Here is a 52,674-nt window from a genome sequence, read left to right on the forward strand (position 1 = left end):
CTGTTGCTGTTGGGTGGCGGCCCAGCTGGCAAGCAGTTGGAGGCGTTCCTCGCTCGGGGAGGCGGGCTCGGCGGTGTAGATCAGGAACGACAGGCCGGGTTCTGCCGTCAGCTCCAAACCCTCGTAGGTCAAAGTCAGGTCACCGACCTCGTGGTGGTGGAAGTTCTTTGTGCCCGTACCGTGGCGGCGCACGTTATGGGCTCCCCACCGGGTGCGGAACGCGTCACTGCGGGTGGAGAGCTCGCCGATCAGGTCATGCAGCTGCGTGTCGCGCGGGTCGCGGCCGGCCTCGGTGCGCAGGATTGACACGGTGACGTCAGAGGCGGCTTCCCACTCTGGGTAGAAATTCTTAGCGCGTTCGTCGAGGAAGCAGAACCGGGCGAGATTGCCCTGCCCTTGCCCGTCGAAGACGTGATCGTAGAACGCGCGGCCCAGGGTGTTGGCGGCGAGGATATCCATCCGTCCGTTACGGACGAACGCGGGCCCGTTAGTGATCACATCCAGGGCGCGGGTCAGGCTCTCCCGTCGCACCCACGTTTTCGGTTTGCGCTTCCGAACCCGGGCGGAAGCGCCGTTGGCGACCCGGGCGAGATCGAACAGATGCTCCCGCTCGGCGTCGTCGAGCTGCAGGGCGCGGACCACCGATTCGAGGACAGCGTCGGAGACGCCTGTAAGGTTGCCGCGCTCGATCTTCGCGTAATACTCGACGCTCACGTCGGCGAGCATCGCAACCTCACTGCGCCTCAGTCCAGCCACTCGGCGGTGCGTCCCGACAGGCAACCCGGCCTGCCCGGGCGCGAGTTTCGCTCGGCGGGACATGAGGAACTCGCGCACTTCGTTCCGGTTGTTCACACCACCGACGCTACGACCCGGGGCTGCTTCAGGGAGTCTCTGTCAGTACACCCCTCATCAGAGACTCCCGCCGGCGGCGCATACGAGATGTCATGGAGATACCGACGAAGAAGGGAAATGATCATGACCGAAAATACTGAAACGGGTTGGACCGGCGGACAGAAGGCCTTCGGTGACTTCGCGCCCGGAATGGTCCACTACACGGACAAAGTCCTGTTCGACGAGGTATGGGAACGTGAGGGCCTGTCCAAGCGGGACCGAAGCCTGATCACCGTCGCCGCACTGACAGCCATGGGCAAGGCCGAACAGCTCACCTTCCATCTCGACTACGCGCGCCGGAACGGCGTCACCGAGGACGAGCTGAAGGAAACGATCCTCCACCTCGCGTTCTATTCCGGCTGGCCCAACGGCATGAGTGCGATGGCCGTCGCCAAGAACATCTTCAGCCAGGAGAGCTAACCATTACGCACGGAGCCATTATTTACGCCCCCGGCGACGTCCGGTACGAACCGCGCGAAGACCCGCAGATCCTGGCCCCCACCGATGCGGTCATCCGCCTGGCCGCGGCCTGCGCGTGCGGGTCGGACCTGTGGAGCTAGCGAGACATCAACGACGTCACCGTGCGCCGCTGGCTATCTGGCTGGTCTAGTAGACGGAGCCTTCGAGCAGCTCGGAGAGTCTGCCCGCGGCCCGCCGCAGTTCAGGGACACCGGCCGTCAGGGTGGCGTGGCTGGCTGCCTCCACGGGGCTGGTCAGGGAAATGGACTCCGTGTGGCGTCCCAGCCGGTTGGGCACGGCCACAGCCACCGAGTGGACCCCAGTGGCCCGCTCATCGGAGGAGTACGCATAGTCGGTTCCAGGCTCGGGCAGTCGGGAGCGCAGCTCCACGGCCGTGAATGCCGCGTCCTCCTGGCCCATCGCGATTGCCGCCGTCACCACCTGCTGAAGCTCTTCTTCGGATGCTGACGCGAGCAGAATCTTGCCGGCCGCCCCCAGAGTGAGGGGGAGCCGCTTGCCCAGGGGGAGGTCGTAGCGCAGGGGAGCATCACCGTCGACGCGTGCGACCAGGATCCTTTCAAAGCCAAGCCTGGTGTAGAGGGATGCCGTGAGTCCCGTCTGGGAGGCCACCTGCTGGAGTACCGGCCGGGCGGCCACCACGAGGGGGTCGTTTTCCAGGTAGCTTCGGGCCGCAGGCAGGACTGCGGGACCAATCCGGTACGACTTGTCGGTCTGGCTGACCATGCCGAAATCCTGGAGGACCCGCAGGATCCGCAGCGTGGTCGGCAGGCTCATGCCGCAGGTCCGTGCCAGGTCACTCAGGCGCTGGGGCCGCTCCGCGCGCTGGAGTTCTGCGAACACCTCCATCGCCCTGGACAGTGAGCGCATATTTGAGGCCTTCGGGCCGTCTTCCGCTGAACTGCCCGGGCGTGTGGAGGCTGTCGTCGTCATTCTTCCATTCTATGTAACTTCCCGCCGCTTGACAGAGCGTGTGTCCCCTGTCACTATTTCTTCAGACGAAATGTTCTTTCATTCTATGAAATGAACGATCACGCAATGTAAGAAGGAAACGATGACAACGGAGTCACTACTGACCAAACCGGAGCGCGCCATCCGCGTCGCTCCGTCGGTGCTCACGGGCATCGGCGCGTTCACCGCCGTCGGCGTCTATGTCGTGGCCAGTTCGGTCAGCCTCGGCCTGTGGACGTCGCTGGGACCGGGCCCCGGCCTGTTCCCGTTCGCCATGGGCGCTGTGCTGGTCGCGATGTCGGCGCTCTGGCTGGTCCAGGAACTGCGCCGGCCGAGCGAGAGGGCCGAGGGGATCGACCGGGGTGTGGTCATCTCCGTTGTGGTCAGCCTCGTTGTCCTGGCATCCGTCATGGACCTGCTGGGCTTTCAGCTGAGCATGTTCCTGTTCCTGCTCTACCACCTGAAACTGCGCGGCCGCCGGACCTGGGTGTCCTCGCTGATCATCGCCCTCGCCGGAAGTGTCGGCGCGTTCTACGCCTTCAACTACGGTCTGAACGTCGCCCTCCCCGTGTCGGCCTTCGCTCCGCTGAACCTGATCGGACTCTAGACGTGGACACACTTAACGAACTGCTCGGCGGCTTCGCCACCGCCATGACCTGGCAAAACCTGCTCTTTGCCTTCCTCGGCTGCCTGCTGGGCACCATCATCGGAGTCCTTCCCGGTGTCGGCCCGGTAGCCGGCGTGGCCCTGCTCATCCCGCTCACCCTGAACCTGGATCCCGCCGGCTCCATCATCATGCTGTGTGCGATTTTCTACGGCACCCAGTACGGCGGAACCATCACCAGCGTCCTCTTGAACACCCCGGGTGAGGCATCGTCGGCGATCACCACTATCGACGGCTACGCGATGACCAAACTTGGCAGGGCCGGCGCGGCACTGACCCTCGCCGCCGTGGGATCCTTCATCGGCGGAACCATCGCCACCATCGGCCTGGTCTTTGCCGCCAAACCCCTGGGCGAACTGGGGCTGCTCATCGGGCCCCCGGAATTCTTCGCACTCATGGTCGTCGGCATCTCCCTGCTCGTGGCACTGGCCGGCAAGTCCATGATCAAGGCCATCATCTCCGGCGCCCTGGGCCTGCTGATATCCATGGTCGGCATCGACCCCGTCGCCGGCGCCCCGCGCTTCACCTTCGGGATGGACCGGCTCCTGGACGGCGTCAGCTTCGTCGCCGTCATCGTCGGCGTCTTCGGGCTCTCCGAAATCCTCTCCTACCGCAAGAACTCCGAAACTCCCTTGGTGCACGCCCCCGGCATGCGCTCCCTGCTCCCGACCCGGACGGAATGGCGCCGCAGCGCCCCCGCCATAGCCCGGGGCACCGGCGTCGGCTTCGGACTGGGCCTTATCCCCGGCATGACCGGATCAGTGTCCTCCCTGTTGTCCTACGCCGCGGAAAAGAAGTTCTCCCGCTTCCGCCACCAACTCGGCAAGGGCGCAGTCGAAGGCGTCGCCGGTCCCGAAACGGCCAACAACGCCCACGCCAATGCCGCACTCATCCCGCTCTTCACCCTCGGCATCCCCGCATCCCCGACCATCGCCGTGCTGATGGGCGCGTTCCTCCAGCAGGGCCTGACACCCGGGCCCGCCCTGTTCACCGACCACTCCGAGATCGCCTGGGCCATCATCGCCAGCCTCTTCATCGGCAACGTGCTGCTGCTGCTGCTCAACGTCCCCCTGGTCGGCCTCTGGACCTCCATCCTGCGCGTTCCCACCCCCGTCCTGACCGCCATCATCCTGCTCTTCATGGTCATCGGCGCCTACACCATCAACTTCGACGTCTTCGACGTCTTCGTCATGATCGGCTTCGGCCTCCTCGGCCTGGCCCTGAGGAACCTGGACATCCCGCTGGCGCCCATGGTCCTCACCCTGGTGCTGGGCCCGCTGATGGAACGCTCACTGCGCGAATCCCTGGAAATCTCCCAGGGCGACTTCAGCGTCTTCACCAGCCGCCCCATCTCCGCCGTGCTGATCGGCGTCGGAGTGCTGATCATCTGCAGCCCGCTGCTCAAGTTCCGCAAACCCAAGGCCCTCACCGAGGACCCCGAAGCCTAAACCTGCTCATCCCACCCGAGTTCCTGTCAACCCGTCTCACTTACACATTTCTTCAAAGGAGAAGACCCTTGTCACCCAAGAAAATCACCGCAGCCCTCGCAGCAGCAGCCCTCATCGCCCTCACCGGCTGCGGCGCCAACGCCAGCGCCAACAACGCCGCCTCCGCGGACGACTTCCCGAAAAAAGGCAAGTCCATCGACCTGATCGTGGCCTTCGGCTCCGGCGGAGCCGTGGACACCGCAGCCCGCCTCGTCCAGCCGATCCTTGAGAAGGAACTCGGAACCAACGTCGAGGTCATCAACAAGCCCGGCGCCGGCGGACAGATCGGCTACACAGCACTGACCAGCGCCAAGCCCGACGGCTACACCATCGGCGCCACCGGTTCCCCCTCCGTCGTCGTCTCACCCCTGGACCCCGCCCGCGGCGCCAAATACACCCGGGCCAGCTTCCAACCCCTCGGCCGCCAGGTCATCGACCCCGCCGTCATCGCCGTCCAGCCCGACAGCCTCTACAAAACGCTGAAGGACCTCCTCGACGCGGTCAAGGCCAACCCGAAGTCGATGACCGCGAGCACCACCGGGCTGCAGACCGGCGAACACTTCGCCCTGGCCCAGATCCAGGAGGCCACCGGCTCCGAGTTCGCTCCCGTGCACTTCTCCGAAGGCGCCTCGCAGGCCACCACCGCGTTCCTCGGCAAACACGTGGACGTGCTGGTCGCCAACGTCAGCGACGTGACCGACCTGACCAAGCAGGGCAAGGCCCGCGTCCTGGGTGTCATGACCGCCGAGCGTGCCCCCTCGCTGCCGGATGTTCCCACCTTCAAGGAAGCCGGCTATGACCTGACCGCCGGCACCGTCCGCGGTTACTCGGCCCCGGCCGGGCTGCCTGACGCCGTCGCCAAGAAGCTCGAAGCCGCCCTGCAGAAAGCCATCGAGGACCCCACCGTCAAGGAAAAGATGAGCGCCCTGGGCCTTCAGACCAGCTACCTCTCCGGCGGCGACTACGAGAAGTTCTGGGCCGGACAGGAAGAGGACTTCAAGAAGGTCCTCCCGCTGGTCCAGAAAAAAGACTAGCCCTCCCACCAACCCCTAGCCCCGGAAGAAACCACCATGACAACGCCCGTCCTTGAGGACATCGACGCAGACTTCGCCCGCCCCGACAAGGACGTGCTCGAGCGCCTCGCCAAACTGCCCGCCGCCAACATCGGCGACGCCATGGACCGCCTCGGAATCGCAGACTCAGCCATCCAGGCCATCTGGCCCGGCGCCCGCCTCGCCGGGCCGGCCTTCACCGTCTGGACCCGACCCGGCGACAACCAGGGCATCCACCGCGCACTGCAGCTCGCCCGCCCCGGAGACGTGATCGTCGTCTCCGGCGGCGGGGACGAATCCCGGGCACTGCTGGGCGAACTGATCGGCGAACGCGCCATCAACCTCGGCATCGCGGGCTTCGCCGTGGACGGTGCAGCCCGCGACGCCGAGGCTCTCGGCGAGATCGGCATGCCGGTCTTCGCCCGTGCCGTCACCCCGGCGGGCCCATACAAAAACGGACCGTCGCGCCTGGGCACCCCCATTTCCTTCGGCGGGATCCCCGTCCTCCCGGGGGACATCATCATCGGCGATTCCGACGGCGTCGTCGTCATCCCCAGGGACCAGGCAACAGCCGTGGCGGAAGCCGCCGAGGCCGTCTTCGCCGACGAAACCAGCCGCCGGGCCGCCATCATCGCCGACCGCCACGAGACAGAAAAGACACATACCAAATGACAGCGTGCACCGTCATCGGCCTCGGTGAGGCCGGAGCCACCTACGCGGCCGCCCTGGTCGACGCAGGCCACAGCGTGACAGGATTCGATCCCGTCGCCCCCTCCACGCCGGCCGGCGTCACCCGGGCAGCAACCGCCGCAGAAGCCTGCGCCGGCGCGGATATCGTCCTTGTCCTCACCGGGGCTGGCGCCGCACGAAGCGTGGCCCAGGAATGCCTGCCGATCCTGCCGGCCGGCAGCTGCTACGCGGACTTCACCTCATCCTCACCGCACGTCATGCAGGAACTCGGGCAGCTGCCCGGCGCGGCGCTCTTCGCCGACGTCGCCATTCTGGGACCCGTCCCCACCCAAGGAGTAAAGACACCCCTGATGGTCAGCGGCCCGGGATCCCGGGCAGTCGCCGGGCTCCTGTCCCCGCTGGGCGCCGACGTCGAAATCGCCGACGGGGAGCCCGGGGCCGCGATGGCCCACAAGCTGCTGCGCAGCGTCCTGATGAAAGGCATGGCCTCAGTCGTCGTAGAAGCAGTCACCGCCGGACGGGCCGCCGGCCTGGAGGACTGGATCCGGGGGCAGATCGCCGGGCAACTCGCCGGTGACGGCTACGCCGTCATCGACAGGTTCCTGACCGGCACGGCCAAGCACGCCCTGCGCCGCTCCAAGGAAATGCAGGACACCGCCAGCTATCTCTCCGACCTGGGGGTGCCCGCCGAGATGACGGCAGCCTCAGCTGCCGCCCTGACGCGCATTTCCCAGGACACGGCGCCGATGGCACCGGCGTTGCGCTGACCCCGGCATCAGGGAGAATCATTTACAGGAATTAACGATGAACCTTCCAGCAAGAAATCACCTGTCAGGAGCGGCAACATGATCGGCATCTGGGCCCTGGGGGCCTACCTGGCCGTCATCCTGCTCTGGACGACACTGATCAAACGCAGTGTCGGCGAAGCCATGATCCTCGGGTTCCTGGCCGTGCTCCCGTTCACGGGAGCCGCCGCAGCACAGATCGGCTGGGCCTCCTTATACTCGGCTGCCACCGACGAGATCGTCTACGCCACCATGGCCTTCGTCTTCATGGGATACCTGCTGGACAAAACCGGGGTGCTGGACCGGCTCATCGACCTGCTGAACTCCCTGATCGGCGGCGTCAAGGGGGGCCCCGCCTGGGTGTCCACCGTGGCGTCCGCCGGCCTGGGCGGGGTGGTCCACAACCAGGCGGCCATCGCCGCGACCGTCGGCTCGGTAACCATCCCCTGGATGGAAAAATCCAAGCTGGACAAGCCCTCGGCCGCGACGCTCGTGGCCGGAAACGCCGGAATGGGCATCACCTTCCCGTTCAGCGCCTCCATGTTTGTCCTCATCGGATCCGCCACCGTCGGGCCCCTGCTGAACGTCAACGACCTGGTCCTTCCCCTGCTCATCGGCGGCCTCTGGTGCTTCCTGCACCGGCTCATCGTCACCTGGCTGCTGATCCGCAAAAGCGGGATGTCCCCGCTGGACCCCGCACACCGCCTGACCGCCCGGATAGCCTTCGGGCGCGGCTGGGCCTCCCTGCTGCTCTTCATTGTGGTGGCCATCCCGCTGATCATCACCTCCGGCGCCATCGCCACGGCACTGTCGGACTGGACCGGAGGAGACATCACCAAAACCGTCAGCGTCATCGTCTGGATCCCGGTCGTCCTCCTCATCACCGGCGCCCTGCTGGGCAGGAAACAACTTCCGGGCAGCCGCCGCGCCTGGTGGACCCTGCTGCGGGACTCCGCCCCGAGGTTCGGCATCGTGGGGGTAACAGTCGTTTTCGCCTTTGCCGGGGCCAACGCCCTCGCCGCCACCGGCCTGCCCAAACAGATGACTGCCCTGCTGAACCAGCTGAACCTGCCCCTGTGGCTCCTCGCCATCCTCATCGGGCTGATCGTCATCGCCGTCGCCGCGCCCCTCTCGGCCACGGCCACCATGGCCGCCGTCGGAACCGTCGGCGTCGCCACACTCGTGGCCGCCGGCGTGCCTGCCACCACCGCCGCCGTCGCCGTGCTGATCTTCTCCTCCTGCGAAGCAGCGGTTCCCCCCGGAGGCGCACCGCTTTACGTGGCCTGCGGCATCGCTGACGTGAACCCGGTCAAGACCTTCTCCCGCCTGCTCACCCACTACGCCCTGCCACTGCTGGGAATCGGCGTGCTGATCATCGTCGGCATCCTGCCGATCTAAAGGAACAAGACATGCACCAGACCAGACGAGCCATCGAAGTCATCTTCGTACTGACACTCGCCTTACTCCTGCTGGGCGGAGTCGTATTCGTCGCAGGCCAGGCCATCGCCCTCATCGCCGGGCAGGGTGACTGGCTGCAATTCTTCAATGACGCGTTCGAGCCCCCTCTGTGCATCGTTGCCTCGGCGTGCGCCATTGCCGGGTTCCTCCTCAGCTACAAGCACCAGCAGAAAAAAGTAGAGGCGCCCCAGGAGGTAGCGGCGCGATGACATTGCCTGCCGGGGACGGAACCTACCCGACATTTGCCCAACTGCTTGAAAGGGAGGGCGGGCTAGCCGGGACATCCTGGGGATTGTTTCCCGAACCGGAGCGGGGAACGCCATCCTTTATCACCCAGGACACCATCCTGGAAGCCACGAACTGCGTCAGGACCGGCACGGTCTTCGGTCTGGACTACCCGGCCGATGCCTTCGATCCCGGAATGTCGCTGAAACGCAGCGCACCGCGCCACACGATCTACTCCTCCCACCCAGCCCACCGGGACGACTACCTGGACGGCTACTACCTTCAGGGCTCCACACAGATCGACGGTCTGCGGCACCGCAGGGCGGACGACGTCGGTTTTTACAACGGCACTCCGGATGACCGAATTACAGAAGGCACGCCGGACCTCGGCATCCAGGAATGGGCCGAAAATCCCATCGTCGGCAGGGGAGTGCTGGTCGACCTCGACGGGCACCGGAACGCCCTCGGCGAGCCCATCGACCATGCGGCCGGTGAACCGCTCAGCCTCGATTTGATCCGGGAAGCCATTGAGGCGCAGTCCCTCACCATCTGCCCGGGAGACGTCCTCATGCTCCATACCGGATGGTGCGAGTGGTTCCTGGCCCTGACCCCCGAGGAGAAACAGCGGACCCGCGACGGCCGGCGTGCCACGGGCATTGCCCAGTCAGAGGATTTCGTCGCCTGGGCCTGGGGCCACCGCCTCGCGATCCTCGCCGCCGACAACTTCGCGTTCGAATGCCTCCCGGCCGTGCCCGGAAGCCCCTTTCTACGGTCAGCCCCCAACGACCACGGCATGATGCACCAGCAACTCCTCGCCAAACTCGGCATGCCCCTCGGGGAACTATGGAAACTCGCCCCCCTCGCCCGACACATGAGAACCACCGAAAAATGGGATGCGTTCGTCACCATCAAACCGCTGAACATCACCGGAGGAACGGGCTCGCCGGCCAACGCCACCGCCATCACCTGACCGCAAAAGAGACTCCTTCCGGCCGGGAGCACACGCCGAACGGTCGAAATGTTCAGGGCCGCGAACGCGGTGTCCAGCTGAATCCATGCTTGCGGACCGGCGCCGTTGGTCAGCTGCACCAAAGCTAGGCGATGCAGCTCGGGCAAGTTTTTGCTGTCTGGCGGTCGAGGGCGCCTTTGCCGCAGCCCAACATCTGGAGGCTGTGTCGTTCGGCTAGGCGACCAGGTTGTCGGCCGCGGTGTCCATGTGTTCGCGGATGGTCTTGCGGGCCAGGGAGGCGTCGCCGGTTTCGATGGCGGCCACGATGTCCCGGTGGCGTTTGACGCTCATGTTTTTGACGCCCTTTTCCAGCCCTCCGAACATGATGGACATGCGGATGGAGCCTTCGAGGGCGGTCCAGGAGTGGAGAAGTGTTTCGTTGCCGGTGAGCCGACACAGAGTGCGGTGAAATTCCATGTCGGATTCGATCCTCTCCTCCAGTGACGCGTCCTGGCCGGCTTCCATGGCGTCTATTGCCAGATGCAGGGATTCGATCACCCGTACGCGGTCGGGGAGTTCGCAGAGTGTGCGGGCGGCCAGAGATTCGAGGGCCGCGCGCACGGCGAAGATATCTTTGATCTCTTTTTCATCGAGGTGGCGGACGGACAACCGCCCGCGCGGGCCGGCGGAGAGGAGCCCTTCCTGTTCCAGCTGGCGCAGTGCTTCGCGCAGGGTTCCGCGGCTGATTTGGAGCATGTCGGACAGTTCCGTTTCCACCAGATGGCGGCCGGGTGCCAGTTCGCCGCTGGTGATGGCGGTGCGCAGCGCGGCAAGGGCCTGCTCGCGGAGGCTTTTCTTTTGCAGTCCCAGCAGGGGTGCTGTTGCTCCAGCCATCGTGGTGCTTCCTTACTGTCAGTGGTCGACTGTTTACCGTCGGTGTGTTAACCGTCGATCTTACGGCAGAAGCGCGGGGCGGGGATGGTGCCGCCCCGGGCCGCTGCAGCTCATTCGTTCTAGCCGAGTTCGGCGAGGACTTTCGCGACGATCCGTTGCACGGACAGTCCGTAGCGTTCGTGCAGGGTAGGAAGAGCGCCCGCGTCGAGGAACTGGTCGGGGAGTGCCACGGGCACCACGCGCTTTCCCAGGCCGGCGGTGACGACGGCGGAGGCGACGGTTTCGAACAGGCCGCCGATGACGCTGTGGTTTTCCAGCGTCACTGCAAGGCGGTCGGTGTTGATTTCCGCCAGGGCGGTTTCGGCGTCGAAGGGTTTGATGGTGGGGGTGTGGACGACGGCGACATCCACGTTGTGCTCTGCGAGGGCTTTGGCTGCCTGCAGGGCGCGCATGGTCATCAGGCCGGACGAGATGAAGACGACGTCGTTCCCGCCGCGGAGGACTTTGGCTTTGCCGAGTTCGAACGTGTAGTCGTATTCATCGAGGACGGTGGGGACGTTCCCGCGCAGCAGGCGCAGGTAGGTGGGGCCTTCGCTGGCTGCGAGTTGGGGGACGGCCTGTTCGATGTCGATGGAGTCGCAGGGGTCCACGATGGTCAGGTTGGGCATGCCGCGGAAGATGGCCATGTCTTCGGTGGCCTGGTGGCTGGGGCCGTAGCCGGTGGTCAGGCCGGGGAGGCCGCCGACGATGTTGACGTTGAGGTTCGGTTCGGCGGCGTCCAGGCAGAGGAAGTCGTAGGCGCGCCGGGCAGCGAACACGGAGTAGGTTGATGCGAACGGCACCAGGCCCGTCTCAGCCAGGCCGGCAGCGGCGCCGAAGAGCAGCTGTTCGGCCATGCCCATCTGGAAGAAGCGTTCCGGGAACGCCTGGGCGAAGATGTGCATGTCCGTGTATTTGCCGAGGTCTGCGGTCAGGCCGACGATCTTGTCGTTTTCCTGTGCGGCTTTGACCAGGGCATGCCCGAACGGGGCGGAGGCGGTCTTCTGGCCGGGATCGGCGAAGGACGCGATCATGGCCGAGGTCTTCAGCTTCGGGGCGGTGGCCTTTACTGCGGTGCTCATCGGGTTGCCTTTCCTTTGTATCCTGCGGTCAGTTGCTCGCGGCATTGCTGCCATTCGTGTTCTTCGATGCGCATGAAGTGCGCCTTTTCGCGGTCTTCCAGCAGCGGCACGCCGCGGCCAACTTTCGTGTCGCAGAGGATCACGGAGGGACGCCCGACGGCGGCGGCCTGGGCGGCCGCGTTGTCGAAGGCGTGCAGGAGTTCGGCCATGTTGTTGCCGTCCACGCGCTGGGTGTACCAGCCGAAGGCCTCCCACTTCTCGGTGACGGGCTCGGTGCGCAGCACCGTGTCCGTCTTGCCGTCTGCCTGGAGGGCGTTGATATCCACCATCGCGGTGAGGTTGCCCAGCTGGTGGTGGTGTGCGCCCATGGCGGCCTCCCACGTGGAGCCTTCGTCGAGTTCGCCGTCGGAGAGGAAGTTGTAGATCCTCGCCGCGGAGCCCTGGTGGCGCAGCCCGAGGGCCATGCCGACGGCGATGGAGAGGCCGTGGCCGAGGGAGCCGCCGGAGATTTCCATGCCGGGGGTGTAGGTGGACATTCCGGACATGGGCAGCCGGGAATCGTCCGAGCCGTAGGTTTCCAGTTCCTGGATAGGGATGATTCCGGCTTCGGCGAGGGCGGCGTAGTGGCCGATCGCGTAGTGGCCGGTGGAGAGCAGGAACCGGTCCCGGGCTTCCCAGTGCGGGTCATCGGCGCGGAACCGGAGCTGGTCGGCGTAGACCGCAGCGAGCATGTCGGCAGCGCCGAGCGCCTGGCCCACGTAGCCCTGGCCCTGCACCTCGCCCATGTTCAGGGCATGGTGCCGGATCCGGTAGGCCGCGGCCGAAACGCGGTCAGTACGTTCTGTGCTTCCATCGCGGGTGTTGCTGGGGGAAGTTTTTTCCTGTGTGAGAGCCACAAGTCTGCCTTTCGAAAGTGGTGGATGCGTTCTTCAGGGATGCCGTCGATGGCGTCCGGATGGTGGCTTCTATGCGCTCACGTGGGCGGGGGTGCTTTTCGTGGCCTCATCGGCGAGCTCACGCTCCCGCTTGCCCCAGGTTTCCCGGGTAACAATGGCGGCCCAGAGGCCGATGGCTGCGTACAGGCCGAAGAGCAGCGCGGGGCCCATCCAGCCGAAGCTGACGAACAGGAGCGTGGTGATGAAGGGGGTGAAACCGGAAACCATGGCGGAGATCTGGTAGGCGAGCGATGCACCCGAGGCGCGGGTCTTGGCCTGGAAGAGCTCGGGGAACCAGGCGCCCTGGGCGCCGGCCAGGGAGTTCTGGCAGACGGCGTAGGAGATCACGAGGGTGGCGATGATGAAGATGAACAGGCCGGTGTTGACCAGCAGGAACATCGGTACAGCGAACGCCACGGCGAAGGCGCAGGACCAGATGTAGACGGGCCTCCGGCCGATCCTGTCCGTCAGGCGTGCCCAGGCCTGCGTGGCGAAGATGCCGATCGCGGAGGCGATGCACAGGGCGACAAGCGTCTGGGTCTTGTCAGCCAGGTGCTGGCTGTTGAGGTAGGAAATCATGTAGGTGATGGACACGGCATAGCCTGCGGTTTCGGCGATGCGCAGGCCGATGCCCTTGACGATGTTGCGCCAGTCGGTCTTGATGACCTCGACGATGGGGGACTTCACAATGTCGCCGCTGTCCTTGACCTCGTCAAAGACGGGGGATTCCGGGACCTTGGAGCGGATGATGAGCCCGACGATCACGAGGACGATGCTGGCGAGGAAGGGGATGCGCCAGGCGAGTTCGCCGCCGAGCTGGATGCTGAAGAGGAAGACGAGGTTGGCCAGCAGCAGTCCCACAGGGAAGCCGGCCTGGACCATTCCGGTGTATTTGCCCTTGGACTTCCAAGGTGCGTGCTCATAGCTCATCAGGATGGCGCCGCCCCATTCTGCGCCGAAGGCCAGGCCCTGGACAATGCGGACGAAGACCAGCAGGCCAGGGGCGAGCAGCCCGACCTGGCTGTAGGTGGGAAGCAGGCCGATGACGAACGTGGCGACACCCATCAGGATCAGGGAGGCCACGAGGACGGGCTTGCGGCCGAGCTTGTCGCCGAGGTGGCCGCCGATGATGCCGCCGATCGGGCGGGCCGCAAACCCGACGCCAAGGGTGGCGAACGCGGCAAGAGTGCCGGTGACCGGGTCGCCGGTGGGGAAGAACGCCGTTCCGAAGTACAGCGCAGCGGCGGTGCCGAAACCGATGAAGTCATAGGTCTCGATCACCGCGCCGACGCTGGAGCCGATGGCCACCCGTCTGGCGGCCTTGGTTCCGTGGACGTGACCACGCATTTTCAGAGCTTCGTTGCTCATTTGGTGAATCCTTTCGAAGAGCGGACGCCGCTGCGGCGGGGCCACGGTCGACTGTTAACAACGGATACATCAGTGTGATCTGGATCATGTGGTTCTGTCAACTGGCAACGTCAGAGGTTGACTGTCAACAGTCCGGCCCGTAACGTGGTCCTCGTCACTTCCACGTAAGGCAAAGAGGCTCAACGACGATGTTCAATTCCCGACTCGGCTGCTCGTCCATCAGCTTCCGCCACCAGGACCTGCCCACGGCGCTGCGGACCATCACGGACCTCGGCTTTAAGGAAATAGATCTGGGCGCCCTCCCCGGAGTGTGCGGCCACGCTCCCTACGACCTCGACGCCGAGGCCGTCGCCGCCGTGACGGCCGAGGTGGTCGCATCCGGGCTGCGGGTCCGGTCGGTCAACGGGGACATCGGGGACCTGAACGCCGTGCTCGACGCCGACGCACAGGAAGCGCGGAACCGGCACGTTGAGGCCCTCCTCACTTTGGCGGCCGGCATCGGCGCCAAGGCCCTGGTCCTTCCGTGCGGGGCCCTGGGCCACGAGCCGGTCCGGAGCATCGACGCGGACCTGGACGCCATTGCCGCGCAACTTCTCGCTGCCAAGCAGCGGGCGGACGGGTTCGGCGTCGAGCTCTGGACCGAATCGCTGCACTTCCTGCGGTTCTGCTGGAACCTGGAGCGCGCGGAACTGCTGGCACGGCGGCTGGCGGGCTCCGGCGTCGGGATCGTTATGGACTTCAGCCATATTGTGGCCGCCGGCGAGGACCCGCTGGAGTACCTCACACGCCATCAGGGCCGGATCGCCCACGTCCACCTGCGCGATGCCGTGCCGGGGAACATCAACCTCAGCATCGGCAACGGCCAGGCCGATTTCGCCGCAGGTCTGGGCGCTCTCGCGGCCGAGGGCTACACCGGCCATTTCTCCCTGGAGCTGGAAACACGGGACGTCACCCACGAGGAACGTCCGGCGGCCGCCGCCAAAGCAGCCAGCTACATCACTGACCTCATCTGACCGTCGACTGCTCCGTAGCTGCCTTTATGAGCCCTCAAAACGGCAGCTACGGAGCAGTCGATCCAACTCACAGACACACCAAGCAAACCCAAGGAGCATCATGACCACCACCACCCAGCGCACCGCCGTCCTCACCGGGGCAACCTCGGACCGGGGCATCGGCATCACCACCGCACGCCGCTACGCCAGTCAGGGCTGGGCCGTGGTGATCCTGGACCTCGACGGCGAGAAGTCCGCCAAGGTCGCGGCCGAAATCGGCAACGAATTCAGCGTTCCGGCCTTCGGCCACGAGATCGACGTCGCCAACGAGGATTCCGTCAACGCCGCTTACAAGGCAGTGGCGGCCGAGGTCGCCTCTGGCGCGCTCCCGGCAGTCGGCGCCCTGGCCAACATCGCCGGCATCACCTCGCCCTTGCCGTTCCTGGAGACCACCCTGGAACTTTGGAACAAGGTCATGGCCGTGAACGCCACCGGCACCTACCTGGTCACCAAGGCGTTCCTGCCGGACATGATCGCCAGCGGTTGGGGACGGATTGTCAACATGTCCTCTGTGTCCGCCCAGCGCGGCGGCGGCGTGTTCGGCAAGGTGCCCTACTCGGCCGCGAAGGCCGCCATCCTCGGCTTCACCAAGGCCCTCGCCCGCGAGATCGGCGCCACCGGCGTCACCGTCAACGCCATCACTCCGGGTGCCGTGGACACCAACATCCGCGTAGGCAGCACCGCGGAACAGGAAACCGCCATCAACGCCGGCATCCCGCTGGGCCGCAATGCCAGCACCGAGGAAATCGCAGCCGTCATCACGTTCCTGTCGTCCGAGGAATCCGCCTACCTCACCGGAACCACCATCGACATCAACGGCGGCAGCCACATCCACTAACAACCACGACACGCTGTACTGGAACACGGCTCAGTGACCGACCCTCAGGACCCGTGCAGCCAGCGGCAGGCTCCCAGGGGTAGTTGATGGAATTCCTGGCAAGGTCCGATCCACTCCTCCCAAAATGCGCAAATGGAAATGCGTAGCGCCCGGACCTGTAGAACGACGATGCGTGCCTGCTCCATGTTCACAGCTTGCGACGCCTGCTTGGCCGCTCCGGCCGCCAGCTTGTCATAATCGCTGCTATCGGGGGTGTAGTAGCGCGGCCAGGCCTCAGATTCGGCAGGGTTCGCGCTGTTTCAGGAGGTCACGTCCCTCCGGGTGTCTCGCTGACGTCACATCCACGCTGGGCCAAGATCCCCATCCTGTGTTGACTCCGATTGGGCCATCAGGCGAGGTGGGGCACGCTGGCGAGGATGTAGTCGGTAGCGGCCGGGCCGGTCATCGTCAGGCGGTTGTCCGCCGGGTTGATCCGGCGTTCCTTCAGTGCGGCCCAAAGGGACTGGGCTGTCTGTGGCCGGTCTTGGTTGATCAGGCACCAGCTGGTGTAGAGGCCGTAGAGTTCGTCTTTGCCCAGTCCGGCGTCGGATTCGCGCCCGGTGGCGAGGGCTTCGCTGAGGAACCGGTCAAAATGCGGGGAGGTCATGTCAGTTCCTTTCATACCGTTGTTCTCGGTTCAGCCGCCGGTGATAGCGCGTTTTACCCCGGCCCCCGGGCCTTGAAGTGTGGCGTGCAGGGGATCTTGTGCCCGGTGCGGACTAGGGCTGGGTGCCGTAGATGAATTCCTTCGCGTGGCTCACGGCTTTTCTGAAGGCGTCGTTGCGGAGGGAGAGCTGTTCCTGGGTGCTTTCCTTGCCGCCCTCTGTGTAGGCGGTGATGCCGGGCCGCAGCACCCAGATATCCCCGGCGGGTGGGAGATAGAAAACTCCGAAGGAGCGGTGCTGCGGATCGTCGGTCCAGATGGGGACCACGGCCAGGGCAGCTCCGGTGTCCGGGTTGATCCACTGGGCCCGTGGCAAGGGCTGCTCGTGCACTTCGGGATCCAGAAAGGGTGCGGTTCCCTTTCCCCAGCGTTGTTCGAACCGCTCGTAGAATGCCGGCAGCAGCTGGCTGTCGTACGGGCGCCAGGCGCTCATGTCGGGCTCCTTTCCCGGGCTGGCTGGCGGGATGGTCCCCGGTCCACGAGGAACCGGGGACCACCAGTGGGCGGTCAGGCGTTGATTTCCTGGCGCTGGTTTCTGTCGGTCTCGATCTGGATCCGGCGCGGCTTGGCCTTTTCGGCCATCGGGATCCGCAGCGTGAGTACCCCCGCGTCATAGCCTGCCTTCACCGCTTCGGCGTCAAGGGCATCGCCGAGGATGAGCTGGCGGCTGAAGACCCCCCGAGGCCGCTCGGAGGCAATCAGCTCCGTGGTCTCGCCCGTCGGGCTCTTGCGTTCGGCCTTGACCGTCAGGACATTGCGTTCGACGTCGATGTCCACCGAGTCGACATCCACCCCTGGCAGGTCGAATGCGACGATGAATTCCTCCCCGTCCTGCCAGGCGTCCATGGGCATCGCGGCGGGCCTGGCCGTCGTCCCGAGGACCTGCTGGGTGAGCCGGTCGAGCTCACGGAAAGGGTCGGTTCGCATCAGCATGGTCTTCTCACTCCTTACATATGTTCGTTGGTCCAGCCAGATTATCTGTGGTGGCTGGCATAGATTTTTTATAGCATCGGTGCGACACTGAGGCAAGAGGGCATTTCGAGTTTTTAGGAGGATGCGATGGCGTCGGGCACCGGCAGGGCCGCGGGGCTCTACGCCATCTCCGTGGCGGCCGAGCTTGTGGGAATGGGGCAGCAGAACCTGCGCCTGTATGAGAGCGCAGGGGCCTGCTGGAACCGGGCCGCACCCTGGGGGACCACCCGCCTGTACAGCGAACAGGACCTGACGACCCTGCGCCGGATCAGCACCCTGCTTCAGGACGGTCTTAACCTGGCCGGTATCCGCACGGTCCTTGAACTCGAGTCTGCCAACCGGCGCCTGGAACGCGAACTCGCCGCAGCCAAGGCACGGCGCAAACCCTGATCCGAGTCAGCGCCGGATGGGCGCTCAGTTATGGGCTTCGAAGCGGCACCTACCGGCCAATTCCGATGAAGCCGATTACGGATCTTTCGTCAGTCCGGGGCATCGGCGGCTGGAGGGCGTCATTGTGCGGACCACTTGAGGAGTTGAGAGACTGCCTGCGTGGAACCACGCGAAGCCGAGGCGGCCGCCGGCGCGGATTCGATTTTGGAGGTCCGCGTGGGGCGGGTCGATTGCGAACCCGAGATATGGCGGCAGCTGGAGCTGGCTGGTTTGTTGTCACTAGCGCAAGTCGACGAAGTCCTGCAGGTGGCCTTCGGGTGGGAGGATGCGCACCTGCACCGGTTTACCGCGGCCGTTCCCTTCGGGCGGCTGCGCCCCGTTGACGGGGAAATCATCGAACCCCCGCAGTGGCTCCCCGCCCAGTTGTGCGAGGAACCTACCGACCTGGCCGAGGAGGACGGCTCGCTGGGCCAGCTCCTCGCGGCGGGATCAGGGAGCGCGTTTTGCCTCCCAGCGCGCACCGGCCGGCAGCCCTGCCTAGTTCAGGCTCTCGTCCCGCTGTTCCGGGGCGACAACTCCATGCGTTTCAGGTCTCCGGGTCATCCCGTTCAGAGCGCTGGGGTCGTCAGGACGCAGCTTGTACCCCAGACTGCTCAAGGCCGGTCAGCTAGTTTCCCCGGTGCCGGCAGCACTAGCCGAGCGTTTCTGTCTCCCGCGGCGAGGCTACAGCAGGCTCGTGCCGATGTCCTTTCCGATCCGGCGAAGCAGCGCGGCGGAAAGTTCGGGGTCCTTGGACGAGTCCTGATCGGTGTACTCGGCCAGGGTGTAGACCCGGCTGAGGTCCATTTCGGCCCACCGTTCCGGGGGCAGGAGGGAGCGGCCGGCGACGGCGATAATCGGACGGGAACCGGAGCGCCGGGCGACGGCGGCCGGCAGCTTCCCCGCAAGGGTTTGCTCGTCGAGGCTGCCTTCACCGGTAATGACGACGTCGCAGGTGTCCTTGCGGGCGTTGAAGTCCAGCAGGTCCAGGAAGTAGTCGGCGCCCGAGACCTGCTTTGCCTCGAGCAGCAGGCACGCGTAGCCGATGCCCCCGGCGCTGCCGGCGCCCGGACACCCAGCCAGCCGGTCCGCGCCGGCGAATCCCGCCGCCGCCAGCTGGGCGACGAAATGTTCGAGGCCTTTGTCGAGGGCCACGATCTCTTCCGGTCCTGCGCCCTTTTGGGGACCGAAGACCGCCGGTGCGCCCTGGGCGCCGAGCAGCGGGTTGTGGACGTCGCTGGCGACGACCAGCTCGGTGTCGGCCAGCTCAGCGAGGGCGGTCCGGTGGATGCTGTGGATCTGTGCCAGCGCCCCGCCGCTGCCGTAGAGCTGGCGGCCGTCGGCGTCGCGGAAGCTGTACCCGAGGGCCGTGAGCATTCCCATGCCGCCGTCGGTGCTGGCGCTGCCGCCCAGGGCCAGCACGATCCTGGCCGGTTTCAGGCTGAGCGCGAACAGCACAGCTTCGCCGAAGCCGCGGCTGGAGGCGCCCAGCGGATCCAGGGTTCCGCCCGGCAGGACTCCGAGGCCGCAGGTGTTGGCCACCTCGACGACGGCGGTGGTGCCGTCAAACGCGATGTTGGCCTGGACGGGCTGGCCGGTGGGTCCCGAGAGGGTGTAGTTGCGCCGGGCGAAGCCGGAGGCGACGGCGGCGTCCACGCTGCCGTCACCTCCGTCCGCCAGTGGAAGCAGTTCGCAGTGGATCGTCCCGGCCGTGCCCGTGACGCCGGTTGCGGAGCGGAGTCCTGCCGCCAGGGCATCGGCCACTTCGCCGGCCGTGAGGCTGCCTTTGAACTTGTCGGGTGCGATCAGGGCTCGCACGCTTTTCGGGGCACGGGCGGTGGCCATGTCAGATGGTTTTCGAGTAGGCAGGGTGGCGGTCCTCGCCGGATGCCAGGCCGACGGCGGCCGGTTCTGTGCGGGGGGAGTCGGTGGCCCGGGGTGTGTGATGGTGCTCGGTCAGGTCGGCAGCGATGTCGGTGAACTCGTCGAGCGGTGTCGGATCCTCGCTGGGCAGCGGCTCAACGGCTTCGCCGTTGAAGACGCGGCGGACACGGTCCGCGTCCAGCGTCCGGTCCCACCAGGCGATGAACAGGGTGGCGACGGCGTTGCCGGTGAAGTTCACCAGCGCCCGGCATTCGGACATGAACTTGTCGATGCCGAAGATGAGCATGATGCCGGCAGCAGGGATGGTTCCGAGGGTGGCCAGGGTGGCGGTCAGGGCGATGAAGCCGCCGCCGGCGACGCCGGCCGCACCCTTGGAAGTGAGCAGCATGACCGCGATCAGGCCCAACTGCTGGCCGATGGACAGCTCGGTGTTGGTGGCCTGGGCGATGTACACGGCGGCCAGCGAGAGGTAGATGGCGGCGCCGTCGAGGTTGAAGCTGTACCCGGTGGGGACAACGAGCCCGACCGTTTCCTTCTTGACCCCGGCGTGTTCCAGCTTGCGCATCAGGCCCGGCAGCGCCGGTTCGGCGGTGGAGGTGCCCAGGATGAGCAGGTACTCCTCTTTGAGGTGGCGGATCATCTTGAAGATGTTCAACTTCAGGAAGGCCATGACGGACCCGAGGACCACGACGACGAACAGGATGGAGGTGGCGTAGAAGAGGGCGATCAGCCCGCCCATGCTGGAGAGGGACGAGACGCCATACTTGCCGACGGCGAAGGCCATCGCGCCGAACGCGCCCAGCGGGGCGGCCTTCATGATGAAGCCCAGGATCTTGAACATGACCCCGGTGAGGCGCTGGACCCCGTCCAGGACCGGCGCCCCGACTTTGCCCATGGCGTTCAGGGCGATGCCGAAGATCACGGCGATGAAGATGATCTGGAGGATGTCGCCTTCCACGAAGGGCGCGGCGATGCTGGTGGGGATGATGTGGGTCAGGAACTGCCACCACTCCTGGTGGGCGCCGGTCTCGATGAGCTTGGTCGCGGAGTCCGTGGTCTTGATGGTGCTGGCGTCGGCGTTGACGCCCTCGCCGAGGCGGAAGACGTTGATGGCGACCAGGCCGAAGAGCAGGGCGAAGATCGTGCCGATCTGGAAGTACGTCAGGGCCTTCAGGCCGGTCATGCCGACCTTTTTCAGGTCCGCGACGCTGGCGATGCCGCCCACGATGGTCAGGAACACGATCGGACCGATCAGCATTCTCATGGCGTTGACGAAGGTGGTGCCGATCGGTTCCAGGGCGATGCCGGTGGAGGGCGCAAGCCAGCCGACGAGAATGCCGAGGACGATGCCGGTCAATACCCAGAAGTACAGCTGCCGGTACCAGCGTGTCTTGGGGGCCGCGCTTTTAGCTGCCGCGGCTCTGCCCGTGGTGGTGATTGGTCCCATGATTCCTACCTCATTGTGGAATGTGAATGGCGTGGTGCTTGAAGAGTGGTACTTGGAGAATGAAGAGCTGGGCCGGGCGGGCGGCGGCGACGGTGCGCGGCGCCGGCCGCCCCGAACAAGATCTGGCTAGACGGCGGCCAAGCTGTGGGCGAGGGCCTTGATGATGGCGTCAGTGACGTCATCGGTGTTGGCCTTGCCGCCGACGTCGCGCGTCAGGTAGCCGGCGGCCGTGGTCTGCTCGATGGCGGCCTCGATGCGGCGGGCTTCCTCGTGCAGGCCGAAGTGGTCCAGCATCAGCGCGGCGCTGGCGATCGCGCCGATCGGGTTGCTGATGCCCTTGCCGGCAATGTCCGGCGCGGAGCCGTGGACCGGTTCGAACATGGACGGGAAGCGGCGTTCCGGGTTCAGGTTCGCGCTGGCCGCCAGGCCGAGGCTTCCGGCCAGAGCCGAGCCGAGGTCCGAGAGGATGTCCGCGTTCAGGTTCGAGGCGACGACGACGGAGAGGTCTTCGGGGTGCAGGATGAACTTGGCGCTCATGGCGTCCACCAGGACGCTTTCGGTGGCCACGTCGGGGTAGTCCAGGGCCACGCGCTGGAAAGTTTCGTCCCAGAGGACCATGCCGTATTGCTGGGCGTTGGACTTGGTGACGGAGGAGACCTTCTTCACCGTGCGGGTCCGGGCGAGGTCGAAGGCGAAGCGCATAATCCGCTCGCAGCCCTTTTCGGTGAACAGGGCCGTTTGGAGGGCCACTTCATTGCCGGGGCCGCGGCCGCTGAGGTTCCGTCCACCCAGGCCGGCGTACTCGCCTTCGCTGTTTTCGCGGACCACTATCCAGTCGAGCTCGGTGTGATCGGCTTTGCGCAGCGGGGACTGGATGCCGGGCAGGAACTTCACCGGGCGGACGTTGGCCCACTGGTCGAAGTTCTGCGTGATGTTCAGGCGCAGGCCCCAGAGGCTGACGTGGTCCGGGACGTTCTCCCAGCCGACGGCGCCGAAGTAGATGGCGTCAAAGTCCTTAAGGACTTCCAGGCCGTTCGGGTCCATCATCTGGCCGGTCTTTTCGAAGTAGCCGCAGCCCCACGGGAACTCAGTCCATTCGAAGGCGAACTTGCCGCCGGAATTCTCTGCAAGGGCATCCAGGACGCGGCGTCCGGCGGAGACAACTTCCTTGCCGACGCCGTCGGCGGGGATGGAAGCGATGCTGAATTTCTGGGTGGCGCTCATGTGCCTACCTCCTCGTTGAGTGTTAGCAGCGTCACACTGCTTGTCCTCTTCAAGTAGACGGCCCGGCACCAGCCGCCGTCCAAGACCAAGACTCGATACGCTAAATAGGCTCAACCTATTGGTCGACGGCGTGCGGCCCGTTGGCAGCCGCCACATGCAGCTCCGCGACGGCCAGGAAGGCTTTGGCCGCGGGCGTCAGGTCGTCCTTCCGGCTCAGGATGGCGACGTCGAGATGGGACACCGGTTCGATCAGCAGGGTCCGCAGCCCTGACTTGTGCGCCAGCGGCGCCCAGGATGAGGGCATCACGGCGTGGCCCACCCCAGCCAGGACCAGCGGCAGGATGGAGGTCCGGTGCGCGACCTCCACCACGATGTCCGTGTTGACGCCGCGGGCCAGGGCGTCGTCGACCAGCCAGCGCATCAGGGACCCGCGCTGGCTTGCGATCAGCCGGTGCCCGCCAAGATCCTCACGCTGAATGGCCGTCCCCGGACCGAACGCGTCCGCCTGCGGGTTGACGATGAGGATCAACGGCTGGCGCTCGAGCTCCAGGACCTGGACGCCCGGGACCCGCATGGGGTTTGGGGATCCGGCCAGGCCGATTTCGGTGCTGCCGCTGCGGACAGATTCAACGACCTCCTCGGGCGTGAACGCGGCACTGACGTTCAGCCGCACCGACGGATGTGCCCGGGTGTACGCCGCGATCATGGACGTCAGAGGCTCGATGCCGGGGGAGGGCATGGTGATAATGTCCAGCCGCCCGCTCTGCACGCCCCGCAGCGCCTGAACCGCTGACTGCGCGGCATCCAGGTCCCGCATGACCAGCCGGGCCGGCCCGACGAGTTCTTTGCCCGCTTCGCTGAGCACCGCGCGGCGGCCGATGCGGTGAAAGAGCGGCACCCCGAGTTCCTTCTCCAGGCCCGCGATTGTCTGTGAGAGCGACGGCTGGGCGATGAGCAGGTGCTCTGCGGCGCGGCTGAAGCCGTCGTGGTCAACGACGGCCAGAAAATACTTCAGCTTCCGTGTGTCCACGCCAGCTCCTTCACCGGTCCGGTCCTGGGGCTGCCGGCGCCGTGGAACGCACGGCCGGGGGCGGCGCAGCGTGCGGCGCGGACGCATAGATAGCCTACGCCTATCAGAGCGAAGCTGCCCAGCCTGGCTGGGCGCCGCGGAGGTCTGGTCGGGCTGTTCCCGCAGGCCTAGAATCGGGCTGGGCGGAACTGGCCAAGGCGCCGGCCTGACTCGCCCGCCGGAGACCAAGTCCGTGTTCCAGCGGTGCCAGTAGGGGGAGCCCGCCATGGGAACCACGGGAAAACTTGAAACGGAACAAAAGTTCGACGCCGAGACCTCCTCAGCGCTTCCGGACCTGCTGGACATAGAGGGTGTTGACGACGTCGCAGAGCCGGTGACGGATCAGCTTGAGGCTGTGTACTTCGACACCCCGTCCTTGGCCCTCGCAGCACGGCGCCTGACCCTGCGGCGGCGCACGGGCGGAGCGGACGCCGGGTGGCACCTCAAGCTTCCCGCCGGAACCGACCAGCGGGAGGAAATCCATGCCCCGCTGGGCCAGCCGGAGACCGTTCCGGACGAACTATCCGCTCATGTGCAGGTATTCACCCGGGGCGAGGAACTGGTGCCCGTCGCCCGGCTGAGTACGCGGCGCACCTCCTACCGGCTGTACGGGCCTCTCGGTGAGCACTTGGCCGACTTCGCCGACGACCATGTCCACGCCGAGGCGTTGCAGCCGCCAGGGCCGGCCCTCGAATGGCGTGAGTGGGAGCTCGAACTGGTCCATGGACCCCGGGAGTTCCTGGACGCCGCCGCCGCAACCCTGACGTCCACGGGCGCGGCCCAAGCCTCCTATCCGTCCAAATTGGCCCGTACTTTTGGGGATGCCTGGCCGGCCGAGCTGAGTCCCCGGACCGGAAAACCCCGGAAGAAACTCCGGAAGAAAGGACCGGCAGCCGACGTCGTGACGGCGTATCTGGACGCACGGATCGAGGACTACATCGCCCATGATCCGGGCGTACGGCTGGGGGCACCGGATTCCGTCCACAAGATGCGGTCAGCCACCCGCCGGGCGCGCTCCGCCCTGGCCACCTATCGCAAACTCTTCAAGCGCTCAGCAGTCCGGGAACTCCAGGCTGAACTGAAGTGGCTGGGCCAGGTCCTGGGTCCGGCCCGCGACGCCGAGGTGATGCTGCAGCGGCTTCGCCAGCACGTCCTGGAACTCCCCGAAGAACAGCAGTCCGGCTCTTTGCGCCAGATGATCGAACTGGAGCTGGTCGCAGCCCACGACGCAGGTTACAGAAGCGTCCTGGAGACCCTCCGGACCGACCGCTATTTCCGTCTCCTTGGCTCCCTTGAAGATTTCCGGGACAACCCGCCTGCCAAGCCTCGCGCCTTCCGCCCCGCACGCAAAGTGACGGCCAAGCTGGTGAACAAGGCAGCACAACGGGTGGAGCGTTCCCGGAAGGCCGTCAAACGCTCGGCAGGCCGGACCGCCCGCGACACGGCCCTGCACGAGGTCCGAAAGGACGCCAAACGCCTGCGCCACGCGGGCGAATCGGTCATGGAGATTCACGGCAAACGCGCCGCCAAGCTCACAAAGTCGGCTGGACGGCTCCAGACAGTCCTCGGCGACCATCAGGACAGCGTCATGGCGACCACCCTGCTGCGGAGACTGGCGGCCACCCAGGACCGGCCCGCCGATACCGACCTGGGCTTCGAGACTTTGCTGGCGATGGAAAAACGCATTGCCCGGCAGACGGAGAAAAAAGCCCGCAAGGTAGGAAAAAAGCTTGGCCGCCTGCGGCTCCGCTCCTGATCCGCGGGCGCATCCGTGCCAGGATCAGTCATGACCGACCGCCTGATGTTGCTCGATACCGCGTCACTGTACTTTCGCGCGTTCTACGGCGTGCCCGACACGATCCGCCGCGCCGACGGTACGCCGGTGAACGCCGTCCGCGGGCTGCTCGACATGATCGCGCGGCTCACCACCGACTACGGCGCGACGCATCTCATTGCGTGCTGGGACGACGATTGGCGTCCGCAGTGGCGGGTGGACCTCATCCCGAGCTATAAGTCGCACCGGGTCGCCGAGATCGTGGCCAGTGCCCCCGATGTCGAGGTGGTGCCGGACGCACTCGAGGCGCAGATTCCGATGATCCGCCGGGTGCTCGAGCTCGCCGGCATCGCCGTCGTCGGGGCTGCCGAACACGAGGCTGACGACGTGATCGGCACCTACGCCAGCCACGCCGGGCTTCCGGTCGATGTGGTGACGGGTGACCGCGACCTCTTCCAGATCGTCGACGACGCCCGTCAGGTGCGGGTGCTTTACACCGCGCGTGGGATGAGGAACCTCGAAGTCCTGACCGACGCCGTCGTCGTCGATAAGTACCGGGTGCTGCCCGGGCAGTACGCCGACTACGCGACCCTGCGCGGCGACAGCTCCGACGGGCTGCCGGGCGTCGCCGGCATCGGGGAGAAAACCGCCGCGTCGCTGCTCGGAGAGTACGGCACACTCGACGGGCTGCTAGCGGCTGCGGTGGACGCAGGAAGCGCGCTGTCCACTGGCGTGCGGTCGAAACTCGCCGCGGCGGCGGACTACCTCGCGGTCGCGCCCGCCGTCGTGAAGATCGTGCGGGACCTGGAACTGCCTACGCTCGAGGAGGCGGGCGCACAGCTGCACCCGGTCCTCGGCGGCTCGCGGGCCGACCTTGAGCGTCTCGCCACAGAGTGGAACCTCGGCGGATCGGTCGGGCGGCTCCTGGAGGCGTTCGACCTGCGTCGTTAGGGAATTCCTTGGATTGTTTGGGCAAAAAGCCGGGGCGGAGGTGCGATCCGGACTGCACCTCCGCCCTCCGGCGGCCTGTTTTCAGTGTTTCTTGAAAGCGTCCTTGACTTTTTCGCCGGCCTGCTTCAGGTCTGCTTTGACTTGGTGGCTCTTGCCTTCGGCCTTCAGCTTGTCGTCTCCGGTGGCTTTGCCGGCTGTCTCTTTGCCCTTGCCGTGGAGTTTCTCGGCGGCATTGTGGATCTTGTCACCCAGGCCCATGATGATCCTCCTTATTTGGTCGCCCCCGCGACGTGAATGCCATGGAGGCCACAGTTAATTGTAGGGACAGAAGTGCCGAAAGTGGAGGCGATGGTTCATCAACAATTGCGCTGGCCCGGACCAAAGAGCGGCCCTGGGGCGACTAACAAATTTAGCCGATTAAGGTATGCAGATTCACTCCGAAGATGGCCACCAGGGGCCAGAGAATAATTGCCGCCAGGCCCTCCAGAATGTTGCCGGGGATGTTCCATGCCACAAAGTAGCCGTGCGTGGCGGCGACCACTACGCCGATGGCCAGATACACGGTCCCGATCAGACCTATTCCGCGCCCGCCAGATTGGCGCCTGCCTATTCCGCGCATCATCGCTCTTTTCCCGCCGCGGGGTGTGGCTCTAACTATAAAGTTCCGGAGTGTTTTCCGGGAGGGACCATTGGCAGGGGTCGGCGCCCCTCGGGATCGACGGTGATTCTGCGGTTGATGATTCTTTCCGCGGTGTCGTAGAGCGTCTGGTTGTGGGCGCGGGCGTAGCCGCGGAGCAACGCAAACGCCGTGTTCATGTCGACATTGGAGGTGTGGGCAATCACGCCCTTGGCCTGCTCGATCAGGATGCGGCTGTTGAGTGCTCGCTTCAACTGTTCGTTGATCAGGGCGTTTTCCCGCTCCGCGCGTTCCTGCAGGAGGGTGATGGTTGCCACGTCCGCGAACGCCTGTGCAATTGCGGCGTCCTCGGAACTGAGGGGACCGGTCTCATGGCCAAAGAGGTTCAGGGCACCGATGGTCCGGCTGCGCAGGCGCATGGGGACGGCGTGCAGGGACCGGAATCCCTGGGACAGGGCAGAAGACTGGAAGAGGGGCCACCGGGAAGCCTGCGCCGCGATGTCATCAATAGCTACGACAGCGCCGGTACGGAAGCAGTCCACGCACGGCCCCGCCCCAGCCTCGAGCTGAAGAACTTCCACCAGTTGGCTTTCCTCGCTGGTCGAGGCCATTACCTGGAGGTCTCCGGCCGGATCGACAAGCACAAGTCCGGCGGCCGCGGCATCAAGAATTCCCACTGATTCCTCCACCAGGGTGTGGAGAAGGTCCAAGACGTCATACTCCGCCACAAGAGTGTCCGCTATCTTGACGAAAGCGGCACTCACGCGAGCGGCACGGCCCAGCATCGCCATACAAGGATTTTACTCCAGGCGCCCATTTCAGTCGCCCCCCGGGGTGAAGTCAAGGCCCCTGCTGACCACATCCCGGGCGACCTCCCGGACGGTACGCCCCTGGGCAAATGCGTACGCCCGCATCAGCAGGAGGGCGTCCCGCGCCGAAGTCCCGGCCTGTGCCAGAACCATTCCTGTGGCCTGGTGGATCTCGCGCCGGGACAGGGGAGAGTCATCCGCCGGAGCGTCCGTGCCGTCTCCGGGGGTAATGGACAGGAGCTGCCGCAGCAAAAGCCAGGTCGCTTCGTCGGCGAGTTGCAGGGCCGTGGATTGCTCCGTCTGGCTCAGCGGGCCCGATTCGGACCTGTAAAGCTCCGCCACGCCGATGTCCAAGGCACCGAGCACGAGCGGGAAAACGAAAAGGGCCGAAACATCCAGTTCCAACAACGATTCAGCAAAGACCGGCCACGCGGCGTGCGGTCCCCTGCGCATATCCGGCAAAAGCACGGGCCTGCGGGTTTGCAGGGCCTCCCAGCGCGGTCCTTCCCCCAGATCGAACTGCAGCTCATCGATCCTGGCCGCCACCGCGTCGCTGGCGCACACCATGGTCGCCGGTGACAGGCCGGAAAAGACAGAAATCGCTGCACCGGAGATCGCCAACGACTCAACGAATCCCTTGCACAGGCCGGCATCGAGTCCCTCCGCCATTGAACCGGTGCCTGAGCCTGTGCCGTCAGCCATTGTTCCTCCAGTTTATGCCCACCTGAACTGGACCCGGATGGCAACTGTTGTCAGTTCTGCCGCGGCTGTCGAGAGCCATGGCCCGGTCCTTTGAGGCCTACCTTCCTGATCCAATGCCAGATAAAATAAGTGTGTTGCCCCGGACCCTGGTAGCGCCATCCTCTCAGCGCACTTTCCAGGAGGCTCCTGATGCGAGGCAACCCAATGATCCGTCCAGCGTCCACACACCCGTTCCATCGGTCCGGACCAATCACCGATGTTCCGCGCATGGGACTGATGAAACCCGATGCGGGACAGCGGGCCCAGGATTTTGATACCGGCCAGGAAGGGCCTCCCTCCACGTCTGCCCTGGCGCTCGAGGAGCTGGCCGTCGAGCTGGCCGAGTTCCTGGGAGGGCGGCAAAAACCGAGTCTGGAACGGGTGCCCTCTTCCGCTTGGCATCGCAGCGGCGCGCAAGATTTCGGCGTTTGGCGGGACCAGCAACTGGCAGAGATCGAGGATCTCGCCGGGGACCTCAAACGGAAGGTAGCCCGGTATGCGTCGTTGCGGGCAGTCCAGTCCTCCGACGTGAGCACGAGGCCAGCCGACGCGGCTGCCGTAGCGTGGATTCACGAAGCCCTGGAGGATATCGCCGCGACTGCCTTGGGTCTGGAAATCGCGTCCCGGGAACTGTTCCTTCGGGCCGGGATGGCCGAGGGGCAGACTTTGAAAGTTGAGGCAGCCCAGGACCAAGCCGCAGAATGATCAGCCCCATCGGGGTCAGGCAGGTTAATTTGAGCCCGACCGCCTAGAGCCCAGGCAGCCACGTCTGACAAACAGCGGTGTTAGTCGGCGAGGATGCGGTAGAGCGCGCGGCGGGTTTCATCGAGTTTTTCCATTGCGGCATTTCGTTGCTCCTCGGTTGCCGAGAAGCGGAACTGGTGGATGACTCCCATGAGCTTCCCCACGCTCTCGTGAAACGCGGGCCCGGAGCCCTGCGCGTCGGTTTTCCACGCGTTTCCCAGCTCTTCTGCGTGATCGGCCACGTAGGCCTTGCCCGCATCGGTCAGCGTGAACTCGGTGCGCCGGCCCTCACCGACGGGCGCGATGAGATCCTCATCGACGAGCTGCTGGAGCGTCGGGTAGACGGAGCCCGGGCTCGGCCGCCAGGCACCAGAGGTCTTTTCGGCAATTGTCTTGATCAGGCCGTAGCCGTTGGATGGTGCCTCGGCCAGGAGGGAGAGAATCGCCGAGCGGACATCGCCCCTGCTGGCCCGCCGTGAACCGCCCGGACCGAACCCTGGTCCGAAGCCAGGACCAAATCCTGGCCCAAACCCGCGGCCCGGCCCGAAACCACCGTGTCCGTGGGGTCCACGGCGGCTCCTGCCTCGCCCGAAGCGTCCCGCGGCGGGTCCGCCGTCGTTGAATTTATCGTTGAATTTGTCGTCGTGAATGCCTTTCATAGCGGCATCGTCCTTCCAGTTCAAGTGACTCTGACTAGTAGCGCCGATGTTTCGGCGATACTTAACGATATATCGGTGAGTATCGCCGGTCAAGAGTCATTGCAGCTGGATTTCGGGGGTTCACGGAGATCGCCCGCCGCAGACCGACAGCTCACAGGGCACGCAGATCATCGAGCAGGCGCTGCACCTGCTCCGGCCGCTCAATGTTGGCGAAATGGCCGCAACGCGGGATCGTCACCGTCTGGGCGTGCGGGATGATGCTGGCCAACTGAACCAGGTCGGACTGAGGCGTGAACACATCGCGGTCCCCGCGGATCGCCAGGGCGGGGGAGCGGATGCCGCGCCACTGGCCAAAATCGTAGTGGGCCGCGGCCCGGGCTGCCGCGGAGAAGCTGGCCGGCCGGGCGTCGTCGCCGAGCCCGCGGAGCACGCCGGCGGGAATGGCTGCGGGTTCTGCGAAGAATGGCGACGTCAGCGGTCGCATCACAGGGGTGGCCCCGATTGCATGGACCAGGGCCGACCCCGCCGGACCCAGGACTGCCATGGAGCGCATGGCCAGCAGCATGCCAACAAACGCCGGGAACGTGAACAGGCTGCGCAGTGGCCTGCGGGCCGCCCCGGACACGCCGAATGTGGTGGCTGAAATGGTGGCCACGCTGGCGGTCCGTTCGGGCTGCACCGCGGCAAGGTGTAATGCCAGGAACCCTCCCATGGAGTGGCCCACCAGGTTCCAGCGCCGGTAGCCGAGTGAATTCAGCACGTCGGTGACAGCCTGTGCCATCGCCTCGATACCGAAATCTTCCAGCCGGGCACCCTTGGTGGATTCACCCCAGCCCGGAAGATCAATCAGCACCCGATCGTGGGCCGAGGCCGCGGGAAGCAGTGGCCGGAAGGTAGTCCAGGATCCCGCGGCGCCATGAAGGTAGACATCCGCTGTGCCGGACGCCGGTGGCCGGCCACCGGTACCCTTCTGGACCCGCACCGTGCAGGGACCCAGCTCCGTGGGAATAACTTCCCGCCGCAGCGGAGCCATTCCCGTGGCGGCGGCTGCCTGCTGAACACTCATGGTCACCTTCCGTTCGTGGTCTCTGAAAGTGATTCGGTGCGGCGGGCGTGAAGGACCGGGGGCGGCAGGTTTATCCGTGGCTCGGGGGACGAGGCGGTCCGTCCGCGCCTGTCTGGGCGAACGCGGGCACCGTCGTCACGGATCCCACGTTCGGGAGTGCCTGGCGGACGGCATGGTCGAGTTGGTCGTGGATAGTGGCAAGTTCCCCTAAAGCGGTGAGTTCGGTCAGCGGGATAGAGACCTCGACATGTAGCCGGTGGCCGGACCAGCGCAGCCGGGACGTTGCGCCGGCGGGGGCGTGGGCGGCGACAACCGCGGCCAGGCGGTCCGTCAGGTCAGGGTCGACGCCGTCCATGAGCCGGCGCCCGATGTCGCGAATGGTTCCCCACAGCAGCACGGCGATTGCGGCGGAGATGAACAGGCCCACGATCGGGTCCGCGAGGGGAAACCCGAGCCAGATGCCAATGACTCCGGCGACGACGGCCAGTGAAGTGAAGCCGTCGGTGCGGGCGTGAATGCCGTCGGCGACGAGCGCGGCGGAGCCGATCCGTCGTCCCACGCGGATCCTGTAGATCGCGACGAGTTCGTTGCCGGCAAAGCCCACAAGCCCGGCGGCGAGCACCCAGCCCAGGTTCTGGACCGGCTGGGGTTCAAAGAAGCGGCGGATCGATTCGACGGCGGCCACGACGGCCGAGAGTGCAATCATCGACACGATGAACAGCCCTGCAAGGTCCTCGGCGCGGCCGAATCCGTAGGTGAACGTCCGGGTCGCGCGGCGGCGTCCGAGCAGGAAGGCGATCCACAGCGGCACGGCGGTCAGGGCATCGGAAAAATTGTGGACCGTGTCCGCCAGCAGCGCCACGGACCCACTGATCAAGACGATGACCAGCTGGAACAGTGACGTCGCCCCCAGCCCGAGCAGGGACACTTTCACGGCACGAATGCCCTGGGCGCTTGTCTCCATTGCTGAGTCGATCGAGTCGGCCGCGTCATGGGAGTGGGGCACGAAGAGCCCTTGCAGCCACCCCTTGAACCCGGTCGCGTGAACGTGCCCGTGCGAGCCGTGGTGATGGTCGTCGTCGTGAGCCTGAAAGCCGCCGTCGTCTGCGTCATGCCCGGAGTGACTGTGCGGGTGCCGGTGGATCTCGTGGCCGGGATGCGTGGGCCGGTTCATGCGCCGGCCTCCGTCTTGAGGCCGTGCGGAGCGGCGGTGTGATGCGGAGCTACGCCGAGGGTGTGTTCGGCCTGGTGAATGGCGTCGGCTACGAGCTGCCAGGCGTGCCCGTCCTGCAGGCGGTAGTAGACCTTGGTGCCTTCCTGGCGGGTGGCGACCATGCGCGCCAGCCGCATCTTAGCCAGATGCTGGGAAACCGCAGCCGCAGATTTTCCGGCCTTTTCGGCAAGCACGTTGACGGGAAGTTCGCCGTGGCGCAGGGCCAGGATCAGCCTCACCCGGGTGGCATCGGCCAGCATGGCAAAAACCTCCACCGCCAGTTCAACGTACTGACTGTCCGCGGTGAGGGTGCAAGCATCGCTATCTGCATTCATACGCAGATACTTACATATAACTGCGCCGCTCACAAGGCGGCTGTCAGTCGTCGCCCCGTTCACTCCGAAGACTCAGCTGCTTGGCGTGGAAGTCGAAATGGCGTGTGGGGTAGGCGTACACATCGTTGAGCGTCATCAGCGGTGTGAAGAACGGGTCCCATCTGGCGGGGAACGGCATCGACCTGGCTAGCAACTCGGAGCTCTCGTGGCCGAGGCGGCGGGAGAGTGCGGCGATGGTTATGTCCAGTTTCCGGCTCATTCTGCGTCTGTTGTAGACGACGGCGGCGGCCCGGGAACCCCAGTAGTTCACCGCATCGAACGGACGAGTGCCCGCGTTGAGGACGGTTGCAAATGCTCTGCCAACCGGGCGGGGGAGCCGGCTGACAACGTTGACGAGCGGAAGCAGGGCGCGGACCACCATGTAGCCGAAGACCATGTGGAAGAGCAGCTCCTCGTTGGTCCAGCGTGTCCCGTCGGATTTGCGGTGGAGATCTGCGGGCGCTGCGCCCTGCAGGAAGGCGTCGAGGTCGCGGTGGGCGCGGCTGTACCCCGCCAGGATCTGGTCCTTCGTCGGGTCCACGATGTGCGCTCCGGCGTCGCGGGTACGGTCAGTTTCCGGTGAGCTCCGCATACAGTTTCTGGACTCGGGCCTTAATGTCGTCCCGGACCAGGCTCATGCGCTCCATACCTTCGATGCCGCGTTCGGAGGGCTCGTCCGTATCCCAGAACTCGAGCCGCTTGCCCTCGCGGGGCTCGACTTTAGCTTCGGTGCCCAGGACGATGACGACGTCGGCCGCCTCCAGGGCGTCCTCGGTGACGGGTTTGGGGTGTTCGGAGCTGATGTCGATGCCGAGCTCGTTTAGGGACTCCACGGCCTGCGGGTTCAGCGATTCGGCGGGCTTGGTCCCGGCGGAGTGCACCGTAACGGTTCCGTCGGCGAGCTGGTTCATCAGTCCGGCGGCGAGCTGGGATTTTCCGCCGTTCTTGCTGCAGACGAACAGGACGCTGGGTGTTTTCGTGGTCTCGGTCATGCCTTCGATTCTTCCTTATCGACGCCGGGGCTGCTGAGCACGGATGCGGCCGGTTGGCTTTCGCCGGAGCGGCCGTGGGACAGCCCCGTGGGGAAACCGATGATGAGCGGCACCGGAGCCGCGCAGCATGAGGACTCGGACAGGAGGTCGGCGGCGGGCGGAACGTCGCAGCCGGTCCCGGTGTCGGAGGAGCAGACGCCGGTTTCGGGGAGTTCAAGCTGGACGGTGTCGGCGGCTTCGCGGTCACCGGCCAGGGCCGCGGCGACGGAGCGGACCTGTTCGTAGCCGGTGGCGAGCAGGAAGGTCGGCGCCCTGCCGTAGGACTTCATGCCGACCATGTAGAAGTCCTTGTCCGGGTGGGCCAGCAGTGCTGCGCCGTGCGGAGGGACGGTGCCGCAGGAATGGAATTCAGGGTCGATGAGCGGGCCCAGTTCGGTGGGTGCTTCGACGGCCGGATCCAGGTTCAGCCGCAGTTCCCGCAGGATCTCCAGGTCCGGGCGGAAGCCGGTGCAGGGAACGAGGATGTCGGCCTCGAGGGTCCGGCCGTCCACGGACTCGACGGTCACGTGCGAGGGGAGGGATTTCAGCGAGCCGATGCCGAAGCCGGTGTGCAGTTCGATGGTTCCTGCCTCGACGAGGCGGCGCAGGCGGGCACCGAGCTGGCCGCGGGCGGGCAGCCCGTCGGCGTCGCCGCCGCCGTAGACCTTCTCGGCGGAGGCGCCGCGGACCGCCCAGAGGATCCGGGTGTCCGGTTCGTCCTTGGCCAGGTCGGCGAGGCTGATGAGGGTGTTCGCGGCGGAGTGGCCGGCGCCGACGACCAGGACACGGCGGCCGGCGAACGCGTCCCGGTCACGGCCAGTAACGTCGGGCAGCGGGGCGGAGATCCTGGAGGCGGCGGCGGCTTCGCCGACCGCGGGCAGCCCGGAGGATCCCAGCGGGTTGCGGGTGGACCAGGTGCCGGAGGCGTCAATGACCCCGGCCACGGTGTGGTCGCGGGTTTCTCCGTCCTCGTGCTCGACGCGGACCACGAACGATGCGGCGTCGCGGTTGCGGGTGTGGGTCTTGTCCATGCCCTGGCGGGTGACCGCGAGGACGCGGGCGCCGGTCCGCAGGCGCGAGGCGATCTCGGGAAGGGCAGCCAGCGGTGTCAGGTACTGCTCAATGAGCTCCCCGCCGAAGGGCAGGGCCGTGGGCCGGGGCGATTCCCAACCGGAGGCTTCGAGCAGGCGGACGGCGGCGGCGTCGGTGTTGTACCGCCAGGGGGAGAACAACCGGATGTGGCGCCACTGCTCGATCGCGGCACCCGCGGTGGGGCCGGCTTCGAAGATCAGCGGTTCCAGACCGCGTTCCAGCAGGTGGGCCGCAGCGGCCAGGCCCACGGGACCGGCGCCGATCACGGCAACGGGAAGGTTCTTCGTTGAATCCATAGTGCCCTCTCTTTCATCCGTAAGTGTGGCGGTTCTGTTGGGAGACACCTGCCGGTCCCTGGTGGGGCCGGCGAACGGGGTGTTAGCAGCGGCCCTGCATGTCATCAGGGCAGTCGTCGCAGCAACCCGAGTCACTGCAGCATCCTGTCTTCATTCAGCTCACCCCCCTCCGGTCGAGGTCAGGGGCTTCCTGTGGCTCGGTACGGGTTACTTGGCCACGGGGGTGAGGGATGCGATGAGGGCCTCGATGCGGGTCTTGATCTCGTCGCGAATCGGACGGACGGAGTCCACGCCCTGCCCTGCAGGGTCCTCCAGGACCCAGTCCTCGTAGCGCTTGCCGGGGAAATAGGGACACTCGTCGCCGCAGCCCATGGTGATCACGACGTCGGATTCCTTCACGGCCTCGGTGGTGAGGATCTTGGGGATTTCAGCCGACATGTCGATGCCGAGTTCCGCCATGGCCTCCACGGCTGCCGGGTTTACCTGGTCCGCGGGCTGGGAACCGGCTGAGCGGACCTCGATCCGCCCCTCCCCGAGGTTGGTGAGGAAGGCGGCGGCCATCTGGGACCGGCCGGCGTTGTGGACGCAGACGAACAGGACGGACGGCTTCTTGGCGGTTTCGGTGCTCACGAGGTTTCTCCTGGAATCAGTTAGGTGCGGATCGGTTTTGATGAGGTCGACGTCGCCGCGCCACTTTTGACTGCCTAGACATTGATGCCTGTCGATGTATGAAGTATCGAACAATAAATCGATAGTTGTCAATATTTGCGGGTTTCGGGTTTTAGGCAGCGAGTACGCGGGGTGCGAGGTCACTGATCCGGTGGGCGATGTCAGTGAAGGCGCTCTCGAAGGCGTCTTCGGTGTCCAGGCGCAGCGGATCCGGCACCGACCAGTGCGCGCCGCCTAAGCCGGGGAGTTCCTCATGGGCGTTGTCGCAGACGGTCACCACGAAGTCCCCCGTCGCCGCCACTTGATCCAGCCTGCGGGGAGGAAGGTCCGCGAGCTCCACGCCGTGATGGCGGGCGACCTCGATGGCACCTTGGGCGATGCGGTCTGCGGGATGCGTTCCCGCCGACGTCGAGGGGATTTCGCTGACCTGCTGCCAGAGTGCGGCGGCCAGCTGGGACCGTGCACTGTTTCGGGTGCAGACGAACAGCACGCGGCGGGCCCCGTGTTCGGCCCCCGGAACCAGGCCCTCCAGGGCGCCGGGGGCAAGCCGGACATAGCTGCGCCGACGGTCCGCTTCGGAGCGGCGACGGGTTGCCAGCCCGGCCTCTTCCAGCGCGCGCAGATGGTGGGAGAGCAGATTCGAGGGCATTCCCAGCTCTGCCTGCAGCTCCGTCGGGGAGAGGTCGCCCAGGGTCAGCAGGTCGACGATGCGCAGCCGCGCAGGATCGGCGAGGGCCGCGTGCTTGGTTACCCGCGCCCGGAAATCGTCTGCTGCCTCAATATTCATTGGGTCAATTTTGACTGAGTTAATTCCTTCGGTCAAGCTGTTGGCATGACTTCCAACCAGCCGCCGCTGTGGCGCCGCGCCGTCGCCGAACTGCTCGGCACCAGCCTGCTCGTGGCAATCGTCGTCGGCTCCGGGATCGCCGCACAGCAGCTTTCCCCCAATGACATCGGCCTGCAGCTGCTCCAGAACAGCACCGCCACGGTGCTGGGCCTGACGGTTCTGATCCTGGTGCTCGGGCCCGTGAGCGGCGCGCACTTCAACCCCGTCGTGTCCCTCGCCGACTGGATCCTGGGCCGACGCGACGGTACCGGACTGGCCCTGCCGGAGCTCTGCACCTACATCGTTGCCCAGACCGTGGGGGCGGTCAGCGGCAGCGTGGTCGCGAACGCCATGTTTGAGGTGGGCACCGCCATTTCCGTCAAGGAACGCACGACGCCGGGACATCTGCTGGGTGAGGTTGTCGCGACCGCGGGGCTCGTCCTGCTGATCTTCGCCCTAGCCGCCACCAACCGTGGCGTTCTTGCCGCGCCGGCGGTGGGTGCCTACATCGGAGCCGCATACTGGTTCACGTCCTCGACGTCGTTCGCGAACCCGGCCGTGACGGTGGGCCGCATCTTCAGTGACACCTTCGCCGGCATCGCACCGGCCTCCGTTCCGGGATTCGTCGTGGCGCAGCTGGTTGGCGCGGCAGTAGGCCTTGGTCTCCTTCTCGTCCTGTTCCCCTCCGCGGCCCGCAGCGCGGACGACGTCGTCCTGGCGCACAGTGCCGAAACGGGCCGCCCGCAGCCGATACATTGATGATTATCAATATCAGGCCATAATGGGTACATGACCTCGCTGCCTATCGTCGAATCAGCCACGGATGAAGCCTGCTGCGTTCCCGCAGGACGGCCCACCCTGAGCGCCGAAGACGCCCAGCAGAGGGCTCTGGTTTTCAAGGCGCTGGCCGATCCGAACCGGCTCCGGCTGCTCTCCCTCGTCAAGGCCGGCGATTCCGGCGAGGCATGCGTCTGCGACCTCACCGAACCCCTGGACCTGGGCCAGCCGACGGTGTCCCACCACCTGAAGATCCTGGTCGAGGCCGGGCTGCTGCATCGCGAAAAGCGCGGCACCTGGGCCTATTACTCCCTGATGCCCGGGGCGCTCGAGCAGGCGGCCGGACTCCTGGCAACCCTGTGACCGCGCACGAAGGGTCTGGGGTCAAGATCCGCTCCATGCGCGAGGACGACTGGCCAGCCGTCCGGGGGATTTACCGCGAAGGAATCGCCACCGGCCACGCCACCTTTGAAGCAGACGTGCCGGACTGGGAACGCTTCACCAGTTCCCGGCTCCCCGGCCATCGTCTTGTCGCCGAGGGACACGGGGGCGCCATCCTCGGCTGGGCGCCTGTCTCCGCCGTGTCCGCGCGGCCCGCATATGCCGGCGTGGTGGAACACTCCGTCTACGTCGCCGCAGAAGCCCGTGGCAGGGGAGTGGGAGCCGGACTGCTTCAGGCCCTGGCGGCGTCGACCGAGCAATGCGGGATCTGGACCATCCAGGCCAGTGTCTTCCCCGAAAACGAAGCAAGCCTGAAGCTCCACCTCGCAAACGGTTTCGCCGTCGTCGGCCGGCGAAACCGCATCGCCCGTATGAGCTACGGCCCCAGTGCGGGGCAATGGCGGGATACGGTGCTGATCGAGCGGCGCTCCCCGGTCATCTAGGACTCCGTCCCGCCAAACCGCTGGAAAGATGCGCTTTGCTGGGCAAGCCGGCGCATGGCCAGAAGTACCGGTTCCATCAGGAGCGTTCCGAGAACCACGTGCTGCATCGCGGCCTCGGCCGAATCCGTGGGAACACTTTCGACGTCGGCCTCTGCGATGTCCTGCATGGCCGAGGCATAGCGGTCCAAGAGCGCGGCCGGCGCGTCGAATCCTGCCTCCGAGAGCCCGTGCAGGGCCTTTACCAGGGCCGCTTGGGTATCGCGGTCGCAAGTCTCTGCGCCCCAGCCCCAACGGTCCAAGAGCTTTTGTGCCGAGGAGAGGTCGACGTCGTCCGGTGCGGTCCGGGTGACCGCGTGGTGCGCTATTCCGAGCAGGTCGTGGCCGGACTGTGGCGGGTTTTCGAGGCCACGAAGTACCTCGCGGGTGGCGCTGACGCTGAGCCCCGCGGTGCCAATGAGTGCCCGGATCAGCTTCAACCGTCGCACATGCGAGTCGTCGTAGCGGGCCTGGGTCGCGGAGGTCAGCACGCCGTCGTGAAGTAGTTTCTCCCGAAGGTAGTACTTGATGGTGGCCACAGGAACCCCGGTGGCAGCGGCCAGTTGTGAGATGCGCAAAGTTTCTCCTTGACTTAGATAGTGGCACTCGCCAATATTGGAGAGTATCGGTATCTAGTTAGGGGAAAGTATGGCACGCATCAACGCTGGACGTTTCACGCACCGCCATTCAGGTGATTTGGTGGTCTTCCTCATCGGCATGCGCATCAACAGTCCCTGGCGGCCGGATCTGTGGCTGCCGGCCTTACTGGCGATGCCGAGCATGCTGGCCGAACTCTTCCGGGAGCCGGGTTCCGGCCTTCTTGGTTGCCGGTTCGCCCTCGGCGCCGGCGGGCCGGTGATCGTGCAGTACTGGGAGTCGGTGGAGAAGCTGTATGCCTACGCGAGTGCGCCCGAATCCGAGCACAGGCCGGCCTGGACGGCTTTCAACCGCCAGGCAAGAAAAGCCCCCAAGGCCGTCGGTATCTGGCACGAGACATTCCAGGTGAGCCGAGCCGAGAGCATGTACGTCTCGATGCCTACCGAAGGTCTCGCGAAAGCCACGGAACTAGTGCCTGTCGGGCCCGGAAGCCATCACGCGAAGGATCGGCTGTCTAAGCCCCGCTGATGCCGCACCGGCCTGCCTAGCTCAGGAGCATGTTTTTCTGCCGCGGCTTGACGACCGAGTTCTGTCCGCAATTGGAGCAGGTGATGTTGAAGGCCTTGGAGGTGGTGAAGACGGGGATGAAAAACAGGGTGAATTTGGTGGCGCGTTCTTGCAGTCGATGCTGCACGAACTGGTGGCAGTACTGGCACGTTGCCATCCGTTCGGGAAGGCCGCGCAGCACCGTCTTGAGGCCGAGGAGGAGAAACATGGCGGATCCTTTCAAGGGAATTTCCGGATCAGGGTTTGGCCGAGGCTCCCGGTGGCGGGAGATGGGCTGCCAGGCCTGAAAGCAGGATGCTGATTCCTTCATCCAGTTCGGCCATCCCGTCGTAGTCGGCAAGGACAGGGGCGAGGGACCGGAGGCGGGGGAAGTCTTTCGGCGGCAAACGGTGCAGGCCCAGGCGGAGAAGTGCCTCGTTTTCGTCGGGGTCGACGACGAATTCCTGCAGTTCGTTGAGGATGTGCCCGTAAAGGTATCCGTAGTAGGCGCGGTAGACGTGCAGGGCGTCAACAGGCGCGAATCCGGCGTCGATCAGCAGCGACAGGATCTGCTCCAGCGGCCGCAGCGTCCCCAATGGCCGGAGGCCCAGGGGCGTTGACAGGGGGCGGGTCACAAGCAGCGGAACGACGTTGGGGTGCCGGAGGGCGAGCTCGCGCAGGTCGTGGGCAATGCGTCGGAGCTGCGCCTGCCAGTCCGGATCATCGGGAAAGATGACCAGTTCATTCAGGACGAGCTCTGAGACGCCGTCCAGCAGTGCTGCGCGGTTTTCTGCGTAACGGTACAGGCCCATGGGATCCCGCCCGAGTTCCTGCCCGAGCCTGCGCATGGTGAGGGCGTCGAGTCCTTCGGCGTCCACCAATGCCAGCGCCGCGGATAGAACAACGTCCCGGCTGAGCCGCGTCTTCTTGCCAGGAGTCGCTGGGGGCGCCGGATACTCTTCGGGCGACATGGTGTTCCGTTCAGGTTGGTGCGGACTAGTCACATTTCAAGGTAATTAGCTGGTTGCTTAATGTGTAGTCTACGCCTACAGTCTACATTGTAGAGAAGTTGTTTTGACTGGTCCCAGAGCACGTGGACTCCCAGCTCGACAGCACTTTATCCCCGGATCTGCGGTGACGCAGCAGGCCGGGGTCATGCTTCAGCGCCCCGTGCACGGCCTGGATGCTTAGCTGCTGTAGCCACACGGCGGCACAAAATGCACCGCGAGGAAACGAGCCACTCATGGCAACTTCTCAGTATGACCAATTCCTGCAGGAAGCCACTGCCCAAGACCCTGCATCCGACCACGCCCTGGGCAAGGACTGCCTCTACGGCCTCTACACCAGCTGGTGCTTCCTTAGCCAGGCCACGCCCCGACCCGAAGATGCCTTCTGGGCGGCCATGAAAGAGAAGCAGATCCATCCCAAGCGCAACGGCCTCCGCATGAAAGGACCTGCCGCTGCGGACTACATCCTGGCCAGCTACCCGGGCCTGGTCTGACCCGGATGACCATCACGTCAAGCACGTACGTGCCACGGGATGCCCACCAGCCCCGGGGCCGCCGGCCATGGTGCGCGACATGCGACACCGACCGGCACCTCCTTCTGGACTCCGTCACCACGATGAATCCGCAGCGGGAAACCCTCGCGGCAGCCATCAGCTGCACCAATTGCGGAAGCTCGCACGTGGTTGCTACCACTGCGGCATTTCTCGCAGCCATCCCGGGGCGGAACGGAAACAGCGGCGGCGCCGTCCACCGCGACGACGCCTACAGCCACTGCCAGGAGCCGATGTCCGCGGTGGACCCCGAGCGGCGCAGCGCGCATCGGCCGGTTTCCACTCACGCCGGCACCCCGGATTTTTTGGGCGACTATTTCCGGACCCGTGTTCTGCGCTGCCGGTGCGGGTTCCAGATGGAAATACCCGGCCCATGACAGGCAGCATCCTCCCGGGCCTGTATCCAACAAAGTATTAGGGGCACACCGTGACCAACCACAGCACACCCATCGCCGGGCACTCCGCGGCCCCCAATCAACTCCCCGGGCTGATGGACATGGATCTGTCGCCGCAGGGACTTGCGGACGCCCCGGCGAACGAAGTCGACGCGGACAGCCTCGTCTACACCGGCAACAGCTAAACAGTGGACCCTGGCCCCGCCGGCTTCACCCCCGGGCCGGGCTCACATCGACGCACCATCACCAACCCCGGCCACTACCGCTGGGGCCCACGTAGGAGAAAACATGAAGATCCCTGACGCGCGCGGACCCATAAGCGGAGGGCTCTTCCGGCTCTTGGCGGGCAGGACCGGAGATGATTCCGCAGCACAGGGCGCGCTGCACGATCTCATCGAGGCGCAGCTGCCACTCACCGATGACATCATCGACGACGGCGACATCCAGCTGACCCTGTTCTGCCTTTATGAGCTGCATTACGGCGGCCTGGACGGAGTCGATGACCGCTGGGAATGGAGCCCCGGTCTGATCGCGCTCCGGCAGCTGCTGGAGGAACCGTTCGAGATGGCGCTGCGGTCCGCGGCCCGCTTGTCCGCAGGACCGGTTCAGTCTCCTCCTGCCGCGGTCCTGGACAGTGACGCTGTGGCGGACATACTGTTTGGGCTCGCGGGCCAGGATGGTGGACCCAGCATGTCCCGTTTTGTGGCGAAGAAGGCGACCCTCGAACAGCTCCGTGAATTCCTGGTCCACAAATCGATCTATCAGCTCAAGGAAGCCGATCCGCACACCTGGGCGATCCCGAGGCTGACCGGTCGGCCCAAGGCTGCGCTGGTGGAGATCCAGGCCGACGAGTACGGCGGAGGCCGGCCGGACCGCATGCACAGCGCCCTTTTCGCCCGGACCATGCGAGGACTGGGGTTGGACGACGTCTACGGCCGCTATGTGGACGCCGTCCCGGCCATCTCCCTCGCCGCGGTCAACATGATGTCCCTTTTCGGACTGAACCGCAGACTGCGGGGAGCCATCTCAGGGCATCTGGCGATTTATGAGATGACGTCCTCCCGGCCGAACCAGCTGTACGGCAACGGTTTCCGGCGGCTCGGATTCGGACCCGAGGTGACCGCGTACTTCGACGAGCACGTCGAGGCGGACGCTGTGCACGAACAGATCGCAGGCAGGGATCTCGCCGGCGGGCTCGTGGAGGCAGAACCGGACCTCTTTCCCGACGTCCTGTTCGGCGCGACGGCGGTGCTCGCCATCGACGCACGGCTCACCCTCCACATCATGGAGGCATGGGAAAACGGCACGTCCTCGCTGAAATCGCTCGTCCCCGCCGCGGTCTGACCGGGCACGAACCCAGACAGGGAAAATCCATGAACCAGAACCCGCAGGAATCTTCCGGCGACGGCGCCATTGTTATTTGTCCCGACGGGCCAATCCTGGTCCGCGGCGAATTCGAGATCGTCACCCCGTCCGGGGAAGCAGTGCCACGGACGCGCAAAACAATCGCCCTGTGCCGCTGCGGCGCGTCCGCGATCAAGCCCTACTGCGACGGTACCCACAAATTGATCGGGTTCCGGACCGAAATCCGCGCTACCCCGGGGACGAAGGACGCGACGTAAGGAACCCTGCCCGGCTCTGATCAGCTGTTGCCCTAGGCGGCGGGGATTCGGACAGCCGTGCCGCTCACCACTATTCCGCCGGCGGCGGGAATGTCCACGGTGAGTAAGCCCGGGCGGCCGACGTGCCGTCCCTGGTGGATCAAGACCCTCGCCGGGGGCCCGACCAGGCCCAGGAGGCGCAGGTAGGCGCCCACCGCCGCAGCGGCGGCCCCTGTTGCGGGGTCCTCGGTGATGGCTCCGACGGGGAACAGATTCCGGGCTTCGAATTCGCCATCCGCAATGCGGTGCAGGACGGCCACCGTTGCGGCCCAGCCCTGAGCGTCCATGAGCCGGCGCACTGCCTCCGGATCGAAGCCAAAGGAGTCGAAAAGGCTGCGGTCGGCCAGGACCAGCACCGGATGCCAGTTCCCGGAATAGGCGATCCGCGGCGGGTAGGCGGGATCGAGATCCGCCGGCCCGACGCCGAGCAGGCCGAGGAGTTCGGCCAGGACGCCGTCGTCGAATACGGCCACCCGTGGCTCCACGGCGGTAAACGATGCGGTGATGTCGGCGCCGTCGCCTGCTGTTTCGATGACGACGGGGCCGACGGGGGTGTCGAAGGTGAAGGATCCAGCCCCGTCGCGTGCGCTCAGCGCAACGGCCAGCGCGATCGTCGCATGGCCACAAAACGGGACCTCGGCGATCGGGGAGAAGTAGCGAACCCGGCTACGGCGCGGGTCCCCGCCGACGCCCGGCTCCGTTACAAAGGCCGTTTCGGCGTACCCGACGGCGGCCGCCACGGCCAGCATCCCGGCATCGTCCAGATGGCCGGCATCCAGGACCAGGCCTGCAGGATTGCCGCCGTCCGGCGTCGTGGAAAAGGCCGCATAACGGAGGACCTCGGGGGAGTTTTCCATACCAGGATCCTCCCACGTCCGGCCGTCAGCGGGGCCATGGGGCGGTAGATGATCATCAGGGTCCTCCTCTTGGCGGGTGTTCCTGTGACCACTCTGTTGCAGCGGAATTGCTAGGGACTCAGGGGAACCTTTGCGCTGGCTGGGTTTGGCGCAGGTGACCTGAAGCCCCGATGCCATCCGCGGCCGTCGGGGGCCTGCAAAAGGCGTGCCCTAGCTCTTCCGGTCGATTGGCATAGCTGCCTGCTGTTCCCAAAGGGGGATACGGTTCAGGGAAGGTTTTCCTTGAGCAGGGCGCGGTGTTCTATGGCGGCTTCCCGGTGGAGTGCGCGGCCGGCGTCGGTGAGTTCCAGAAAGAGTGAGCGCCGGTCATCTTCGCAGGAATGGCGGGAAATGAGGCCGGCCTTGTCGAGCCGGTCCACCACCTTGGACATAGCGCTCTGGGTCATGGGGGTGCGCTCACCCAGTTGCTTCATCCGGCACGCAGCGTCTTTGCTTTCGGCCACGAGATCCAGGATTTCAAATTCGGTCAGGCCGATGTTGAATCGCGTTTCCAGGGCACGGTCGATCGCCCCCGCGGTGCGGAAGTACGTGGTCTGGATGCTGCGCCATTGCTCAACCAGCTGGCGGTCCTGCGGTGTTGCCATGCCGAAATTCTAGTTCATGACGAATTAAAAGTCCACGTCATAATATTCCTTGTCATTCAATGACGTGTCATATAGGTTGGTGCCATGACCTCAACTTCCACTCTTGACAGACCTGCCGGCGAACGGCTTACTCCCGTCCGCTGGACGCGTGCGCAGTGGATGCTGCTCCTGGTCTTGTGCACCGTTCTGGCGCTCGACGCGCTGGACGTATCCATGGTGGGTGTGGCCCTGCCCTCGATCGGCACCGAACTTCACCTGGAAACCGAATCACTCCAGTGGATCGTCTCCGCCTACGTGCTCGGCTACGGAAGTCTGCTCCTGCTGGGCGGCCGGATGGCCGATCTGCTCGGCCGGCGGCGGATCTTCCTGATTGCACTCAGCGTGTTCGCCGCAGCTTCCCTGCTTGGCGGCCTGGTGGATGACCCGGCCCTGCTGATCGGCACCCGCTTCCTCAAGGGACTGGCGGCCGCGTTCACTGCTCCCGCCGGTTTCTCGATCATCACCACCAACTTCGCGGAAGGCCGCGAACGCAACCGGGCTGTGTCCATCTTCACCACTTTCGGCGCCAGCGGTTTCTCACTCGGGCTTGTGGTCGGAGGCCTGATGACGGCCATGAGCTGGCGCTGGACCTTCCTGGTCTCGGTCCCGGTGGCGGTCGCCGTCGTGCTTCTTGGCCTGAAATTCATCCCCCGGGACAACGCCGCCGGCAAGACCGAAGGCAGCGGACAGGACAGCGGGCACGACCCCTGGGGCGCCGTCACCCTCGCCGCCGGCATGCTGGGGCTCGTGTACACGCTTGTTGCGGCACCCGGGAACGGCTGGGGATCTGTGGCAACTATCGCCGGATTCGTGGCCTCCGCAGCGGTGCTGGCGGCCTTCGCGGTGATCGAGAACCGTGTCCGGCACCCCCTGATCCGGTTCGGCATTCTCAGGGAAGGCTGGGTGGCGCGGGCGAACCTCAGCGCCGTGGGCCTGTTCGGCTCCTACTTGAGTTTCCAGTTCATCCTCACGCTCTACCTGCAGTCCGTGCTGGGCTGGAGCCCCCTCGGCATGGCCCTGGCGCTCCTTCCCACGGGCCTGCTGGTGGCCTCGAGCGCACCGTTCGCGGACCGGCTCATCCACAAGTTCGGCGCCCCGCGGCTGATCCTGACCGGTTTGGCCTCCCTGACGCTCGGCTACCTGCTGTTCCTGCGGGTGGGCACCTCGCCGAACTACGTGACGGACATTCTGCCCTCAGTTCTGCTGCTGGGCGTCGGCTTCGCCCTGGCCTTCCCGTCCATCAACGTCCAGGCCACCGCCGGCATCCGGAACTCGGAACAGGGCCTTGCGGCCGGCCTGATCCAGACCAGCACCCAGGTGGGGGCCGCCCTGGTTCTCGCCGTCACCACTGCCATGGTCAGCGGTCACGGCCACGCGTCCGGCAGGGCCGCCGGCGTTGACGCGGCCGCAATGCTGGAGCAGTACCGCCCGGGACTGGTCCTGAGCGCGGCGGTGGCACTAGCGGCCCTGCTGATCGCCGCGGCGCCCTCCCGGAACCGAAAACGGGTGGCAGCACCTCGCTGAACCGCACGGACGTGACATCCAACCAGAGCCCCCGGCCTCGGCCGGGGGCTCTGGTGCGCCGTGCCCAAGCCGCCGTGCTGGGCTGAACGGCGGCTGCCTTTCGGGCGGCAGGCGGGTAAACAGCCGGCGACCTCGATCATAAATCATATTTTTTATGAACATTTGACTCCAGATTAGCGCCATGGCACGCGCGCGGAGATGTCGTGCAAGCGCTTACATTCGTTGCGTTCTAAACCGCTTTAGTGCCGGAAATGCGGTTTTGAATCCTGGCCAGCACTGTCTACGGTGATGAACGTCCGGGAAATCAGCACCCTCCCGGGCCATCAGGCGGGGCCCTACCGAGGTCCCGCCCCTCGACACAATGGCGTCCTCGATGACGCCTGCGGTGTCAGCGGGGCTGCCGGAGTTTCGGGGATAGAGGGCACACGCCCGTCTTCCACGAATGGTCTCACTCCGCGAGAAGAGCAAAATGCACGAGCACCCCAATACACCCCGGAAGCTGCGGTGGCGTTCAGTCGCCGCGGCACTGGCAACGGCCGTTGCGGCCTCCGTCTTCCTTTCCGTCCCGTCGGCGCAGGCAAACGCGCCCTCGGATCCGCCGAGCGGCGGGCAAATGCCGGCTCCGACGCCGGGCTTTCCCCTACCCACCAAGCACACCCAGCAGCCGTTCGATCCGGCCGCGGCCTTCACCTCCAAGTGGACGCGTGCGGATGCCAAACAGATCATGGCCCAAAGCAGCACCGCCGTGTCCCCGGGCCAGAACTCCATGAGCCCCAACGTCACCATGCCGGAAATCCCGCCGGACTTCCCGGCCATGAACGACGACGTCTGGGTGTGGGACACCTGGTCCCTGACCGACGAGAACGCAAACCAGATCAGCTACAAGGGCTGGGACGTCATCTTCTCGCTCGTTGCCGACCGCCACGCCGGCTACGGCTTCGACCAGAGGCACTGGAACGCCCGGATCGGCTACTTCTTCCGCAAGACCAACGCCGACCCGGCCAAGGACAAGTGGAACTACGGCGGACACCTGTTCCTGGACAACACCTCCATCGGCAACACCGAATGGTCCGGTTCCACCCGCCTGATGCAGGGCAACCACGTCGACGTCTTCTACACGGCAACCACTTTCTTCGACGTTGCCGAGCGCAATGCCGGCCGCGGCGGAATCGCCCCGGACGCCGTGATTGCCAAGGCGCTGGGCAACATCCACGCTGACAAGAACGGCGTGAGCTTCGACGGCTTCGAGCACACCAAACTCCTTGAGCCGGACGGCGTCCTGTACCAGAACAAGGCCCAGAACCCGGGCTTCGCCTTCCGCGACCCGTACACGTTCGCAGACCCGGCGCACCCCGGTAAGACCTTCATGGTCTTCGAAGGCAACACCGGCGGTAAACGGGGCGACTACAAGTGCACGAACGCGGACCTGGGCTACCGCCCGGGGGACCCGAATGCCGAGACACTTGAACAGGTCAACAGCACCGGGTCATGGTTCCAGACCGCCAACGTGGGCCTGGCAGTGGCGGACAACAAGGACCTGACAAAGTGGCACTTCCTGCCGCCGGTCCTGTCCGCCAACTGCGTGAATGACCAGACCGAGCGTCCGCAGATTTTTATCCAGAACGAGGGCGGCAAGAACAAGTACTACCTGTTCACCATCAGCCACCAGTTCACCTACGCGGATGGCATGCGCGGCCCCGACGGCGTCTACGGCTTTGTGGGCGACGGCGTCCGTTCCGACTACCAGCCCATGAACAACAGCGGCCTGGCTCTGGCATCCCCCACGGACCTGAACATGCCGGCCAATGCGCCCGAAGGACCGGATGCCCGCCAGAACGGCCGGCAGTTCCAGGCGTACTCGCACTACGTCCAGCCGGGCGGTCTGGTGCAGTCCTTCATCGACAACGTGAACGGCGTCCGCGGCGGTTCCCTCTCGCCCACCGTGAAGATCAACTTCCGCAACGGAGTTTCGGCAGTTGACCGCACCTTCGGCCAGAACGGCCTGGGCCCGTTCGGGTACCTGCCCACGAACCTCAAAATCGGCGGCGCGGGCCTGTACAAGTAGTCAGCAGGCAGTCATGAGGCGGAAGCGCCCGGAACTCCGGGCGCTTCCGCCCTCCGCACATACGGGCCATGGATGGGGCGGGATGGCTTCCACCAGAACCAGGAATGTTGAACCCATGAATAACCTCGCCCGCGCGCTGAGGCTGAAAAATTGAATCCATTTCGACGCCGGCGCCCACCGCAGTGGCGGCCTGCCGTTTCCTTCGCCAAGCGGGCATGCAGACATGCCGTAGGGAAGTTCTCTCCCGGAATGCCGAGCCTCCGGACGATCTGGATTGTGCTGGCAGCCGCGGCCTCGGCCGTTCTGGTTGCGGTGGCGCTGGTTCCTGCGGCGGGACCCTGTCCGGGCGCCCAGAGCCCGGCCGCGCAAGGCCAGACCGGACCGGCGCCTTCAGCTTTTAACCGGTTCACCAGGCCTGCCGCGCAATCGACCGCACGGCGGGAAATCCTTTACCGGAGATAATCCGGGGCCGCTTCCAGACCGAAGTACTCCTCGAGGGTGCTGATCCCGGTCCAATGCATATCCTCGGCAATGGCCCGACCCACATAGCGCAGATGCCAGGGCTCGTAGGTGTAGCCGGTGGTGGCCCCGGCCCCGGCCGGATATCGGATGATGAATCCGTACTCCCAGCCGTGCCCCGCCGCCCACTGGCCCGCCGGGGTATTTGCGAAGCAGGCTTGCAGGGCGCAGATTCCGCTGGCATTGCCGATGTCCATCGCCAGGCCGGTCTGGTGTTCGCTGTAGCCGGGCCTGGCGGAAAGGGTGTCCGCCGTCGCCTGTCCATACTGGCGCACGTAGCTGTCATAGAGGCTGGCCTGCTGGCTGAACGATCGGTAGCCGCTGATCGGCAGGATGGTCACGCCGGCCGCCTTGGCGGCTTTGGCAAACTGCTTGTAGGCGTCCGCGGCCGGCGCCCGCAACCGTTCCGCCTGGACTCTGACCAGCTGACCCGGCACATACGCGGCCGGGTTCAGCTGCCGGTGCTTGTTGACCACCACCTGCAGGCTGGAGGCGGAATTGAAGTCGTAGACTGCCGCGGCCGCTGCCGTCACGGACGGTGCGATCATGCCGAGCGAAAGCACCAGCCCCGCCACAGCACGTGTCATCCTGCTGATTCCTATAAGCACGGTGGCCTCCAAGAAGTGTCCGGAACAGATTCGGGAACTGTATCGGTCGGCAGGGGTCAGAGTCGATGGTGTTCGGAACTACTGCGCGCCCGCGCCGGCGTCAGCCGACGACGGCGAGACTCGCCAGGGTGCCGCCGTCGCCTTCTGCCAGCAGCCCGACGGCGTTGCCGGAGTGTGCCGGAAAAACCAGATCCGTGACGGTCGCCAGGCCGTCCTGCGCGAAGACCTCGACGGAGCAGCGGTCCAGGAAGACCCGGATCCGTAACCGGCCGTCCTCCAACGGCACGGCAACGCGCTCTACCGACGCGAATGCCTCGTGGAACCCCACGTTGCCGGATTCGGTCCTGTCCAGGCTGAGCTCCGCCGTGAGGCAGTCGTATGCCAGGACAGTGCGCTCTCCGGCTCCGGGCCCGGAACCGGATGCACCGCCGGATTCGCTGCCGGCCCTGAGCACGAGACCTACCCTGCGGGCAGCGCCCGGCTCGAATTCGGCATCGATCCTCAGCACGTCACCGCGGGCCCCGGCTGGAAGCCAGGTCACCCCGTCCGCCAACGGCTGCCGGTCCAGGGCGAACAGCTCTGTACCGTGGTGGTCGAACGGGTCCACCGCCGCCTGCACCAGCAAGGGGCGGCCGCCGCGGGACACCAGCCTGACTTCGCGGACCAGGGACATCGCGCTGCGCCAGCCCTCTGAGGGTGTTGCGGCGGCGTACTGCCAGTTGTTCATCCAGCCGATCATGAGCCGCCGGCCGTCCGGAACATTGCTGAAGGATACGGCCGCGTAGTAGTCCCGCCCCCAGTCCAGCCATCCGTACTCGGCCATCCGGCTGTCGTCGGCCTGCACGCCTTCGGTGACGGTGGTTTCGGAACGGAACGTCACGCCGTCGAACGTTCCAATGAAGTACTGGCCGCCTGAACCGCCGGCGATACCGCCGGGGCTCAGGTTTACCACCATGACCCACCGGGTGTTTGAGGCATCGCCGTCCACCGGCAGTTCAAACAGGTCCGGGCACTCCCATACCCCTCCCGTTGCGTTCGCTGGGCCGAACGTGCTCAGGTACTCCCAGGACAACAGGTCCGCAGACTTGTAGAGAACCACTTCGTGGTGGAGTGCCTCGACGGCGACCATCACCCAGTAGCCGCCGGCGCCGCCGTTGTACCAAAAGACTTTGGGGTCCCGGAAGTCCGGGGACAGCCGGTCAAGCACGGGGTTCCCGGCGTACTTGGTCCAGGTGGCGCCCTCGTCCGTGCTGTAGGCGAGGGACTGTGCCTGCCGTCCCGCGAGCGGCGACGCGGGCGAATACGCGCTGGTGTAGATGGCCACAAGGGGCGGTACTGTTCCTACGCCGAAACCGCTGGTGTTTTGGACATCCACCACTGCGGAGCCGGAAAAGATGGCCTCCTGCTCATCGCACTCGATGGCAACGGGTTGCTCCTCCCAGTGCTGCAAGTCTGTGGAAGTGGCGTGGCCCCAGGACATGTTGCCCCACTCAGTGCCGTGCGGGTTGTGCTGGTAGAAGAGGTGGTAGATGCCGTTGGAGTAGACCAGCCCGTTGGGGTCGTTGAGCCAGTTGCGCTCCGCGGAGTAGTGCCACTTGGGCCGGTACTGGCAGTCGAGATCGGTGATTGTTTTCATGAGGGTGTTGTGGGCTTTCGCGTGAGGAGGCCGGTCAGCCCTTGACGCCGCTGGAGGCGATGCTGTTGATGAAGGAACGCTGGAACGCGACGAACAGGACCACCACGGGAATGGTGATGAGTGATGCGTAAGCCATCACCTCGCCCCAGGAGACGTTGAGCTGGAAGAAGTACTGGATGCCAATCATCACCGGGCGGAGCTCCTCGGACTGGACCACCATGAGCGGCCACAGGTACGAGTTCCAGGCGGGGAGGAAGGTCAGAATGGCAACGGTGGCGGTGGCCGGTCCCGCAAGGGGCATAACCACTCGGCGGTAGATGCTGAACCAGCCGGCGCCATCGATCCGGGCCGCCTCGTCCAGTTCCTTCGGAATGGACTCGAAGTACTGGTGGTAGAGGTAGATGGAGAACGCGTTGGCGATGAAGGGGATGATCTGGACCTGGTAGGTGTCCAGCCAGCCCTTCGAGATCTCTAGGCTGAAGCCGTTGAGCTCAAAGTACGGCAGCTGGTTGACCCACCACACCAGCGGCAGTGCCAGCGTCTGAAAGGGCACGATGAGGGTGGCGAGGATCGCGGTGAATACCACGCGCTTGCCGCGAACTTCCATGCGGGACAGGGCAAACGCGCAGAGGCTGTTGATGAAGATGCCGAGCACCACCGTCACGGCGGAAATGCCGATGGAGTTGATGAGGAATCGGGCGGCCGGGACCCGGTCGAACACTGCGGTGTAGTTGTCCAGGGAGATGTTTCCGATCGGCAGGAAGGCTGCCACGGAGGACATGTCGCCGAAGATCTGCTGGTCCGGCTTGAGGGAGGACACCATCATGAACACGATGGGGAAGGCGGCGACGGCAGCGAACAGGATGCGTACCGCCATGGTCGCTGCGCTGCTGAGACCCTTTGAATGGAGCGTCTGTTTCACGTCAGTCCTTCTCTCGGGTCAGGTAGCGCTGCACTGCGGAGATCAGCAGCACGAGGACGAAGAATACGAGCGAGATGGCCGAGGCATAGGACGTTTCCTGCTGCTTGAAGCCGGAGCGGACCGCCTCGTAGATGATGGTGGTGGTGGAATCGAGGGGGCCGCCCTGGGTCATGACGCTGACCTGGTCGAAGAGCCCGAGCGCCTGGATGGTGATGGTCACCAGGACCAGGGTGCGGGTGTGTCTGAGTCCGGGCCAGGTCACGTAACGGAACTGATGCCAGCGGCTGGCCCCGTCGAGTTGGGCGGCCTCGTACAGTTCGCCGGAGATGCTCTGCAGGCCTGCGAGCCAGATGATCATGTGGAACCCTGCGGCCTGCCAAATGGACAGGGCGATGATGGCCGGCATGGCAGTGGCGGGATCGTTGAGCCAGTCCGGGCCGTTGATCAGGCCGAAGCTGGCCGCCGACAGCATCTCGTTGATCAGGCCGTCCTTGCGGTACATGAACAGCCACAGCAGGGACACCACCACCATGGACGTCACCACGGGAAGGAAGTAGAGGGTGCGGAAGAAGTTCACGCCGCGGAACTTCTTGTTGATCAGGAGGGCCATCGCCAGGGCGATGCCGGACTGGACGGGCACCACCACGACGGCAAAATAGCTGACGTTCAGCAGCGACCGCCAAAACGTGGGATCCGCGAAGAGCCGCGCGAAGTTGTCGGTTCCGACGAACTCTACGGGCCGCGGGGACACCAGCCGGGCGTTGGTAAACGCCAGGCCGAAGCCCAGGATTGCCGGGAGGAAGACGAAGGCGAGCAGGAGGACCGCGGCCGGGGCGATCATTCCCCACCCGCTGATCTGTTCGCGCAGGTGGCGCGTCCGGCGGCGCGGTTTGTTGGGCGGTGCGGCCGGGGCCGGATCCGCCAGACGGCGGCCGGTGGAGGGAAGCTGGGTGGTTGTC

At 65.6% G+C, this 52,674-nt stretch carries 61 protein-coding genes and 1 pseudogene (2 of these 62 running past the window's edge); 27 read left to right on the forward strand and 35 right to left on the reverse strand.

Going from position 1 to position 52,674, the window contains the following annotated elements:
• Positions 1–852 carry the 5' portion of a helix-turn-helix transcriptional regulator gene (locus tag AC1DEM_RS03610; RefSeq protein ID WP_476883151.1) on the reverse strand. It extends 57 nt beyond the left edge of the window, so 852 of the gene's 909 nt are visible here — the first part of the coding sequence; its start codon is at positions 850–852; its stop codon lies off the left edge, out of view.
• Positions 853–975: 123 nt separating this feature from the next.
• Between AC1DEM_RS03610 and AC1DEM_RS03615 the strand changes: the two genes are divergently transcribed.
• Complete coding sequence (locus AC1DEM_RS03615) at positions 976–1,311, forward strand: carboxymuconolactone decarboxylase family protein (protein ID WP_476883152.1); 336 nt, start codon at positions 976–978, stop codon at positions 1,309–1,311.
• 186 nt (positions 1,312–1,497) lie between these two features.
• Here AC1DEM_RS03615 and AC1DEM_RS03620 read toward each other — a convergent pair whose 3' ends face one another.
• Positions 1,498–2,301 (reverse strand): IclR family transcriptional regulator, encoded by an 804-nt coding sequence (locus AC1DEM_RS03620; RefSeq protein ID WP_476883153.1) that lies wholly within the window; start codon positions 2,299–2,301, stop codon positions 1,498–1,500.
• 121 nt (positions 2,302–2,422) lie between these two features.
• Here AC1DEM_RS03620 and AC1DEM_RS03625 point away from each other — a divergent pair, with 121 nt between their 5' ends.
• From AC1DEM_RS03625 to AC1DEM_RS03660, 8 genes are all read left to right on the forward strand, one after another.
• On the forward strand, positions 2,423–2,926 hold the full coding sequence (locus AC1DEM_RS03625; RefSeq protein ID WP_476883154.1) for a tripartite tricarboxylate transporter TctB family protein: 504 nt from the start codon (positions 2,423–2,425) through the stop codon (positions 2,924–2,926).
• A 2-nt stretch (positions 2,927–2,928) separates the two neighbouring features.
• Positions 2,929–4,431 (forward strand): tripartite tricarboxylate transporter permease, encoded by a 1,503-nt coding sequence (locus tag AC1DEM_RS03630; protein ID WP_476883155.1) that lies wholly within the window; start codon positions 2,929–2,931, stop codon positions 4,429–4,431.
• A 68-nt stretch (positions 4,432–4,499) separates the two neighbouring features.
• On the forward strand, positions 4,500–5,504 hold the full coding sequence (locus tag AC1DEM_RS03635; protein ID WP_476883156.1) for a tripartite tricarboxylate transporter substrate binding protein: 1,005 nt from the start codon (positions 4,500–4,502) through the stop codon (positions 5,502–5,504).
• 36 nt (positions 5,505–5,540) lie between these two features.
• A complete protein-coding gene (locus AC1DEM_RS03640; RefSeq protein WP_476883157.1) occupies positions 5,541–6,194 on the forward strand; it encodes an RraA family protein in 654 nt (217 codons plus the stop codon).
• Positions 6,191–6,979, forward strand: coding sequence for an NAD(P)-dependent oxidoreductase (locus tag AC1DEM_RS03645; protein ID WP_476883158.1), 789 nt, complete (start codon positions 6,191–6,193; stop codon positions 6,977–6,979). Before AC1DEM_RS03640 ends, AC1DEM_RS03645 begins: the two co-directional genes overlap by 4 nt.
• Positions 6,980–7,057: 78 nt before the next feature.
• Entirely contained in the window at positions 7,058–8,395 is a 1,338-nt protein-coding gene (locus AC1DEM_RS03650; RefSeq protein WP_476883159.1) for a TRAP transporter large permease subunit, read from the forward strand.
• 11 nt (positions 8,396–8,406) lie between these two features.
• Positions 8,407–8,664, forward strand: a complete 258-nt coding sequence (locus AC1DEM_RS03655; protein ID WP_476883160.1) for a hypothetical protein — start codon at positions 8,407–8,409, stop codon at positions 8,662–8,664.
• Positions 8,661–9,650 (forward strand): cyclase family protein, encoded by a 990-nt coding sequence (locus tag AC1DEM_RS03660; RefSeq protein WP_476883161.1) that lies wholly within the window; start codon positions 8,661–8,663, stop codon positions 9,648–9,650. The genes AC1DEM_RS03655 and AC1DEM_RS03660 overlap by 4 nt, the downstream gene beginning before the upstream one ends.
• Before the next feature lie 213 nt (positions 9,651–9,863).
• Here AC1DEM_RS03660 and AC1DEM_RS03665 read toward each other — a convergent pair whose 3' ends face one another.
• The 4 genes from AC1DEM_RS03665 to AC1DEM_RS03680 form a co-directional block, all read right to left on the reverse strand.
• Positions 9,864–10,523: a GntR family transcriptional regulator gene (locus tag AC1DEM_RS03665; protein WP_476883162.1), complete on the reverse strand. Its 660-nt coding sequence runs from the start codon at positions 10,521–10,523 to the stop codon at positions 9,864–9,866.
• A 119-nt stretch (positions 10,524–10,642) separates the two neighbouring features.
• Entirely contained in the window at positions 10,643–11,644 is a 1,002-nt protein-coding gene (locus AC1DEM_RS03670) for a transketolase family protein (RefSeq protein ID WP_476883163.1), read from the reverse strand.
• Positions 11,641–12,540 carry a transketolase gene (locus AC1DEM_RS03675; protein WP_476883164.1) on the reverse strand — a complete coding sequence of 300 codons (900 nt, stop codon included), beginning with the start codon at positions 12,538–12,540 and terminating at the stop codon, positions 11,641–11,643. The genes AC1DEM_RS03670 and AC1DEM_RS03675 overlap by 4 nt, the downstream gene beginning before the upstream one ends.
• A gap of 69 nt (positions 12,541–12,609) precedes the next feature.
• A complete protein-coding gene (locus AC1DEM_RS03680) occupies positions 12,610–13,947 on the reverse strand; it encodes an MFS transporter (RefSeq protein ID WP_476883165.1) in 1,338 nt (445 codons plus the stop codon).
• A 188-nt stretch (positions 13,948–14,135) separates the two neighbouring features.
• Between AC1DEM_RS03680 and AC1DEM_RS03685 the strand changes: the two genes are divergently transcribed.
• Positions 14,136–14,960 carry a sugar phosphate isomerase/epimerase family protein gene (locus tag AC1DEM_RS03685; protein ID WP_476883166.1) on the forward strand — a complete coding sequence of 275 codons (825 nt, stop codon included), beginning with the start codon at positions 14,136–14,138 and terminating at the stop codon, positions 14,958–14,960.
• A 100-nt stretch (positions 14,961–15,060) separates the two neighbouring features.
• The gene (locus AC1DEM_RS03690) at positions 15,061–15,837 is read left to right on the forward strand and encodes an SDR family NAD(P)-dependent oxidoreductase (protein ID WP_476883167.1); all 777 of its coding nucleotides are present in this window, start codon (positions 15,061–15,063) and stop codon (positions 15,835–15,837) included.
• A 388-nt stretch (positions 15,838–16,225) separates the two neighbouring features.
• Here AC1DEM_RS03690 and AC1DEM_RS03695 read toward each other — a convergent pair whose 3' ends face one another.
• The 3 genes from AC1DEM_RS03695 to AC1DEM_RS03705 form a co-directional block, all read right to left on the reverse strand.
• Positions 16,226–16,483 (reverse strand): hypothetical protein, encoded by a 258-nt coding sequence (locus AC1DEM_RS03695; protein WP_476883168.1) that lies wholly within the window; start codon positions 16,481–16,483, stop codon positions 16,226–16,228.
• A 112-nt stretch (positions 16,484–16,595) separates the two neighbouring features.
• The gene (locus AC1DEM_RS03700; protein WP_476883169.1) at positions 16,596–16,973 is read right to left on the reverse strand and encodes a hypothetical protein; all 378 of its coding nucleotides are present in this window, start codon (positions 16,971–16,973) and stop codon (positions 16,596–16,598) included.
• Between the two features lie 74 nt (positions 16,974–17,047).
• Positions 17,048–17,473, reverse strand: coding sequence for an Hsp20/alpha crystallin family protein (locus AC1DEM_RS03705; protein WP_476883170.1), 426 nt, complete (start codon positions 17,471–17,473; stop codon positions 17,048–17,050).
• A gap of 126 nt (positions 17,474–17,599) precedes the next feature.
• On the opposite strand from AC1DEM_RS03705, the gene AC1DEM_RS03710 reads away from it, so the two are divergent.
• Complete coding sequence (locus AC1DEM_RS03710; protein WP_476883171.1) at positions 17,600–17,902, forward strand: MerR family transcriptional regulator; 303 nt, start codon at positions 17,600–17,602, stop codon at positions 17,900–17,902.
• Positions 17,903–18,118: 216 nt separating this feature from the next.
• A pseudogene (locus tag AC1DEM_RS03715) lies at positions 18,119–18,241 on the forward strand (IS1096 element passenger TnpR family protein); the annotation flags it as partial.
• 384 nt (positions 18,242–18,625) lie between these two features.
• On the opposite strand, the gene AC1DEM_RS03720 reads toward AC1DEM_RS03715, so the two are convergent.
• The 4 genes from AC1DEM_RS03720 to AC1DEM_RS03735 all read right to left on the reverse strand — a co-directional run bounded on the left by AC1DEM_RS03720 (position 18,626) and on the right by AC1DEM_RS03735 (position 23,526).
• Positions 18,626–19,786: a glycerate kinase gene (locus AC1DEM_RS03720; protein ID WP_476883172.1), complete on the reverse strand. Its 1,161-nt coding sequence runs from the start codon at positions 19,784–19,786 to the stop codon at positions 18,626–18,628.
• Between the two features lies 1 nt (position 19,787).
• A complete protein-coding gene (gene dctA, locus AC1DEM_RS03725; RefSeq protein WP_476883173.1) occupies positions 19,788–21,272 on the reverse strand; it encodes a C4-dicarboxylate transporter DctA in 1,485 nt (494 codons plus the stop codon).
• Between the two features lie 126 nt (positions 21,273–21,398).
• On the reverse strand, positions 21,399–22,496 hold the full coding sequence (locus AC1DEM_RS03730) for a tartrate dehydrogenase (RefSeq protein WP_476883174.1): 1,098 nt from the start codon (positions 22,494–22,496) through the stop codon (positions 21,399–21,401).
• Positions 22,497–22,611: 115 nt separating this feature from the next.
• Positions 22,612–23,526 (reverse strand): LysR family transcriptional regulator, encoded by a 915-nt coding sequence (locus tag AC1DEM_RS03735; protein ID WP_476883175.1) that lies wholly within the window; start codon positions 23,524–23,526, stop codon positions 22,612–22,614.
• Positions 23,527–23,791: 265 nt separating this feature from the next.
• Here AC1DEM_RS03735 and AC1DEM_RS03740 point away from each other — a divergent pair, with 265 nt between their 5' ends.
• Entirely contained in the window at positions 23,792–25,321 is a 1,530-nt protein-coding gene (locus AC1DEM_RS03740) for a CYTH and CHAD domain-containing protein (RefSeq protein ID WP_476883176.1), read from the forward strand.
• 30 nt (positions 25,322–25,351) lie between these two features.
• Positions 25,352–26,290: a 5'-3' exonuclease gene (locus AC1DEM_RS03745; RefSeq protein WP_476883177.1), complete on the forward strand. Its 939-nt coding sequence runs from the start codon at positions 25,352–25,354 to the stop codon at positions 26,288–26,290.
• A gap of 81 nt (positions 26,291–26,371) precedes the next feature.
• Here the strand turns inward: AC1DEM_RS03745 and AC1DEM_RS03750 are convergent, their stop codons facing one another.
• The 4 genes from AC1DEM_RS03750 to AC1DEM_RS03765 form a co-directional block, all read right to left on the reverse strand.
• Complete coding sequence (locus AC1DEM_RS03750) at positions 26,372–26,548, reverse strand: CsbD family protein (RefSeq protein WP_377984368.1); 177 nt, start codon at positions 26,546–26,548, stop codon at positions 26,372–26,374.
• 151 nt (positions 26,549–26,699) lie between these two features.
• Entirely contained in the window at positions 26,700–26,852 is a 153-nt protein-coding gene (locus AC1DEM_RS03755; RefSeq protein ID WP_476883178.1) for a hypothetical protein, read from the reverse strand.
• 92 nt (positions 26,853–26,944) lie between these two features.
• Positions 26,945–27,718 carry a GAF and ANTAR domain-containing protein gene (locus tag AC1DEM_RS03760; protein WP_476883179.1) on the reverse strand — a complete coding sequence of 258 codons (774 nt, stop codon included), beginning with the start codon at positions 27,716–27,718 and terminating at the stop codon, positions 26,945–26,947.
• A 27-nt stretch (positions 27,719–27,745) separates the two neighbouring features.
• On the reverse strand, positions 27,746–28,438 hold the full coding sequence (locus AC1DEM_RS03765; protein WP_476883180.1) for a GAF and ANTAR domain-containing protein: 693 nt from the start codon (positions 28,436–28,438) through the stop codon (positions 27,746–27,748).
• 267 nt (positions 28,439–28,705) lie between these two features.
• Between AC1DEM_RS03765 and AC1DEM_RS03770 the strand changes: the two genes are divergently transcribed.
• Positions 28,706–29,182 (forward strand): hypothetical protein, encoded by a 477-nt coding sequence (locus AC1DEM_RS03770; protein WP_476883181.1) that lies wholly within the window; start codon positions 28,706–28,708, stop codon positions 29,180–29,182.
• A gap of 80 nt (positions 29,183–29,262) precedes the next feature.
• Here the strand turns inward: AC1DEM_RS03770 and AC1DEM_RS03775 are convergent, their stop codons facing one another.
• The 9 genes from AC1DEM_RS03775 to AC1DEM_RS03815 all read right to left on the reverse strand — a co-directional run bounded on the left by AC1DEM_RS03775 (position 29,263) and on the right by AC1DEM_RS03815 (position 36,408).
• Positions 29,263–29,880 carry a PadR family transcriptional regulator gene (locus AC1DEM_RS03775; protein ID WP_476883182.1) on the reverse strand — a complete coding sequence of 206 codons (618 nt, stop codon included), beginning with the start codon at positions 29,878–29,880 and terminating at the stop codon, positions 29,263–29,265.
• A gap of 151 nt (positions 29,881–30,031) precedes the next feature.
• The gene (locus AC1DEM_RS03780) at positions 30,032–30,946 is read right to left on the reverse strand and encodes an alpha/beta fold hydrolase (protein ID WP_476883183.1); all 915 of its coding nucleotides are present in this window, start codon (positions 30,944–30,946) and stop codon (positions 30,032–30,034) included.
• A gap of 70 nt (positions 30,947–31,016) precedes the next feature.
• A complete protein-coding gene (locus AC1DEM_RS03785; protein ID WP_476883184.1) occupies positions 31,017–32,120 on the reverse strand; it encodes a cation diffusion facilitator family transporter in 1,104 nt (367 codons plus the stop codon).
• Positions 32,117–32,494 carry an ArsR/SmtB family transcription factor gene (locus AC1DEM_RS03790; RefSeq protein WP_476883185.1) on the reverse strand — a complete coding sequence of 126 codons (378 nt, stop codon included), beginning with the start codon at positions 32,492–32,494 and terminating at the stop codon, positions 32,117–32,119. The genes AC1DEM_RS03785 and AC1DEM_RS03790 overlap by 4 nt, the downstream gene beginning before the upstream one ends.
• Positions 32,495–32,537: 43 nt before the next feature.
• A complete protein-coding gene (locus AC1DEM_RS03795; protein ID WP_476883186.1) occupies positions 32,538–33,125 on the reverse strand; it encodes a DinB family protein in 588 nt (195 codons plus the stop codon).
• Positions 33,103–33,525 (reverse strand): arsenate-mycothiol transferase ArsC, encoded by a 423-nt coding sequence (locus AC1DEM_RS03800; RefSeq protein WP_476883187.1) that lies wholly within the window; start codon positions 33,523–33,525, stop codon positions 33,103–33,105. The genes AC1DEM_RS03795 and AC1DEM_RS03800 overlap by 23 nt, the downstream gene beginning before the upstream one ends.
• The gene (locus AC1DEM_RS03805; RefSeq protein WP_476883188.1) at positions 33,522–34,952 is read right to left on the reverse strand and encodes an FAD-dependent oxidoreductase; all 1,431 of its coding nucleotides are present in this window, start codon (positions 34,950–34,952) and stop codon (positions 33,522–33,524) included. Before AC1DEM_RS03805 ends, AC1DEM_RS03800 begins: the two co-directional genes overlap by 4 nt.
• A 207-nt stretch (positions 34,953–35,159) precedes the next feature.
• Entirely contained in the window at positions 35,160–35,582 is a 423-nt protein-coding gene (locus AC1DEM_RS03810) for an arsenate reductase ArsC (RefSeq protein ID WP_476883189.1), read from the reverse strand.
• A gap of 151 nt (positions 35,583–35,733) precedes the next feature.
• Positions 35,734–36,408, reverse strand: a complete 675-nt coding sequence (locus AC1DEM_RS03815; RefSeq protein ID WP_476883190.1) for a metalloregulator ArsR/SmtB family transcription factor — start codon at positions 36,406–36,408, stop codon at positions 35,734–35,736.
• Between the two features lie 45 nt (positions 36,409–36,453).
• Here AC1DEM_RS03815 and AC1DEM_RS03820 point away from each other — a divergent pair, with 45 nt between their 5' ends.
• The 3 genes from AC1DEM_RS03820 to AC1DEM_RS03830 are packed head-to-tail and all read left to right on the forward strand — an operon-like array spanning position 36,454 to position 38,108.
• A complete protein-coding gene (locus tag AC1DEM_RS03820; protein ID WP_476883191.1) occupies positions 36,454–37,206 on the forward strand; it encodes an aquaporin in 753 nt (250 codons plus the stop codon).
• Between the two features lie 30 nt (positions 37,207–37,236).
• Complete coding sequence (locus AC1DEM_RS03825) at positions 37,237–37,587, forward strand: ArsR/SmtB family transcription factor (RefSeq protein ID WP_476883192.1); 351 nt, start codon at positions 37,237–37,239, stop codon at positions 37,585–37,587.
• A gap of 35 nt (positions 37,588–37,622) precedes the next feature.
• Positions 37,623–38,108, forward strand: coding sequence for an N-acetyltransferase family protein (locus AC1DEM_RS03830; RefSeq protein WP_476883239.1), 486 nt, complete (start codon positions 37,623–37,625; stop codon positions 38,106–38,108).
• Here AC1DEM_RS03830 and AC1DEM_RS03835 read toward each other — a convergent pair.
• Positions 38,105–38,722 carry a MerR family transcriptional regulator gene (locus AC1DEM_RS03835; protein ID WP_476883193.1) on the reverse strand — a complete coding sequence of 206 codons (618 nt, stop codon included), beginning with the start codon at positions 38,720–38,722 and terminating at the stop codon, positions 38,105–38,107. The two genes, AC1DEM_RS03830 and AC1DEM_RS03835, sit on opposite strands and share 4 nt — an antisense overlap.
• Positions 38,723–38,792: 70 nt before the next feature.
• On the opposite strand from AC1DEM_RS03835, the gene AC1DEM_RS03840 reads away from it, so the two are divergent.
• On the forward strand, positions 38,793–39,269 hold the full coding sequence (locus tag AC1DEM_RS03840) for a DUF4188 domain-containing protein (protein ID WP_476883194.1): 477 nt from the start codon (positions 38,793–38,795) through the stop codon (positions 39,267–39,269).
• Between the two features lie 16 nt (positions 39,270–39,285).
• On the opposite strand, the gene AC1DEM_RS03845 is transcribed toward AC1DEM_RS03840, so the two are convergent.
• Entirely contained in the window at positions 39,286–39,516 is a 231-nt protein-coding gene (locus AC1DEM_RS03845) for a zinc-ribbon domain-containing protein (RefSeq protein ID WP_476883195.1), read from the reverse strand.
• A 28-nt stretch (positions 39,517–39,544) separates the two neighbouring features.
• Positions 39,545–40,258: a TetR/AcrR family transcriptional regulator C-terminal domain-containing protein gene (locus tag AC1DEM_RS03850; protein WP_476883196.1), complete on the reverse strand. Its 714-nt coding sequence runs from the start codon at positions 40,256–40,258 to the stop codon at positions 39,545–39,547.
• Positions 40,259–40,530: 272 nt separating this feature from the next.
• Between AC1DEM_RS03850 and AC1DEM_RS03855 the strand changes: the two genes are divergently transcribed.
• From AC1DEM_RS03855 to AC1DEM_RS03875, 5 genes are all read left to right on the forward strand, one after another.
• Positions 40,531–40,788 (forward strand): hypothetical protein, encoded by a 258-nt coding sequence (locus tag AC1DEM_RS03855; RefSeq protein WP_476883197.1) that lies wholly within the window; start codon positions 40,531–40,533, stop codon positions 40,786–40,788.
• Positions 40,789–40,793: 5 nt separating this feature from the next.
• Positions 40,794–41,222 carry a hypothetical protein gene (locus tag AC1DEM_RS03860; RefSeq protein ID WP_476883198.1) on the forward strand — a complete coding sequence of 143 codons (429 nt, stop codon included), beginning with the start codon at positions 40,794–40,796 and terminating at the stop codon, positions 41,220–41,222.
• Positions 41,223–41,272: 50 nt separating this feature from the next.
• The gene (locus AC1DEM_RS03865) at positions 41,273–41,425 is read left to right on the forward strand and encodes a hypothetical protein (RefSeq protein ID WP_476883199.1); all 153 of its coding nucleotides are present in this window, start codon (positions 41,273–41,275) and stop codon (positions 41,423–41,425) included.
• 103 nt (positions 41,426–41,528) lie between these two features.
• Positions 41,529–42,584 carry an iron-containing redox enzyme family protein gene (locus tag AC1DEM_RS03870; RefSeq protein ID WP_476883200.1) on the forward strand — a complete coding sequence of 352 codons (1,056 nt, stop codon included), beginning with the start codon at positions 41,529–41,531 and terminating at the stop codon, positions 42,582–42,584.
• Between the two features lie 29 nt (positions 42,585–42,613).
• Entirely contained in the window at positions 42,614–42,862 is a 249-nt protein-coding gene (locus AC1DEM_RS03875; protein ID WP_476883201.1) for a CDGSH iron-sulfur domain-containing protein, read from the forward strand.
• Positions 42,863–42,894: 32 nt separating this feature from the next.
• On the opposite strand, the gene AC1DEM_RS03880 is transcribed toward AC1DEM_RS03875, so the two are convergent.
• Together AC1DEM_RS03880 and AC1DEM_RS03885 are read right to left on the reverse strand one after the other, a co-directional pair.
• Entirely contained in the window at positions 42,895–43,758 is an 864-nt protein-coding gene (locus AC1DEM_RS03880) for a PhzF family phenazine biosynthesis protein (protein WP_476883202.1), read from the reverse strand.
• Between the two features lie 266 nt (positions 43,759–44,024).
• Positions 44,025–44,402 carry a MarR family winged helix-turn-helix transcriptional regulator gene (locus AC1DEM_RS03885; protein WP_476883203.1) on the reverse strand — a complete coding sequence of 126 codons (378 nt, stop codon included), beginning with the start codon at positions 44,400–44,402 and terminating at the stop codon, positions 44,025–44,027.
• An 84-nt stretch (positions 44,403–44,486) separates the two neighbouring features.
• Here AC1DEM_RS03885 and AC1DEM_RS03890 point away from each other — a divergent pair, with 84 nt between their 5' ends.
• Positions 44,487–45,965 (forward strand): MFS transporter, encoded by a 1,479-nt coding sequence (locus AC1DEM_RS03890; protein ID WP_476883204.1) that lies wholly within the window; start codon positions 44,487–44,489, stop codon positions 45,963–45,965.
• A gap of 469 nt (positions 45,966–46,434) precedes the next feature.
• Positions 46,435–48,030, forward strand: coding sequence for a glycoside hydrolase family 68 protein (locus tag AC1DEM_RS03895; RefSeq protein WP_476883205.1), 1,596 nt, complete (start codon positions 46,435–46,437; stop codon positions 48,028–48,030).
• Positions 48,031–48,479: 449 nt separating this feature from the next.
• Here AC1DEM_RS03895 and AC1DEM_RS03900 read toward each other — a convergent pair whose 3' ends face one another.
• The 4 genes from AC1DEM_RS03900 to AC1DEM_RS03915 all read right to left on the reverse strand — a co-directional run.
• On the reverse strand, positions 48,480–49,136 hold the full coding sequence (locus AC1DEM_RS03900) for a M15 family metallopeptidase (RefSeq protein ID WP_476883206.1): 657 nt from the start codon (positions 49,134–49,136) through the stop codon (positions 48,480–48,482).
• 121 nt (positions 49,137–49,257) lie between these two features.
• Positions 49,258–50,793 carry a glycoside hydrolase family 32 protein gene (locus AC1DEM_RS03905; protein WP_476883207.1) on the reverse strand — a complete coding sequence of 512 codons (1,536 nt, stop codon included), beginning with the start codon at positions 50,791–50,793 and terminating at the stop codon, positions 49,258–49,260.
• A gap of 34 nt (positions 50,794–50,827) precedes the next feature.
• Complete coding sequence (locus AC1DEM_RS03910) at positions 50,828–51,670, reverse strand: carbohydrate ABC transporter permease (protein WP_476883240.1); 843 nt, start codon at positions 51,668–51,670, stop codon at positions 50,828–50,830.
• 46 nt (positions 51,671–51,716) lie between these two features.
• Positions 51,717–52,674, reverse strand: partial view of a carbohydrate ABC transporter permease gene (locus AC1DEM_RS03915; protein ID WP_476883208.1) — the 3' portion only. It continues 2 nt past the right edge of the window; only the last 958 of its 960 coding nucleotides appear in the window; only part of the start codon is in view: it crosses the right edge, with 1 base visible at position 52,674; it ends in the stop codon at positions 51,717–51,719.

The sequence above is a fragment of the Arthrobacter sp. 05T420 genome (assembly GCF_056396305.1).

What these genes read in the sequence shown, in the direction of transcription:
- dctA (WP_476883173.1), bottom strand. Translation starts at nt 21,272, where the DNA reads ATGGGACCAATCACCACCACGGGCAGAGCCGCGGCAGCTAAAAGCGCG.
- AC1DEM_RS03840 (WP_476883194.1), top strand. Translation starts at nt 38,793, where the DNA reads ATGGCACGCATCAACGCTGGACGTTTCACGCACCGCCATTCAGGTGAT.
- AC1DEM_RS03640 (WP_476883157.1), top strand. Translation starts at nt 5,541, where the DNA reads ATGACAACGCCCGTCCTTGAGGACATCGACGCAGACTTCGCCCGCCCC.
- AC1DEM_RS03870 (WP_476883200.1), top strand. Translation starts at nt 41,529, where the DNA reads ATGAAGATCCCTGACGCGCGCGGACCCATAAGCGGAGGGCTCTTCCGG.
- AC1DEM_RS03905 (WP_476883207.1), bottom strand. Translation starts at nt 50,793, where the DNA reads ATGAAAACAATCACCGATCTCGACTGCCAGTACCGGCCCAAGTGGCAC.
- AC1DEM_RS03770 (WP_476883181.1), top strand. Translation starts at nt 28,706, where the DNA reads ATGGGACTGATGAAACCCGATGCGGGACAGCGGGCCCAGGATTTTGAT.
- AC1DEM_RS03750 (WP_377984368.1), bottom strand. Translation starts at nt 26,548, where the DNA reads ATGGGCCTGGGTGACAAGATCCACAATGCCGCCGAGAAACTCCACGGC.
- AC1DEM_RS03850 (WP_476883196.1), bottom strand. Translation starts at nt 40,258, where the DNA reads ATGTCGCCCGAAGAGTATCCGGCGCCCCCAGCGACTCCTGGCAAGAAG.
- AC1DEM_RS03805 (WP_476883188.1), bottom strand. Translation starts at nt 34,952, where the DNA reads ATGGATTCAACGAAGAACCTTCCCGTTGCCGTGATCGGCGCCGGTCCC.
- AC1DEM_RS03875 (WP_476883201.1), top strand. Translation starts at nt 42,614, where the DNA reads ATGAACCAGAACCCGCAGGAATCTTCCGGCGACGGCGCCATTGTTATT.
- AC1DEM_RS03815 (WP_476883190.1), bottom strand. Translation starts at nt 36,408, where the DNA reads ATGAATATTGAGGCAGCAGACGATTTCCGGGCGCGGGTAACCAAGCAC.
- AC1DEM_RS03830 (WP_476883239.1), top strand. Translation starts at nt 37,623, where the DNA reads ATGCGCGAGGACGACTGGCCAGCCGTCCGGGGGATTTACCGCGAAGGA.
- AC1DEM_RS03895 (WP_476883205.1), top strand. Translation starts at nt 46,435, where the DNA reads ATGCACGAGCACCCCAATACACCCCGGAAGCTGCGGTGGCGTTCAGTC.
- AC1DEM_RS03710 (WP_476883171.1), top strand. Translation starts at nt 17,600, where the DNA reads ATGGCGTCGGGCACCGGCAGGGCCGCGGGGCTCTACGCCATCTCCGTG.
- AC1DEM_RS03765 (WP_476883180.1), bottom strand. Translation starts at nt 28,438, where the DNA reads ATGGCTGACGGCACAGGCTCAGGCACCGGTTCAATGGCGGAGGGACTC.
- AC1DEM_RS03760 (WP_476883179.1), bottom strand. Translation starts at nt 27,718, where the DNA reads ATGGCGATGCTGGGCCGTGCCGCTCGCGTGAGTGCCGCTTTCGTCAAG.
- AC1DEM_RS03900 (WP_476883206.1), bottom strand. Translation starts at nt 49,136, where the DNA reads ATGACACGTGCTGTGGCGGGGCTGGTGCTTTCGCTCGGCATGATCGCA.
- AC1DEM_RS03690 (WP_476883167.1), top strand. Translation starts at nt 15,061, where the DNA reads ATGACCACCACCACCCAGCGCACCGCCGTCCTCACCGGGGCAACCTCG.
- AC1DEM_RS03800 (WP_476883187.1), bottom strand. Translation starts at nt 33,525, where the DNA reads ATGACCGAGACCACGAAAACACCCAGCGTCCTGTTCGTCTGCAGCAAG.
- AC1DEM_RS03745 (WP_476883177.1), top strand. Translation starts at nt 25,352, where the DNA reads ATGACCGACCGCCTGATGTTGCTCGATACCGCGTCACTGTACTTTCGC.
- AC1DEM_RS03820 (WP_476883191.1), top strand. Translation starts at nt 36,454, where the DNA reads ATGACTTCCAACCAGCCGCCGCTGTGGCGCCGCGCCGTCGCCGAACTG.
- AC1DEM_RS03845 (WP_476883195.1), bottom strand. Translation starts at nt 39,516, where the DNA reads ATGTTTCTCCTCCTCGGCCTCAAGACGGTGCTGCGCGGCCTTCCCGAA.
- AC1DEM_RS03705 (WP_476883170.1), bottom strand. Translation starts at nt 17,473, where the DNA reads ATGCTGATGCGAACCGACCCTTTCCGTGAGCTCGACCGGCTCACCCAG.
- AC1DEM_RS03780 (WP_476883183.1), bottom strand. Translation starts at nt 30,946, where the DNA reads ATGAGTGTTCAGCAGGCAGCCGCCGCCACGGGAATGGCTCCGCTGCGG.
- AC1DEM_RS03700 (WP_476883169.1), bottom strand. Translation starts at nt 16,973, where the DNA reads ATGAGCGCCTGGCGCCCGTACGACAGCCAGCTGCTGCCGGCATTCTAC.
- AC1DEM_RS03650 (WP_476883159.1), top strand. Translation starts at nt 7,058, where the DNA reads ATGATCGGCATCTGGGCCCTGGGGGCCTACCTGGCCGTCATCCTGCTC.
- AC1DEM_RS03670 (WP_476883163.1), bottom strand. Translation starts at nt 11,644, where the DNA reads ATGAGCACCGCAGTAAAGGCCACCGCCCCGAAGCTGAAGACCTCGGCC.
- AC1DEM_RS03910 (WP_476883240.1), bottom strand. Translation starts at nt 51,670, where the DNA reads ATGGCGGTACGCATCCTGTTCGCTGCCGTCGCCGCCTTCCCCATCGTG.
- AC1DEM_RS03855 (WP_476883197.1), top strand. Translation starts at nt 40,531, where the DNA reads ATGGCAACTTCTCAGTATGACCAATTCCTGCAGGAAGCCACTGCCCAA.
- AC1DEM_RS03660 (WP_476883161.1), top strand. Translation starts at nt 8,661, where the DNA reads ATGACATTGCCTGCCGGGGACGGAACCTACCCGACATTTGCCCAACTG.
- AC1DEM_RS03775 (WP_476883182.1), bottom strand. Translation starts at nt 29,880, where the DNA reads ATGAAAGGCATTCACGACGACAAATTCAACGATAAATTCAACGACGGC.
- AC1DEM_RS03615 (WP_476883152.1), top strand. Translation starts at nt 976, where the DNA reads ATGACCGAAAATACTGAAACGGGTTGGACCGGCGGACAGAAGGCCTTC.
- AC1DEM_RS03890 (WP_476883204.1), top strand. Translation starts at nt 44,487, where the DNA reads ATGACCTCAACTTCCACTCTTGACAGACCTGCCGGCGAACGGCTTACT.
- AC1DEM_RS03720 (WP_476883172.1), bottom strand. Translation starts at nt 19,786, where the DNA reads ATGGCCACCGCCCGTGCCCCGAAAAGCGTGCGAGCCCTGATCGCACCC.
- AC1DEM_RS03785 (WP_476883184.1), bottom strand. Translation starts at nt 32,120, where the DNA reads ATGAACCGGCCCACGCATCCCGGCCACGAGATCCACCGGCACCCGCAC.
- AC1DEM_RS03740 (WP_476883176.1), top strand. Translation starts at nt 23,792, where the DNA reads ATGGGAACCACGGGAAAACTTGAAACGGAACAAAAGTTCGACGCCGAG.
- AC1DEM_RS03880 (WP_476883202.1), bottom strand. Translation starts at nt 43,758, where the DNA reads ATGGAAAACTCCCCCGAGGTCCTCCGTTATGCGGCCTTTTCCACGACG.
- AC1DEM_RS03860 (WP_476883198.1), top strand. Translation starts at nt 40,794, where the DNA reads ATGACCATCACGTCAAGCACGTACGTGCCACGGGATGCCCACCAGCCC.
- AC1DEM_RS03885 (WP_476883203.1), bottom strand. Translation starts at nt 44,402, where the DNA reads ATGGCAACACCGCAGGACCGCCAGCTGGTTGAGCAATGGCGCAGCATC.
- AC1DEM_RS03695 (WP_476883168.1), bottom strand. Translation starts at nt 16,483, where the DNA reads ATGACCTCCCCGCATTTTGACCGGTTCCTCAGCGAAGCCCTCGCCACC.
- AC1DEM_RS03620 (WP_476883153.1), bottom strand. Translation starts at nt 2,301, where the DNA reads ATGACGACGACAGCCTCCACACGCCCGGGCAGTTCAGCGGAAGACGGC.
- AC1DEM_RS03625 (WP_476883154.1), top strand. Translation starts at nt 2,423, where the DNA reads ATGACAACGGAGTCACTACTGACCAAACCGGAGCGCGCCATCCGCGTC.
- AC1DEM_RS03730 (WP_476883174.1), bottom strand. Translation starts at nt 22,496, where the DNA reads ATGAGCGCCACCCAGAAATTCAGCATCGCTTCCATCCCCGCCGACGGC.
- AC1DEM_RS03645 (WP_476883158.1), top strand. Translation starts at nt 6,191, where the DNA reads ATGACAGCGTGCACCGTCATCGGCCTCGGTGAGGCCGGAGCCACCTAC.
- AC1DEM_RS03790 (WP_476883185.1), bottom strand. Translation starts at nt 32,494, where the DNA reads ATGAATGCAGATAGCGATGCTTGCACCCTCACCGCGGACAGTCAGTAC.
- AC1DEM_RS03795 (WP_476883186.1), bottom strand. Translation starts at nt 33,125, where the DNA reads ATGCGGAGCTCACCGGAAACTGACCGTACCCGCGACGCCGGAGCGCAC.
- AC1DEM_RS03655 (WP_476883160.1), top strand. Translation starts at nt 8,407, where the DNA reads ATGCACCAGACCAGACGAGCCATCGAAGTCATCTTCGTACTGACACTC.
- AC1DEM_RS03680 (WP_476883165.1), bottom strand. Translation starts at nt 13,947, where the DNA reads ATGAGCAACGAAGCTCTGAAAATGCGTGGTCACGTCCACGGAACCAAG.
- AC1DEM_RS03665 (WP_476883162.1), bottom strand. Translation starts at nt 10,523, where the DNA reads ATGGCTGGAGCAACAGCACCCCTGCTGGGACTGCAAAAGAAAAGCCTC.
- AC1DEM_RS03825 (WP_476883192.1), top strand. Translation starts at nt 37,237, where the DNA reads ATGACCTCGCTGCCTATCGTCGAATCAGCCACGGATGAAGCCTGCTGC.
- AC1DEM_RS03685 (WP_476883166.1), top strand. Translation starts at nt 14,136, where the DNA reads ATGTTCAATTCCCGACTCGGCTGCTCGTCCATCAGCTTCCGCCACCAG.